We start from the raw sequence: 57,022 nt of genomic DNA, 5'->3' as shown, positions 1-57,022 counted from the left end.
CACACTGTTGGTGGGCGCAGTGCTCAAATACTGGGTGCCGCGATGGCCGACGCTGCTGATCGCCCTGGCGCTGGGCAGCCTGGTGGCGTGGCTGTGGCCGGCGATGTTCGGGCATGTAGCGCTGGTGAGTTCGTTCGTGGGCAAGCTGCCGCCGTTCAGCCCGTTGCCGATGGACTTGGACATGATTCTGCGGCTGCTGCCCAGCGCTGTGGCGGTGGGCATGTTGGGGCTAGTGACCAGCCTGTCGATTGCGCGCTCGCTGTCGGCCCGCTCGCAGCAGTTGCTGGACGCGAATCAGGAAGTTCGCGCGCAGGGTTTATCCAATATCGTCGGCGGATTTTTCTCCGGGTATCTGTCGGCGGGTTCGTTTACGCGCTCTGGCCTGAGTTACGAGGCAGGCGCTTGCTCGCCACTGGCAGGGGTGTTTTCCGCGGTGTGGGTGGCGCTGTTTGCACTGTTTGGCGCGGCGCTGATCGCGCACATTCCGATCCCGAGCATGGCCGCGAGCATCCTGCTGATTTGTTGGGGGCTGGTGGATCATCGCGGCATTCGCGCACTGTTGCGCGTGAGTCGCGCCGAGTTTGTGGTGATGAGCCTGACCTGCGTCGCCACCTTGCTGCTGGAGCTGCAAACCGCAATTTATGCCGGGGTGTTGGCGTCGCTGTTTTTCTACCTCAAGCGCACCTCGCAGCCACGGGTTCAGCAATGGCGCGACGGCAATGAGGATGTGTTGCGGGTCGGCGGCTCGATCTTTTTTGGCGCCAGCCATTACCTGCAAGTGCGCCTGCAAAGCCTGCAGGGCGAGAGAGTGGTAATCGAGGCGCAGCAGATCAACTTTATCGACTATTCGGGGGTGGAGATGCTGCACCAGGAAGCGCGGCGGTTGCGCGGGTTGGGGCGAAGCCTGACGTTGCGTCAGGCGCGGCCGCAAGTTGTTGAAGAGCTGAAAAAGCTGGAAGGCGCCGAAAAATGCCCCGTCCATTTTGAAGAGTGACTGCGCTCCCACACTGACTGTGCCCACATTGGGCTGGGGTTAGGCCAACTGGCGGCGCAGTTCGGCCAACACCGGCGCTGAGTCCGGGCGCACACCGCGCCACAGGAAGAACGCTTCCGCCGCCTGCTCAACCAGCATGCCCAGGCCATCCATCGCCACCGCTGCACCCTGCTCGGATGCCCAGCGGCAAAACGCTGTCGGCGCCTTGGCGTACATCATGTCGTAGCAAAACGTCTTGCCCGGTTCGATCAGGCTTCCCGCAATCGGCGGTACATCGCCTGACAGGCTGGCGGAAGTGGCGTTGATGATTACGTCCACCGGCTCGCGCAACCAGTCGAAACCGCTGGCAGACACCGGGCCCAAGTCGTCGAACAGCTCGGCGAGCAATTCGGCCTTTTCCACGGTGCGGTTGGCGATGATCAGCGAGGCTGGCTTCTGCGCCAGCAAGGGCTCCAACGCCCCACGCACCGCGCCACCGGCGCCCAACAGCAGAATGCGTTTGCCTTGCAGTCTCAACCCGGCGTTTACCGTCAGGTCGCGCACCAGGCCCGCGCCGTCGGTGTTATCGCCGAGCAGGCTGCCGTCCGCCCGCTTGCTCAGGGTGTTCACTGCACCAGCGCGCTGGGCGCGTTCGGTGAGTGTGTCTGCCAACCGGTAGGCGTCTTCCTTGAACGGCACGGTGACGTTGGCGCCACGGCCTTGCTGAAAAAACTCACGGGCACAGCCGGTGAAATCCTCCAGCGGAGCAAGCAGGGTGCTGTAGTCCAATTGCTCGCCGGTCTGTTCGGCGAACATACGGTGAATCAGCGGCGACTTGCTGTGGCCGATGGGGTTGCCGAACACCACATAACGGTCCATCAGTCAGCCGCCTGTGGTGGGGCGACGCCAAGCCAGTCACGGTCTTGCAGGAAATAGTCGGTGAGGCGAGCTTCTTCACTGTCGGCCTCGGCCTTCCAGTCGTAGCTCCAGCGCACTTGTGGCGGCAGCGACATCAGGATGGACTCAGTACGCCCGCCCGATTGCAGGCCGAACAGGGTGCCACGGTCATACACGAGGTTGAACTCGACGTAGCGGCCACGGCGGAATTCCTGGAACTGGCGCTGCTGCTCGGTGTACGCCATGGCTTTGCGGCGCTGCAGGATCGGCAGGTAGGCGTCGATGTAGGCGTCGCCGATGGCGCGGATGAAGGCGAAGCTGGTGTCGAAGCCCCACTCGTTCAAATCATCGAAAAACAGGCCGCCAATACCGCGCGGTTCGTTGCGGTGCTTGATGTGGAAGTAGGTGTCGCACCAGGCTTTGTAGCGTGAATACACGTCCGGGCCGAACGGCGCACAGGCTCTCTCGGCCACGCGGTGCCAGTGAATGCAGTCTTCCTCGTTGCCGTAATAAGGCGTGAGATCGAAGCCGCCGCCAAACCACCACACGGCCTCTTCGCCTTCTTTTTCAGCGATGAAAAATCGCACATTGGCGTGGGACGTCGGCGCATGCGGGTTGTGCGGGTGAATCACCAGCGACACGCCGAGGGCTTCAAAACCACGACCGGCCAACTCAGGGCGATGTGCACTGGCGGACGGTGGGAGGTTGCTGCCAAACACGTGGGAAAAGTTAACGCCGCCTTTTTCGATCACCGAACCGTTTTCAATCACTCGGGTGCGACCGCCGCCGCCGGCAGGCCGGGTCCAGGCGTCCTCGATAAAGCGAGTGTCCGTCTCGAAGGTTTCCAGGGCGCTGCAAATGCGGTCTTGCAGGTCGAGCAGGTAGGCCTTTACAGCCTCGGTGCGGGTAGTCATGGCATCACCTTGAATCGGGCAAAGCTACGCGAGGCCATCAGGCGTCGGCGGCAAATGGGCGCACAGGATAACACTGCACTCCTGTCGCCGCAGTTGACGAAGATCAAGCTTAGGAGTCCGATAGAGGGCTACGCGATTCGACCTCAGGAGAAGTGCAGATGGCCAAACGTATCCAGTTCAGTGCCCATGGCGGCCCCGAAGTACTTGAGTATGTGGACTACACGCCAGCGGAGCCTGGCCCGCAGCAAGTCCGAGTACGCAACGAGGCCATCGGCCTGAACTTCATCGACACTTATTTCCGCAGCGGCCTGTATGCGCCACCGGCCTTGCCATCAGGCTTGGGTGCCGAGGGCGCCGGTGTGGTCGACGCCGTCGGCAGCGAAGTCACTCAATTTAAGGTCGGCGACCGCGTGGCCTACGGCAGCGGCCCGCTCGGCGCCTACAGCGAGCTGCATGTGCTACCCGCCGCCAACCTGGTGCACCTGCCAGACAACATCAGCTTCGAACAAGCCGCCGGCGCCATGCTCAAGGGCCTGACCGTGCAATACCTGCTGCGCCAGACCTATGAATTGAAAGGTGGCGAAACCATTCTGTTTCATGCGGCCGCCGGTGGCGTGGGCTCTCTGGCCTGCCAGTGGGCCAAGGCGCTGGGCGTAAAGCTGATCGGTACCGTGAGTTCGCCGGAAAAAGCCGCCCTGGCCAAATCCCTCGGCGCGTGGGAAACCATCGACTACAGCAAGGAAAACGTCGCACAGCGCGTGCTGGAATTGACCGACGGCAAGAAAGTCCCGGTGGTGTACGACGGCGTAGGCAAAGACACGTGGCTGACCTCGCTGGACAGCGTGGCGCCTCGTGGTCTGGTGGTGAGTTTTGGTAATGCGTCGGGCGCAGTTGATGGGGTGAACCTGGGGATTCTGTCGGCCAAGGGCTCGCTGTATGTCACCCGGCCGACATTGGCGACTTATGCCAGCAACCCGAAAGACTTGCAGGTCATGGCGGATGACCTGTTTTCGATGATCAAGAGCGGCAAGCTGCGCATTGATATCAACCAGCGTTATTCGCTGGCGGATGCAGCGAAGGCGCAAACGGAATTGTCGGGGCGCCGGACGACGGGCTCAACCATTCTCTTGCCTTGATCGACCTTTGTGGCGAGGGAGCTTGCTCCCGTTGGGCCGCGCAGCGGCCCCAAAACAGGCAATGGTGTTTCTTCAGGTAAGCCGCATTCTTTTGTTTTGGGCCTGCTTCGCAGGCCAACGGGAGCAAGCTCCCTCGCCACAAACGTGTCAGGAAGCTCGCACGACCTCACCTGTCGCCAAATCGCGAATCAGGCTCGGGTTCTTGCGGCCACCGAGGGCGCCACCCAACACCAGGTCCACCTGGCCACGGAAGTACTGCTCCACGCGAAGCCGCGTGCGCGCTGACGGGCGACCTTGCGGGTTGGCCGAGGTGGAAATCAACGGCCCGACCAGCGAGCACAGATCCCGCACCAGCGGATGATCGCTGACGCGCAGCGCCACTGTGTCGTGCACACCCGTCACCCATTCCGGCAGCATGCCCTGATGTGGCACCAGCCAGGTGTTTGGGCCTGGCCAGGTGCTGGCCATGCGTTCGATCCAGGTGTCCGGGAAATCTTCGAACAGGAAATCGAACTGACGGATGTTGTCCGCCACCAGGATCAGGCCCTTATCCACCGAGCGATTCTTGATCGCCAGCAGCCGGTCCACCGCGTCTTCATTCCACGGGTCGCAGCCCAGGCCCCAGACCGCCTCGGTCGGATAGGCAATCACCGCGCCTGCGCGAACTTCTCGTGCGGCTTCCAGCACACGCCACCTGTTGACCATTGCTTGTTCTCCGGACTAAAGCTCTGCGCAGTTTACCGATCTTCGTTACAAAACCTAGAGGCGTGCGAACCAACGTCCGCTTTCGCAGATCACCTGGCCCTCGAGTTCCAACTCGGTCAAGGTCGCCAGCACCTGGGACAACGGCCGCCCACTGGAAATCGCCAGCGCCTCACTGGAGTGTGGCGCCGCGTGCAGCAACGCCACCAGCGGGTGGGTGACCGGCATCGGCGCCGGGCGCGACAACGCCTGCCACCCGCGTAAACCTTCGAGGATGTGTTCGATGGTTTCCACCAGCGTTGCGCCCTCGCGGATCAACTGGTGACAGCCTTTGGCGCCGGGATGATGAATCGAGCCGGGCATTGCATACACCTCGCGGCCTTGCTCTGCCGCAAGCTTGGCGGTGATCAGTGAGCCGCTGGCCACGCCGGCCTCGACCACCAGCACGCCCAGGGACAGGCCGCTGATGATTAGGTAAACCCTTTGTCCGTGTAAATAAAAAATCAGAGAAAGGCGCATTGACCCCTAGACGAAGCCATAGGATACCATTAGCATTCATTCGACCCGCAGCGAGTCATAGGCGGTCATCAAAACCGTGATTACTAATCAAATCACAAGCCAAATATCCGTTGAGAGATCTAACACATGAAATTGATTGACAGTTCTACCGTTACCGAAATGCTCGGTATTAGTAAATCAACACTATATCGTTGGTGTGATATTAAAGAGTCATCAGATGACTTTTTAGGCAGTCTAAGCAGCGCATCTATGTTATCTAAAAAACGCGCGGGCTTAGCAGCTACCATCGGAACCTCTAGCATCGGCGGAAATTTGTTTGAAAAGATGTCAAGTCTGGCTGAGGAGTCTATGGACTTTCCTAGACCTTACCGTGTGGGTCGCGCGCTAAAATGGAACGAGGAAGAAATCAAGTCATGGCTTGAAACCCGTAGGGTTTGATTCGCCGAATTGGTTTTTTTGCGAAGCATGAAAACTCCAAAGGTGCGGAAATTGTTCCGCATCGACTAGCTGCTAAATTTCGTTCCGTTTCGGTTTTTTGGGAATTGGCGAGAACCTAGAAAATATAAAACAAAGAGGCAAAGACAAAATGGTCGAGTCTAGTGATATGTTAAAGCTATTTATCCCTTATATACTTGGTACTGGCTTATTAACGGTAATCATAACATTGTCCGTGGATAAAACATTTCTACTAATAAACAACCGAAAAGAAAAAAAACACTCATCAATTCGCGTAGCAGTGATATTGGAAAGCTATGCACTTACATGCTCGGACTTTATCAGCGGGAATGAGTATTTTGGTCAGCGTTATGGGCTCAATGAGAAATCATATGATATGACGAATGGAGATAGACCTGTCCTTCAAAACTTCCCGACAGATATAAATTGGAAGGAGATAAAGCCGTCTCTTGCATCCAGAGCGCTTTCGCTGAATGCCGAGGAACTAATGACCAACTCGTTACTGAGTTCGTTGACGGATGATGAGTTCGGTTGGGATAGACTCGCTGAGGTACATAATATAGTTGGTTACAACGGTTATAAGGCGTGGATGCTGGCAAACGAGTTTCGGGCAGATGTGTCGTTACCGAGAGCAGAAACTCTTCACTTGGAAAAATACGTTGAGAAACATCTAAATCGTTACCATGAAAAAAGTATAAAAGAAGCTAACATGCGCCATAGCTTTTCAATCGACTAACTAAAAAGTGTAAACCTGGACAGTTACACCATTTGTATAACGCGGGTTTTTAGAGTAGATGTAGTCGCCGGGCGAAAACTCAATGAAAAGGTCATGACTTGAAGTGGATTCAGAACAATGAGCTGAACCAGATGAGTCGATAAAGAAATCAAAATAATGCGTCGTCTTTGTGGGCGCTCCTTTGCCACCGTCTATATATTTCCGTTTTAAACAATCACTTTCCGCACTGAGCATCGCATTATATTTAGCGACCTTAGCCTCAGCCATAGCTTTTGCTACTTCTTTTGAATTCTGAACTGGTTGTTGGACTTGTAGTATTGGGCTAGATGTTCTGTTGAACGCACTCGGATTCATATAATGCAAACAGGCAAAAAATACGATAGGGAAATAGATAAAGCCTAAAAGAGACGTGTCATTGCTTCGCATAAAGATTTTAGATTTGGTATCTGCCAATTATACCATGTAACATTTCAGACTCACGATTTTGATTTTGCTCTTCTTGGATAATTCTAAAATAACTGTCGCAACCTTTAAATCCGTGGCTTCCAGCATATCCCACTTCTATTAATGCTCATACGTTCCATGTCTGCAAAGTGACAGACAATAAAAAAGAGCCTTTCGGCTCTTGTGTTTGGGTTTAATTTGTTATAATGAAGTTACTACGCAAAATTATAAGAAATGAAACTTACCAATAAGTCTATTATAGCATTTAAAAATAAAAAGCAAGAGCTAACAAAAGAAAACATCGCAGAAGTAAAATCTAATGCTAAGCTTTTTCTTAATCCGCTTATTCATGTATCCGAATTATCAGCGAAGCTGAAAGTCATAATATCTCAACTAAACCCCCTTACCAGAACATTCGAGTTGTCGAGTCAGTATCGTGTTGAGTCTTCATTGCCATTTTTGAGTGACGAAGAAGCCGATGAACTTGGCTTTACAAAACGAATAAAAATCCTCGGACAAAAAGTTAACGTTATCCGAGCCAATGGAAAACACGCTTTTGGGTACGAAAACAAAATTGATGACTATGCAAAAGAAGCTCTGGCGTTAGCCAAGATGATAAACCGCGTGTTTAGTTATGTATGCTTTGATGACCATATCAAAATGCTAATACTGAATGTAAGTGCGACCCCTGATTTGAAAAAAGAACTGAACCAGATTGAGATATATAAGGACGTTAAATTTGCGGACTTACGTTGCTCGGGGACTATTCTTGACAAACTCTACGAGTTCTTTATCGATGATGAAGGTATAAGGTGCGCCAATGATAGAAGCATTTTCGACAAAGAAATAGATGGTAAGTACAAAAGTATTTTTAGAAGGCTTGTTAAAATAGTCAAGTCTGTTGCAAGGAAACAACGTGAGATGCACTTGCTGAAAAGCCGTAAGATTGGCGAAAGCGGTGAGGCGTATTGCAGTGATGAGCTTTTGGAGTATCAGAAACAAAAGGATATTGAACAGCAGGAATTTATTGATAATACTGAAATTGTTTACTCTGTCGATGGAGTTGAGCAAAAAATACCATTGTCACAATTTGCTTTGACTGACGAACGTAAAGCATCTGAAATCTACATGAAAGTTAAGGACTTGGAGAAAGTAGCAAAAGCGAAGGGATATATGGCTTTATTTACCACGTTCACCTGTCCAGCAGAGTTTCATTCGAATCCTAAAAACGGTCGAAATTGTTGGGATGGATCAACGCCCAGAGAAGCCTCTGATTGGCTTTCCAAAAGGCTGGTAGCGTTGAACAAGGATAGGGAAAGACACGGCATACAATCCCTGGGAATGTGGTGTAAGGAAGCCCACAAGGACCAGTGCGTTCATATGCACTCCATGTTTTTTGTTCGTCCCGACCAAGCAGACGATTTGATTTCTCTTATTCACAAGCATTATTCGCATAGTGAAAATGCCGTGAAAATCGTGCATATATCAGAAGAGGAAGCAAAAAAAACAGGTAGAGAATTCGCAAGCCCGGCAAGTTATATAACGAAATACGTGATTAAGAGTCTACGTGAAAAATCCGATGAATCGATGAAGAACAAAGCAGTTGCCCGCCTTTGGGGTTTTAGAATGTATGGTTTTTTCGGTAAAACTCAAACTATCCTATGGCGTGCCTTTGACCGCTTTTTCGATAAAGAGCCTCATGAACTTATCAAAACATTGAAGAACAAAGTTTTTGTTCAACTCGCAAAATTCAGACAAGCCGGGCAGTTTTGGGCATTTTGCGAGTATGCCAATGCGTTCGTTCAGTCTGTGATTGTTGAGCACGATGAAATTGCTTGGAGTGGTTTTGAGTTCATTCGGAAAGTGAAATGGGGATACAGGGTGAAAGATTCTGACGATTGTTTAAGAACGAAATTTGATTGTAGCTTGAAGACAATATTCAGATAACAAAAAAGAGCCAAAAGCTCTGTTTATGCGTACATTATATTATGACCTGCCGATTTTTATAGCGTTAAGTTCAGGCAAGCCATCAAGTGTTGTAGATTTTTTCTTTCTGAATGATTTTAAGAGTTTCTCCTCGGTATCGATGTTGTCGAAAAAAAGTTCTGCCCGTGATTTTTTTGGCTGGTCAGTAATTGCTGGTTTAGAATTTTTGTTTTTCATTTTGATTTCCTCATCATTTTGTTTGGTTGTTGAGTCTATAATTGACTTAACTAACATTGTATCAATTGCTATACTTTTTTAACCCAAGCACTTCATTCTTGATTTGATAATTCGGTGCCGTTTCAGCCATTTTTTCAAGAGTGTCATTGATAGGCTCATAAGTTTCAAACTCTTGAAGAAAGGCATTCTGTTTAGCCTCTATATCATATCTCGATTTTTGAGCATTATTTTTTGTCATTAGGTCAACGACGAAAACACTGACCGAACTGGCAATGTCTTTTAAACGCTCGACCATCAAGTTAAAGCGTTCTGATAAATTGGCGATTTTCGTTTCTAATGTCCTGTTGGTTTCCTGTAATACCTTATTTTCAACTGCCAAATCTTTGTTGATTTTTAGTAGGTCTCTGGATGATTCGGTAATCAGTTTTATCGACTCCTTCCTTTGAATCAACTCTGCATCTACCTGCAACAGCGCCTGATTCTGTTCTTTTAGCTGGGCGTTGTAATAACTATACTCACGTTGAATTTTGGGCTTTTTAGCATCAGCCTCTATTAAAGCCATCCGGGCATTGTTCTCTTTTGTCTTTTCCAGTTTCTTGGCTTCCACATCGTAGTTGCCGAGCATTTTGTTAGAGTGAGCATAAAATAGACTTTGGAAGTATTGGGCTTGGAGTTTTTTTGCTGAATACTCACGCTTGGAAAAATCTAATGCCGTGGCGTTCGGATATTCATCTTTTAGCGTTTCAATATTATCGTTCACAAAGTTTTTTTGAGCGGTAAGGAGGTCGTATTTTCCAGTACGTTTATTTTTCCCATCGGTAAATATATGCGGGTGGTCTCCAATCTCGTCACCATGGAAGACGATTAGTTTTATTGGATAGTCCGGGAAGTTTTCTTTATAGAATGAATAGATATTAGATATTGAATCGGCTGTTGAAATCTTGACGTTGTTGTGGGAGGGGATTTTAAAAAATGCTTCCTGAACAAATATCTTGTTTCTTGACAGGTCCGATTTATTTTCAAGGACCATATTATGAAGCTCCAAGAATTTTCTGACGGCTTCGGTCTTCTGTTTTTTTCGGTCGAATGAGAATTGAGATAGCTCATCGATCTCGTTTTCAACATCGAAAATGGCTTTTTCATTTAGAATCTTCGCGAGGAAAACTCTTAATGGGTCGGTCTCGTCCTTTATTGAATTGTGCCACTTATTAACCTTTGCTTTGCGCTTGCTTAATGTGTCACGTAGCGAAGAGCTTTCATCTTTTAAGGTCTGTTCATCAACGACATTAGTAATGAAGCTTTCTTGAATGCTCGCTTTTTGTTTTTCAGATAGCGTGCTTAGTGGAATTGGAGCCTTGCCAAGCGATGCGTGATAAATCAAGTTTAAATGTGCGCGGTCCTCGTCCCACTCCAAAACCTTTGTTGCCAATATTTTATTTTCTACGGTCGGAGAGATTCGCAAAGAGTGCGCCAGACTTTTAAAAAGTTTGGACATTCCACTGCTATTATTCTTGAAGTTTAGATGTTTATAGATCATCGTTGTTGTTTTTTTTGTAGTCATTTTTTTACCAAAATTTTGTTATATATTTCCCTTTTTTTTGTGATTGGGTTTAGAAAAAATCATGAGCGATTAAGCGATGTTTTTTTGTAAAGCCTTTTAAGAATCGGATGAAAAAATAATGAGCATTGCGATATTTTTTAATCAGGTTCGTGCGATGTTTTCGCTCTTGCTTTGCTTTTGATTTGGTTTCTGTCCTGCTGACAAGCACGAGTGGAACTTGGAACCTCATCTTTTGCGAAGCAAAAGTGTGGTGGAAAGTGTAGCGAGTTACTCACAACATCACATATCTACGTTTATATTAATCTTACCATATTGAAAGCGCACAACCATTTTAGCAGTACATATTGTTTAAAGTGAAAGCCCGATTAAAAATAGAATTTCCAATTCTGGTTTTAATCGGGCTGGGCTACTAATTGACGGTAAGATTGAACATGGTTTGCAAGTCGCTAAGCCCGTAGCTCTCGAGAATTTCTTTCAGCGGAAACTTTATGAAGTTGTTGCAAATTTTCTCGTCAATTAACTCGTTTTTCCGTCGCATAGAAAATCTCGTTTCTCTTGTAGCTTTCGTATGACTCACAAGAAATATAATATCGTTGGTCTTGAAGAAATAATTTAACTTTGCTCGACCTTCGTCTGTCATAAATAGGTCTGTCACGGTTTTAGCATCTTGTACATCTATGGTGCCCTCATCAGCGAAAGCACTATGAATCAATAATATTTCTTTGTTAAGTGCTTCGATTTCTTTTTCAGTTTTAGAAATTTCTTGAATGAATTTTGTAGGTACGTTGTAATCAGCCTCAACCATTTGAGTGTTCATGTTGTCGAGTTTAGTTCGTCTTGAAATCAGTTGCTTTTGCTTTTCTTCAAGAATCAAATTATTGTTTTCACCATCAGCTTTTAACAGGCTGTTGATTTTTGGATTGATATATCTTGCTTGGGTAGAGATACCTTTAAAGTCTCGTTTGAATTCAGTGGCTACCCTATTAATCATTTTTATACTATCCAGTAGCGAGCCTAAAACATATTCAAACCTGATATTGTCGGCGGTGCAAATGTGCTTTTGAACTCGGGCGTTATCGCATTTAAAAAATGGGTAGATTTTCCCCTTATATCTGCTTCCTCTATGGTCGTAGTAAAGTTTTCCACCACACTCAGCGCAGAATATACAATGTTTAAAGATGTTAAAATCTTGTTCCGTTCTTCTACCAGTCCAATTTTTCTGCTTGCGATTTGCCATTACATCAACGGCTTTATAGAAAAGCCCCGGCTCAATTAAGTTAGGATAATAATTTTCGATAAAACCGGTTAAAATCTTTTTGGCTTTACCATCATCGGTGTATTCGATACGGTGAGTCGCCATACAGCCAATAACAGTTTTATGCTTGATTATTTTGTTGAGTGTGCCGTTGTTCCATTTTTTTAATGATGTTTCGTTAATCTTCGTGATGGCTGTGTTAATGCCAAATTTAAGCAAAAGTTCGAAAAGCTGTTTTATTTCTTCTTGTTCTTCTTTGTGAATTACGAACTGACCTTCTTCAACACGCAAACCGTATGGGATAGATTTGCCTTTTTTGATAATGACTTCGCCATTCTCTGCTTTGGCTTTACGTGCTTTCCAAGCAGATAACAAACGACCAGATTTTGTTTCAGATTCTTCGTTAGCCCTTTTCGCAATTAGGCTAATCATCAGGAGGTTTTCAAAATCCCGACTGGGGTCATTATACGAATATGTCTTTTTATCCACGGTCGTATAGATGTTAATACCTTTCTTTAAAATCCCTTGAAGAAGCTCAACGCCGTCAAGCACACGTTGGCGGGTGATACGGTCAATGCTCTCAACCACGAGGTAATCACCACGGCGAATAGCGCCGCTTTGCATTCTGTCCAACATCTCTTTGAAATTGCCAGACCGGGCATTGTCGCCACGAAAGGCGGATTTGCCTTTGTCGTATACGACTTCCACGATTTTGGTTCCTGTGGCGGTCTCAAAGAGTTCTAGGGCGGTCAACTGGCGGTTTTCGCTGTCCCCGGTGGCTTGGATAGCACGGGAATAGCGTATATATGCGTAGGCTTTGGTCATTTTTTAACCGTCTGATTGTCACTCGGTAAATCATATCACCTGACCATGATTCGGTTACGTCGAGGAAAGTTGCTCGGCTGGGGGGCGGCGTCCAGCGGGAACTCGGAAACCACGGCGCTGCCCTGGGCAATCATCGCGGCTGCAAGCGTGCGGTGGCGCTGTGGATAAAAGTTTTCGAGCCCGGTGCCAAGCACGCCAATTGTGTGCCCGCCCACGTCCAGTGCCGCCTGATGCGCCGCGCCATCTATGCCTAATGCGAGGCCACTGGTGATGACAAAACCGGCGCTTGCCAGGCTGCGGGAAAAGGCCGCGGCGGTGTCCATGCCAGGGCGCGAAGCGCGGCGACTGCCGACCATGGCCAACTGCGGTTTTTCCAGGATTTTTGGGTCGCCGGCGACGAATAATAACGGCGGGGCGTCATCGATCTGGGCAAGCAAGGCCGGGTAGTCAGGCGAGTCCCACATCAGCAAATGCTGGCCCGGACGCTCCAACCACGCTAAAGCCTGGCTGGCGCCATCGCGGATTTGCGGGCTGCGTCGGGCATCGGCACTGATGGCGGGCAACCCGAGTGAGCGCCAGGCACTTGCAGGGGCGCTGATCGCCTTTGAGGCGCAGCCGAACGCGTCTATCAATACACGAAAGCGCTTGGGACCCAGTTCCGGCAGCCTGTGCAAGCGTAGTCGAGCTTCCAGTTCTGACGGCGAAATTTCACTGCTGTTTATCGGATACATTTGATCGTCCTTGACCGCAACAAGCTGTGGATAACTCTGTTGGTAACTTATTTAGCAGGCTACTTATTGCGTTTGTTTGGCAGTCTCAAAACGGTCCATCACTGCCAATGAGCGTGAGGCGCTGAGCACCAGGGCGTAACTGAGCTTTTCATAGGTGCGGAACACCAGCAGGGTGCCGGCGCGTTCGTCGGGGAGTTTGGTGGGTGCATGGGTAAACGGGTCTCGAACGGAGGCGCCGGTTTTGATCACGTTGAGCAATTGGCCTTCAACCAGGCCATCGCGGCGGCCTTTATTCAGGGTCACGGCGTCGAGAACGCCGATGTGGGCCACGCCCTTGGGGATGTCGATGATATGCCCCTCAACAGGGCGCGTCGGGGCTTGCGGGCTGGCAAGCTCGACCGCCGTGTCGGCGCGCAGCAGACGGTCGCCGGGGCGCACTTCCTGGGTAACCCGCAGCACCGCCAGCGTGGTGATATCGCCGGCCATGACAAAGCGCGCGGTACCAATGTCATCGGCGTTGATGCCCAGCAATTCCTGGGTTTGAGGGTCGGTGTAGGCTTTGCCTCGGCGGAATATGCCGTAACTGGGCTGGGACGGGTCCAGATTGCCCCGCGCATGCACGCGGTCGCCATGGGCCGCCAGCACTCGCCCCATCTCGGCCGCAACAATGTAGGGCGCACGGTCTAGATCCTGTGGGTTATCAAGAATGCGGTTGTGCAGTAAAAAACGTTGGATAGCTTGCTGTGTGGCTTGATTCAGACGCTCCCCGGCCTGGGGCAGCAGGGCCATGGCGAACGTGGGCCATAACAGCAAGACGAGTAGCGATTTCCTCATGGGGTGAATCTCCTTTATTATGTGCGTTCGCGTGAAATGCCAGAGCCTTCGCGGCTTTCGCTCGTTTCACACCGGCTGTGTGGGTCCATCCCAACGCCGATTTGCCTCTACCTCACATGTGCAGCAATTACGCTTATGGCTATTTTGAACATCCTCGAATTCCCCGACTCGCGCCTGCGCACGATCGCCAAACCGGTGGCCGTAGTGGACGACAAGGTTCGTCAGTTGGTCGATGACATGTTTGAAACAATGTATGAAGCCCCGGGCATCGGCCTCGCCGCGACCCAGGTCAACGTGCATCAGCGCGTCGTGGTCATGGACCTGTCGGAAGATCGCAGCGAACCCCGGGTGTTTATCAACCCCGAGTTCGAACCGCTGACCGAAGAGATGGGCGAATACCAGGAAGGCTGCCTGTCGGTGCCGGAGTTCTACGAGAACGTCGAACGCCCGGTACGCGTGAAGATCAAGGCGCTTGACCGTGACGGCAAGCCATACGAACTGGTCGCCGAAGGCCTGCTGGCGGTGTGCATCCAGCACGAATGTGACCACCTCAACGGCAAGCTGTTTGTTGATTACCTGTCCACGCTTAAACGCGACCGGATCAAGAAGAAGCTGGAAAAAAAGCATCGCCAGCAAGCTTGATGCCCTCCTTCCAAAGGCTTGCTGCGGCAAGCCTTTTTCTTTTGTGACTGTTTTTAACCGAGACCTCCCATGACCGAGCCACTGCGCATTGTTTTTGCCGGCACCCCCGAATTTGCCGCCGAACACCTTAAGGCGCTGCTCTTAAGCCCTTATGACATCGTTGCGGTGTACACCCAGCCGGATCGCCCGGCCGGTCGCGGGCAAAAACTGATGCCGAGCGCGGTCAAGCAGTTGGCGCTGGAGCACAACATTCCCGTGCTGCAACCGCCGACCCTGCGCAACGCCGACGCCCAGGCCGAACTGGCCGCGCTCAAGCCGGACTTGCTGGTCGTGGTCGCGTACGGCTTGATCCTGCCGCAAGTGGTGCTGGATATTCCGCGCCTCGGTTGCATCAACAGCCATGCCTCGCTGCTGCCGCGCTGGCGCGGTGCGGCGCCGATCCAGCGCGCCGTGGAAGCGGGCGACAGCGAAAGTGGCGTGACCGTAATGCGCATGGAGGCGGGTCTGGACACCGGCCCGATGTTGCTGAAAGTCACCACACCGATCACCGCCCAAGACACCGGCGGCAGCCTGCACGACCGCCTCGCCGAACTCGGCCCGCCCGCTGTGATCCAGGCCATTGCCGGCCTCGCTGCGGGCACTCTGGAAGGCGAAGTGCAAGATGACAGCCTTGCCACCTACGCTCACAAGCTGAATAAAGATGAAGCACGTATCGACTGGAACCGCCCGGCCATAGAGCTTGAGCGCCTGGTACGCGCGTTCAACCCGTGGCCGATCTGCCACAGCACGCTCAACGGCGAAGCCTTGAAAGTATTGGCCGTGACCCTGGCTGACGGCAAAGGCGCGCCCGGTGAAATTATCGGCGCCAGCAAAGACGGCCTGATGGTCGCCTGCGGTGAGCAGGCACTGTGTCTGACGCGTCTGCAATTGCCCGGGGGCAAAGCGCTTAATTTCAGCGATTTTTTCAACAGCCGTCGTGAGAAATTTGCCTTGGGTACGGTTCTCGGGGCGGTTGCTCAATGAACCCGCGCTTGGCCGCCGCCAAGGCTCTCGCTGCTGTACTTAACGGCAAGGCTTCGCTGAACAGCTCGCTGCCTACGCAGTTGGATAAGGTTGAAGACCGCGACCGTGGTTTCACTCAAGACCTGGCCTTCGGCACCGCCCGCTGGCAGCCGCGTCTGTCGGCGCTGGCGGCCAAGCTGCTGCAAAAGCCGTTCAAGGCGGCGGACGCCGATGTTGAAGCGTTGCTGCTGGTCGGGCTCTATCAGTTGCTCTACACCCGCGTGCCGGCTCACGCCGCCATCGGCGAGACGGTCGGCTGCGCTGAAAAGCTGAAAAAACCCTGGGCCAAGGCCTTGCTCAACGCCGTGCTGCGCCGCGCGCAACGTGAAAGTGAAGCGCTGCTGACCGAGCTGGAGCATGACCCGGTGGTGCGTACCGCCCACCCACGCTGGCTGCAAAAATCCCTGAAAGCCTTCTGGCCTGAGCAATGGGAAGCGATTTGCGCGGCGAACAATGCGCACCCGCCGATGATCCTGCGGGTGAACCGTCGCCATCACAGCCGTGACGTCTACCTGCAATTGCTGGCCGATGCGGGCATCAACGCCACGCCCTGCGTGTACAGCATCGACGGTATCGTGCTGGAAGCCGCGAGCGATGTGCGCAGCTTGCCGGGCTTTGCCGAAGGCTGGATCAGCGTGCAGGACGAAGCCGCGCAACTGGCCGCCGACCTGCTCGACCTGGCTCCCGGCCAGCGCGTGCTCGACGCCTGCTGTGCGCCGGGCGGTAAGACGTGTCACATCCTCGAGGTGGAAAAAGACCTGGCGGGTGTAGTCGCGGTCGACCTGGAAGCCAAGCGCCTGGTGCGCGTTCGGGAAAACCTCGCACGCCTGGGCCTGAGCGCCGAGCTGATCGCTGCCGATGGTCGCGACACTGCCACTTGGTGGGACGGCAAACCGTTCCAGCGCATTCTGCTGGATGCGCCGTGTTCGGCCACCGGCGTGATCCGCCGTCACCCGGACATCAAGCTGACTCGCCAACCCGACGACATCGCCGCGCTCGCCGTGCTGCAGGGTGAGCTGCTCGATGCCCTGTGGCCAACCCTGGCAGTCGGCGGCATCCTGCTCTACGCCACCTGCTCCACGTTGCCGACCGAGAACACCGAGGTCATTCAAACGTTCCTCGCCCGCACCAGCGGCGCGCGCGAACTGGACCTGGCCACAACGGCCGGCATCAAGCAGCCCCACGGTCGCCAATTGCTTGCACAGCAAGGCGGCCACGATGGCTTCTACTACGCCAAACTGATCAAGATCGCCGCCGCGCGCGGCTGAACGGTTTTAAGGGAGTGAGCGGATGAAAATTATCATCCTTGGGGCAGGGCAGGTCGGCGGCACGTTGGCCGAACATTTGGCCAGCGAAGCCAACGACATCACCGTGGTCGACACCGACAGCGAGCGCCTGCGCAACCTGGGCGACCGCCTGGACATCCGCACGGTACAGGGCCGCGCGTCGTTTCCGACGGTGCTGCGCCAGGCTGGCGCCGACGATGCCGACATGCTGGTGGCGGTGACCAACAGCGACGAGACCAACATGGTCGCGTGCCAGGTCGCCCATACCCTGTTCCACACGCCGACCAAAATCGCCCGAGTGCGTGAGGCGGCTTACCTGACCCGTGCAGGACTTTTCAACAACGATGCGATTCCGGTGGACGTGCTGATCAGCCCGGAGCAGGTCGTCACTCACTACATCAAGCGCCTGATCGAAATTCCCGGTGCCTTGCAGGTGATCGACTTTGCCGGAGGCAAGGCGCAACTGGTGGCGGTTAAGGCTTACTACGGCGGCCCATTGGTGGGCCAGCAACTGCGCCAGCTGCGCGAGCACATGCCGAATGTGGAAACCCGCGTGGCCGCTATTTTCCGTCGCGACCGACCGATTTTGCCCCAGGGCGACACGGTGATCGAGGCCGACGACGAAGTGTTTTTCATCGCCGCCAAAGCGAATATTCGCGCCGTCATGAGCGAAATGCGCCGGCTGGATGAAACGTACAAACGCATCGTGATTGCCGGCGGTGGGCAGATCGGCGAGCGCTTGGCCGAGGCTATCGAAAGCCGCTACCAAGTGAAGATCATCGAGATGAACCCGGCGCGCTGCCGACATCTTTCCGACACGCTCGACAGCACCGTCGTACTCCAGGGCAGCGCCTCGGACCGCGACCTGTTGATGGAAGAAAATATCGCCGACGCCGACATCTTCTTGGCACTGACCAACGATGACGAAGCCAACATTATGTCCTCGTTGCTGGCCAAGCGGCTGGGGGCGAAGAAGGTGATGACCATCATCAATAACCCGGCGTATGTGGATTTGATTCAGGGCGGCGATATCGACATCGCCATCAGCCCGCAACTGGCGACCATCGGCACCTTGCTCGCCCACGTGCGACGCGGCGATATCGTCAGCGTGCACTCCTTGCGCAGGGGCGCGGCGGAGGCCATCGAGGCGATTGCCCACGGTGACTCGAAGTCGAGCAAGGTGATCGGCAAGGCCATCCGCGATATCGGCTTGCCGCCGGGCACCACCATCGGCGCGATCATTCGTGACGAAGAGGTGATCATCGCCCACGACGACACGATGATTGCCACGGGTGACCATGTGATTCTGTTTCTTGTGGATAAAAAACACATCCGCGATGTGGAGAAATTGTTCCACGTGGGGCTGAGTTTTTTCTGATGAACATTCGGTGAGCCTGCTGCCGTCATCGCGGGCAAGCCCGCTCCCACAGTTGGAACGCGATTTCCTGTGGGAGCGGGCTTGCCCGCGATGACGATATTAAAATTCCCGGATAGTTAAAGGACACACAGCCATGCTCGAATCCCTGGAAAAAATGCTCGCCAAGGGTGTGGATAACTCACTGCTTCGGTTTGGCTTGGGCAAGGGTTATCTGGACTTGAAGGACAACGCCAAGGCTGCGGAGCATCTGCGGAAGTGCGTCGAGTTCGATCCTAAGTATTCGGCGGCGTGGAAGCTGTTGGGCAAGGCGCAGCAAGGTCTGGGTGATAGCGCTGCAGCACGGTTGGCGTGGGAAAAGGGTATCGAGGCAGCCCAAGCCCATGGCGACAAACAGGCTGAAAAAGAGATGGCGGTATTCCTGAAAAAACTGGATCGCCAGGGGTGAATGGAGATCAAAAATGTGGGAGCGGGCTTGCTCGCGAAGGCGTAGTGTCAGTCACCTGATGTGTATCTGATACACCGCATTCGCGAGCAAGCCCGCTCCCACATTGGTTTTGCATCGACCTTAAGTCAGTCGTAAATCAATACCAGCGCGCCTCACCCGGCGGGCGTTTCTTGAAGCGCTTCATGCTCCACATGTACTGGCTCGGGTAGGCGCCGACATAACGCTCAACCACCTTGCTCATCGCCGCGCAGGACGTGGCAGTGTCGGTGCTGTACATGTCTTCCGGCGCCGCTTCCAGAATCACTTTGTAGCCCGAACCGTCCGGCAGCCGCAGGGCATGCAGGAACACGCCCACGGCCTTGTGGCCCGCGAGCATGTTCGGCACAAACTTGCTGGTCAGCGCCTGGGTGGCGAAGAACGGCACAAAGATGCCGGCGGATTCGGCCGGCTCCGGGTCGGCGGGAATGCCGACCTGACCGCCTTTGCGCACTTCCTTGATCACACTCAGAATGCCTTCCTTGGTCGACGCCGCCACGCGGTTACCCAGTTGCACGCGTTGCTTGCGCAGCAAGTCATCGACGGCCTTGAGCTTGGGCGGGCGATAAAAAATGATCGGTTTGCACTGGCTGCAATAGAAGTGGTTCAACACTTCCCAGTTACCCAGGTGGCTGGTGATACCCACCACGCCTTTGCCCGAGGCCAGGGCTGCGTGCAGCACTTCCAGGCCTTCGACTTCGCGCACCAGATCGATGGAGCGCTGGGCCGGCCAGATCCAGGCGCAGGCGCTTTCGGTCAGGGACTTGCCGATGTCCATCAGGCTGCGACCGACTAACGCTTCGCGCTCGGTGGGGTCCATGTTCGGAAAGCATTTTGAGAGGTTGATCCGCACCGTCTCGCGGGAGCGGTTGGGGGTTTTCCACATGATCCAGCCGATCGCCGTGCCCACGGCCTGAACGGCGCGCCAGGGCAGCAGGGCAAATAACCGGAGAGCGCCTACCAGCAAGGCGCCTTTAAACTTTTCCACAGGTCACTCCTGATCGTGTGTGGTGCGCAAAGCGGGCATTCTAACCGGCGTTGGCCAAGTCCGCGTAACGGTCGCAGTCTTGAGTGTGGTCCATGACCATGCCAGAGGCCTGCATGAACGCGTAGCAAATGGTCGGGCCGACGAAGGTGAAGCCGGCTTTTTTCAAGGCTTTGCTCATGGCTTCGGCCTCGGGGGTAATCGCCGGAACCTGGCTGCGGTCTGTGAAGTGATTGACCTTGGGCACACCGCCCACAAACGACCAGAGCAACCCCACCGGGTCCTCCAGCGCCAGCCACGCGGCGGCGTTGCGACGGGTGGCGTTGAGCTTGAGACGGTTGCGCACGATGCCCGGGTCGAGCATCAGCGCTTCGATTTCGGCGTCGCACAGTTGCGCCAAACGCTGCGCATCAAAGCCGAACAACACCTTCCGGTAATGCTCGCGTTTACGTAAAACCGTGATCCAGGACAGGCCCGCCTGGAACCCTTCGAGCAAAAGCAACTCGAACAGACCCTGCGCATCGCGCAGCGGCGTTCCCCACTCTTGATCGTGATAAGCCATGTACAGCGGATCTTCAGAACACCAAAAGCAGCGTGGCATAAGGCTCCAGGGGATGGTGGCGCGGCCGAATCGGGTATACTCCCGCTCTTTAAATCGCAGCCCAAGTAACAGGTGAATTTCGTGAGCCAGCCTACGCCAGCCGTGCGTACCTTCCAAGACTTGATCCTCGCCCTCCAGCAGTACTGGGCCGAGCAAGGTTGTGTGGTACTTCAGCCCTACGATATGGAAGTAGGCGCCGGCACTTTCCACACCGCTACCTTCCTGCGGGCCATCGGCCCGGAAACCTGGAACGCCGCTTACGTGCAGCCCAGTCGTCGCCCGACTGACGGCCGCTACGGCGAAAACCCGAACCGTCTGCAGCACTACTACCAGTTCCAGGTGGTATTGAAGCCCAACCCGGACAATTTCCAGGAGCTGTACCTGGGCTCGCTCAAGCATGTCGGCCTCGACCCGTTGGTGCACGACATCCGCTTCGTTGAAGACAACTGGGAATCGCCAACCCTGGGCGCCTGGGGCCTGGGCTGGGAAGTCTGGCTGAACGGCATGGAAGTGACGCAGTTCACTTACTTCCAGCAAGCGGGCGGCATTGAGTGCTACCCGGTGACCGGCGAAATCACCTACGGCCTTGAGCGCCTGGCCATGTACCTGCAAGGCGTGGACTCGGTCTATGACCTGGTATGGGCTGACGGCCCGTTCGGCAAAGTGACGTACGGCGACGTGTTCCACCAGAACGAAGTGGAGCAGTCCACTTACAACTTCGAACACGCCAACGTCGAAAAACTCTTCGAGCTGTTCGACTTCTACGAAAGCGAAGCCAAGCGCCTGATCGAACTCGACCAGCCGCTGCCGTTGCCAAGCTATGAAATGGTGTTGAAGGCCTCTCATACCTTCAACCTGCTGGACGCCCGCCGTGCCATCTCGGTAACCGCGCGCCAGCAATACATCCTGCGTGTACGCACCCTGGCGCGTTCCGTCGCCCAAGCCTACCTGTTGGCTCGCGCCAAGCTGGGCTTCCCGATGGCAACCCCGGATTTGCGTGATGAAGTGTTGGCTAAGCTGGAGGCTGCACAATGAGTGCTCAAGATTTCCTGGTTGAACTGGGCACCGAAGAGCTGCCACCCAAGGCACTCAACACCCTGGCCGACGCGTTCCTGGCCGGTATCGAAAAAGGCCTGCAAGCTGCCGGCCTGAAGTTCGAAGCCAAGAAAGTCTACGCCGCGCCACGTCGCCTGGCGGTGCTGCTGACCGCGCTGGAAACCCAGCAACCGGACCGCAGCATCAACCTCGACGGCCCGCCGCGCCAGGCGGCTTTCGACGCCGAAGGCAACCCGACTCAAGCCGCCCTTGGTTTTGCCAAGAAGTGTGGCGTTGAGCTGAGCGAGATCGACCAGAGCGGCCCGAAACTGCGGTTCAGCCAGGTCATCACCGGCAAGCCGACCGCCAGCCTGTTGCCGACCATCGTTGAAGATTCCCTGAACGACCTGCCGATTCCCAAGCGCATGCGCTGGGGTGCACGCAAGGAAGAATTCGTCCGCCCAACCCAGTGGCTGGTGATGTTGCTCGGTGACCAGGTCATCGACTGCACCATCCTCGCCCAAAAGGCTGGCCGTGATTCCCGTGGTCACCGCTTCCACCATCCGCAGGCGGTGCGCATTACCTCGCCGGCCAACTATGCCGCAGACCTGCGCGCTGCCTACGTGCTGGCCGACGCCAACGAGCGTCGGGAGCTGATCAGCAAGCGCACCGAAGAGCTGGCTCGCCTGCAGGAAGGCACCGCCATCGTGCCGCCGAGCCTGCTCGACGAAGTGACCGCACTGGTTGAATGGCCGGTGCCGCTGGTGTGCTCGTTCGAAGAACGTTTCCTCGACGTGCCGCAAGAAGCCCTGATCACCACCATGCAGGACAACCAGAAGTATTTCTGCCTGCTGGACGTGGATGGCAAGTTGCTGCCGCGCTTTATCACCGTGGCCAACATCGAGAGCAAAGACCCGCGGCAGATCATCGCCGGTAACGAGAAAGTCGTTCGCCCGCGCCTGACTGACGCCGAGTTCTTCTTCAAGCAAGACAAGAAGCAAAAGCTCGAAGACTTCAACCTGCGCCTGCAAAACGTGGTGTTCCAGGAAAAACTCGGCAGCGTCTACGACAAGGCCGTGCGTGTTTCCAAGCTGGCCGCCTACATCGCGCCGCGCATTGGCGGTGATGCCGCCTGGGCCGCGCGTGCTGGCCTGCTGTCCAAGTGCGACCTGTCCACCGAAATGGTCGGTGAGTTCCCGGAGATGCAAGGTGTTGCCGGTTACTACTACGCCCTCAATGACGGCGAGCCGGACGATGTAGCCCTGGCGCTGAACGAGCAGTACATGCCGCGCGGTGCTGGCGCTGAGCTGCCAAGCACCCTGACCGGTGCGGCCGTGGCCATCGCTGACAAGCTGGATACCCTCGTCGGTATCTTCGGTATCGGCATGTTGCCAACTGGCAGCAAAGACCCGTATGCCCTGCGCCGTGCAGCCTTGGGTGTGCTGCGCATCCTGATCGACAAAAAGCTCGACCTCGACCTGACTCAGGCCGTGGTGTTTGCCGTCGGCCAGTTTGGTGGCAAGGTCAAGCAAGCCGGTCTGGCCGAACAAGTGCTGGAATTCGTATTCGACCGCCTGCGTGCGCGCTATGAAGACGAAGGCGTGGACGTGTCTGTCTACCTGTCGGTACGTGCCCTACAACCGGGTTCGGCGCTGGACTTCGACCAACGCGTACAAGCCGTGCAAGCGTTCCGCAAACTGCCGGAAGCCGATGCGCTGGCCGCCGTGAACAAGCGTGTGTCGAACCTGCTGAGCAAGGCTGACAACCTCAGCACTGTCGAAGTCGACCCGAGCCTGTTTGCCGATGCCAAGGAGTTCTCGCTGAACTCGGCCATCGTCAAGGCAGAAAACGCGGTGAAACCGTTGATCGCCGAGCGTAACTACGCGGAAGCGCTGGCGCGTCTGGCCAGCTTGCGTGAGCCGGTGGATGCGTTCTTTGAAGCCGTAATGATCAATGCCGAAGACGCAGGTGTGCGCAAAAACCGCTACGCCATGCTGGCGCGTCTGCGCGGCTTGTTCGTCAATATCGCCGACATTTCGACGCTGAGCTGACCATGGTGAAACTGCTGATTCTCGATCGGGACGGGGTGATCAACTACGACTCCGACGCTTACATCAAGTCGGTGGCGGAGTGGATTCCACTGCCCGGCTCGATCGAGGCCATCGCGCAGTTGAGCAAAGCCGGCTGGACGGTGGCCATCGCCACCAACCAGTCCGGCATCGCCCGTGGCTATTACGACATCGCTACCCTGGACGCCATGCACGCGCGCTTGCGCACGTTGGTGGCCGAGCAGGGCGGCGAGGTGGGGCTGGTGGTGTACTGCCCCCACGGACCGGATGAGGGCTGCGAATGCCGCAAACCCAAACCGGGCATGTTGAAAACCATTGCAGAACATTACAAGGTGCCCCTGGCTGGGCTATGGTTCGTCGGGGACAGCCTCGGTGACCTGGAGGCGGCCAAAGCCGTCGACTCTCAGCCAGTTTTGGTTAAAACCGGGAAAGGCGAAAAGACCCAGGCGAAAGACCTGCCGGTAGGCACTTTGATTTTTGACGATCTGGCGGCGGTTGCCGCAGAACTTATTAACAACTAGCTGCCCTCGACTTCCTGAACAAGGATGGCTCGGGAGTGCGCTTTTAGCAGGCGGGCCGTGTCCCGCAACGGTAAATGCTGCCATGTCGATTTTGCAGGCCATCAGAACCTTTTTCTTTTACCTGCTGCTGGGCACCAGTTCGTTTCTCTGGTGCACCCTGAGCTTTTTTATTGCGCCGTTCCTGCCGTTCAAGGCGCGCTATCGCTTCATCAACGTTTACTGGTGCCGCTGCGCGTTGTGGCTGACCAAGGTATTTTTGGGCATTCGTTTCGAGGTCAAGGGCGCTGAAAACGTCCCGCAAACACCCTGCGTGATCCTGTCGAACCACCAAAGCACGTGGGAGACGTTCTTTCTCTCCGCGTACTTCTCGCCCCTGAGCCAGGTGCTTAAGCGTGAATTGCTGTACGTGCCGTTCTTTGGCTGGGCCATGGCTATGTTGCGGCCGATTGCCATCGACCGTGACAACCCCAAGGCTGCGCTCAAGCACGTCGCAAAGAAGGGTGATGAGCTTCTTAAAGACGGCGTTTGGGTGCTGATCTTTCCGGAAGGAACCCGAGTGCCGTTTGGCACGGTGGGCAAGTTCTCCCGCGGCGGCACTGCGCTGGCGGTCAACGCCAACCTGCCGGTGTTGCCGATCGCTCATAACGCTGGCAGGTTCTGGCCAAAGACCGGCTGGGCTAAACGTGAAGGTACCATCACCGTAGTGATTGGCGAGCCGATGTACGCAGAAGGCGAAGGGCCACGCGCTATTGCGGCGTTAAACGACCGTGCCGCGGCGTGGAATGAAGCGCAGCAACGCGCCATGGGTTCGTTGCCGCCGGTACCCGTTGTGGTGGATACGCCGGCACTCTGAGGATCTGTGGATAACCTGTGCACGGTTTGTTGGCGAATCGCTATTTTTGGTTCTTAAAGATCTGATTTACATAGATATTTCCTGAACTCATAAAATTACGAAAAACGTGCATAAGTTTTTCTTGCATAAAAAAACCGGTCCTTGTGACCGGTTTTTTATGCACAGCAGAAATGTACGTTTTTTCACTCATCCAGCAGGGGCAGTTGCAGGCTAAAGGTAGAGCCTTTACCCAGTTCGCTCTCACATTGAATACGTCCGCCATGGCGCTCTACCACTGCCTTGACCATGGTCAGGCCCAAGCCCAGGCCTTCGCTGCCATGAGCCGAATCGAAGCGTCGGTATTGATTGAACAGCTCGGGCAGATCCGCTGGTGCGATGCCCGGCCCCTGATCGCTGATACGGCATTCCAACAGACCGCTCGCACTGCCATGGCTCAAGGTGACGGTAGTACCGGACGGCGAGTATTTGATGGCGTTTTCCAACACGTTGAACAGCGCCCGGGTGAGCAGCGATTGATCGGCTGACACCATTCCCTCATCCGCTTCATCCAGGTCGTGAACCAATTGGATGTTCTTGAGTTGCGCGATCACCGCAACCTGATCGAAAGCATCCATCACCAGCATGGCGAACAGGGTGGGCTGGAAGTGGTAACCGTCGGCTTCGGCTTTTGCCAATTGCACGAACGACTCGGTGAGGTTCAGGGCGCGCCGCACTTGCCTTTCGATTTGACCAAAGATCGGCGATTCACCGTTGTGCACATCCAGCAGCGCGAGGATCGCCGAATGCGGCGCCCGTAAGTCGTGGGACAGAAAGCGCAGCATGGTCTCGCGATGCTGCTGCGCTTCGCGCTCTTTGCTCAGGTCGGTCAGGCTCAGCAACCAGCCAAGGGCGACGTCACCTTCTGCGGGCAGTAATGGAGCGAGCTCCATGCGTAAGCTGCGCTGGTGAACGTCCCGGAACTCGACGAGTTCCATCGCCGACAGGGCAGGGCGCACGCCATTGTGCAGCGGTGGATAACCCAGGTCGGCAAGTTGTTCGAGTAAATTGCCACTGACCAGATGATTGCCGAACACGTCGCGGGCGACGCGGTTGGCCAGCAGAATGGTGCCCCTGGGATCAGTAATCAGGGTTGCCACCGGCAGGCATTCCAAGCCGTCGGCCATAAAACGCCGAGTGTCACGGGTACGGCTGACCGCCTGCTCCAGGGCAAAGATTCGGCCCTGCAACACATCGCCTTGGCTGGCGGGGGCGCGACGGCGTTCGGGCAGCACTTTGGGTTCGTCGTCCAGCCGCGCGAGTTCCCAACCAAAATAAGCCACGATCACGCTGAGGCGGCGCCAGTTCCAGATCAGATAGCTGAGCAGCAAGCCGATCAACCCCGCAGCGGGCGACCACCAATGGCCCAGGCGCAGCAGCACCCATGAACCGAGCAACGCTGCAGCCATGCAACCCAAGGTCATCCACAGCGCGTAACGCGGTCGGTAGAGCAAAAGACCCAGCAGCGACGCGACGAGGGAAGTCGCTATCAAGGCGGCGAGCCAGCCGGGCAGATCGACGACACTGCGTCCCTGCAGCAAGCCATTGAGAATGTTGGCCTGTATATCCACACCGGCGGTGGAGCCGACGGAGGAGGTGAGCGGTGTGATAAAACGATCGCCCATGCCATAGGCGGTGGCACCCACCAGAATCAGGCGGCCACGCAGGCTCTCGGGCGGCACTTCGCCGTGCAACACGCTGACGTAGGAGACGCTGGGAAAATGGCTGTGAGCGGTGAACGGAACACGAATCGCATGCTCTCGATGCCAGTGGGGTGTGGTCACTGGTTGTGGCAGACCCGGCATTGGCGACGCTTCGCCGCTCAGGGTATAGGCCAGCCACGCCAACTGTGGGAGCGCGCTGCCGGGTGGGCCCTCGCGCAGATACAGGCTACGCACGACACCGTCATTGTCGGCTTCAACATTGATATGCCCCAGCCCTTTAGCGCACGTGAGCAATGGCAACATCGCGCTGTCAGCCACCAGCGGCAGTAATACATTGCCTGCATTGCAAACAGCGTCCGCCAGCCGTGTGTCATCGGTAGCTTCGCCGGGCTCGCTGAAGATCACATCAAACAGTATGCCCGCAGGCTGAGCGGCGCTGATGCGATCAATCAGGTCGGCGTGCAGGCTACGCGGCCATGGCCATTGGCCGAGCTGTTTAAGGCTTTGATCGTCGATCGTCACCAGCAAAATGCGCGGGTCTACCGGCAGCGGTGTGAGGCGACGAAGGCTGTCATACAGAACGTTGTTAAGGGCCAGGCCAGAGCTCAAGGACAGATAGGCGGTAAACGGCAACAGCATCAGGCCAATCCACAGCCACTCACGAACCAAACCGTGAAACAGCAGTTGAGCTCGAGTGGGTTGGCGTTTTTCCGCCTTGCGCCACAGCATCACCAGCCTACCGCTGCGGGGGCGCCGTTAAGCTCATCGTGAGTGATGGGTGGTGTCATAAGCCTCGGCGTACGCTCTTGGTGTTGTCCGTTGAGTGCAATGTGCTGGAACCCATTGAAGCTCATTCCTGTCACAGGAGAAGACTTTCCTAATGTTTCGCGAAGATGTTCACCCTACAGGTCTTGCAGGGCAATCGGCAGCGATCCTTTTCCTTATGGGCGGGAGTCGGTATCTTTCCCCATAGCTCTTTCGACGAGTTTAGGGCGCTTTGCGATCAGCGTACCGACAGATCTACGAGTCTCTGAAATTGACCACAATTGTTCAGATTCATAGACATGCATCTGCGCACTATGTGCCCGCTTTAAACATGGCCGTCGGCTGCCGTTTTTTTAAGTAGAAAGGACTCACCCATGCGTGTCGCAATACTGGACGACGAGCCCGCTGAATTGCGTCGGGTTGAACAGACACTGCGACAGATTCCCGGTACCGCAGAGCAGCCTTGGTCACTGCATTTTTTTGAGCGTGGTGAAGACCTGCTGCGCCAACTGCGACGGGAAACCTTCGACCTGCTGATACTTGACTGGCAACTGCCGGATATCAGCGGTATCGCATTGCTGCGCTGGACCCGCGAACATATGGAGTCCCCACCCGCCGTCATCATGCTCACCAGCCGCGATGCTGAGGGCGACATCGTCACGGCATTGAACAGCGGAGCAGACGATTACGTCAGCAAGCCCTTTCGCCCCAATGAACTCAAGGCTCGGGTCAGTGCCGTATTGCGCCGGCACGGCCTGCAAAAATCTGCCACCCACGAGGTGCAAAGCTTCAACGACCTGACCTTCGATGACGCCGAGTTGACGGTTACCCGTGCCGGAAAGCAGATCAATTTGACCGAGCGTGAGTACCGACTCGCCAGTTGCCTGTTTGCCAACCTGGCGCGTCCGCTGTCGCGCGAGTATCTCTATGAGCGGTTTTGGACCCATGAAGAAATGGTGTCGTCTCGTCCCCTGGATACCCATATCTACCGGCTGCGCAACAAGCTCGGGCTGACCGCAGACCGTGGCTGGCAGCTGCTCACTATCTACGGGTACGGGTATAGGTTGGAGAGCGTTGCGGCGGGCACTGCGGGTTAAAACGTAGATGTTCCACGTGGAGCATTTGAGAAAATGCTGCTTCATCATCGAATAAATAAAGGCCAACGCTAAGCGTTGGCCTTTTTTGTATCCGTTCATCAAACTCAAAATTTATATAAGCCACTTTGATGCGTGGAGAATTGCTAACCTCGAAAAGGCACCCTTTTAAGCGTCAATGCGCAAAACCGTGCTTATCGAAGAATCATTCAGGTTGCGCTCGTAGGCCGTGACTACGCGACTCTCTTCCCGGGGGCGAGCAGTTTTTGAGCGGGTAGATGTGATGTCGAAAATCAGGATTTTAGAATCAGCCCTTTCAAGGTCTTTGAAAAGCGTCCATATCTGGCTGATACAAGCCAGTTAAGGGCGAATACTGTGTCTGTGGCGAGCGGGCTTGCCCCGCGTTGGGTTGCGCAGCGACCCTAAAAGGAGGAAGGCGGTGAGTCAGGCACTCTTCGGCTGCTGTTTTGGGGCCGCTTCGCAGCCCAACGCGGGGCAAGCCCGCTCGCCACAGAATACTGATCGCCTGTTCTGCCTAAAGACCTTGAAAGGGCTGGATTTTAGAATAAAGACGGCATTGGATCGGTATTCAACTGAGTGACGTTTATGAGCTTTCTATCTTTTTTTGCCAGCGTTCTATTCCAAAACGACGAGTATCAACTGCATGGCATTTACCACCCTGATACTCGATGCCCCTTACTGTTTGAGGAAGTCGATCGCTTTCTTGAACTGGGCTTGGCCGTTACCCTCAACCTGCACTATTTCGCGGATAAAGACTGCATCCGGGAGAGCGCTACACCACGCGCATTGAATATGCCGAGATCAACTGTCACGATGAATCCGCCTTTATTGCCGCTGTGAATCAGGCCGGGGGTTACAGCGTGTTCAAGACGCGCTTGAACATCCCCCTCGGCAGCGCACTGATCCGCGCCGCTACCTCCCGCGCGCTGGCCACACCACTGCGCGCCATCGCCCAGGCAGGCACGGGCGTCAACCATATTTATTGATCGGCTCGAATGCGAGCAATGTGGCGTGGAAGTACTCAATACGCCAGATCGTCGACAAGATCCACGCATTCAGTGCCGCCATAACCGAACGGTAACTCACAGGACACAAGTCTATCTTTAACCGCCTCAGCGCGCTGAGTTGCACCGACTTTAGCGATGCGAGGGACCGCCTGAACATCGTTTGCCAGAGTGCACTCACATGAGTCCGTTCAACCTCACAGGTAACGCCTGGACCTTTATCACGCAGGCCCACGGTTAAGCAGGCAGATGTTCCACGTGGAGCATTTGAGAAAATGCTGATTCATCACCCAATAAAAAAGGCCAACGCTAAGCGTTGGCCTTTTTGGTTCAGCAGGTTTACCTGATCAGAAGTCCAGGTTGGATACCGCCAAGGCATTGCTCTCGATGAAGTCACGACGAGGTTCGACCGCATCACCCATCAGGGTGTTGAAGATCTGGTCAGCGCCAATGGCGTCTTCGATGGTCACGCGCAGCATGCGACGCTGGGCGGGATCCATGGTGGTTTCCCACAGCTGATCCGGGTTCATTTCGCCCAGACCTTTGTATCGCTGAATGGTGTGACGCTTGGTGCTTTCAGCCATCAGCCAATCAAGGGCTTCTTTGAATTCCTTGACCTGCTTCTTGCGTTCGCCACGCTGAATGTAAGCGCCGTCGTCCAGCAGGGTGCTCAATTGAGCGCCGAGGGTCACAACGGTTTTGTAGTCGTTGCTTCCGAAGAAGTCGCGGTTGAAGGTGACGTAGTTCGACAGGCCATGGGAGATCAGTTCTACCTCTGGCAGCCACACGTTACGTTCACGGTCTTCGCGCAGGCTGGCTTTGTACACCAGACCAGACTTCTCGACGGTGCGCAGGCGCACTTCGTACTGGGCCAGCCAGTTCTGCATATGGGCGTGATCACCCAATTGCTCCAGGCTCACGGCCGGCAAGTAGATGAAGTGCTCGGTCAGCTCTTGAGGGTACAGGCGCGACAAACGCTTGAGGGTCTTCATCACCATGCGGAAGTCGTTGACCAGACGCTCAAGCGCCTCACCGGAAATGCCCGGGGCTTCGTCGTTCAAGTGCAGGCTGGCATCTTCAAGGGCCGACTGCGTCATGTACTCTTCCATGGCGTCGTCGTCTTTGATGTACTGCTCTTGCTTGCCCTTTTTCACTTTGTACAACGGCGGCTGAGCGATGTAGATGTAGCCACGCTCGATCAGCTCCGGCAACTGACGGAAGAAGAAGGTCAGCAGCAAGGTACGGATGTGCGAACCGTCGACGTCAGCATCGGTCATGATGATGATGTTGTGGTAACGCAGCTTGTCGATGTTGTACTCGTCACGGCCGATACCGCAGCCCAACGCTGTGATCAAGGTGCCGACTTCCTGGGAGGAAATCATCTTGTCGAAGCGTGCTTTCTCAACGTTAAGGATTTTACCTTTCAACGGCAAGATAGCCTGGGTGCGACGGTTACGCCCCTGCTTGGCGGAACCGCCAGCAGAGTCACCTTCCACCAGGTACAGTTCGGAGAGGGCAGGGTCCTTCTCCTGGCAGTCAGCCAATTTTCCGGGCAGGCCAGCGATGTCCAGCGCGCCTTTACGGCGCGTCATCTCACGGGCTTTACGCGCGGCTTCACGGGCACGTGCGGCGTCGATCATCTTGCCGACGACCAGTTTGGCTTCGTTCGGATTCTCGAGCAGGAAGTCGGAGAAGTATTTGCCCATCTCCTGCTCCACTGCGGTCTTCACTTCGGAAGACACGAGCTTGTCTTTAGTCTGGGAGCTGAACTTTGGATCAGGCACTTTTACCGAGATAATCGCGGTCAAGCCTTCACGTGCATCGTCACCGGTGGTCGCGACTTTGTGCTTTTTCGCCAAGCCTTCAGCTTCGATGTAGGTGTTGAGGTTACGCGTCAGTGCGGAACGGAAACCCACCAAGTGAGTACCGCCGTCGCGCTGAGGAATGTTGTTGGTGAAGCACAACAGGTTCTCGTTAAAGCTGTCGTTCCACTGCAAGGCGATTTCGACGCCGATACCGTCTTCACGCTGAATGTTGAAGTGGAACACCTGGTTAACCGCAGTCTTGTTGGTGTTCAGGTATTCAACGAACGCGCGAAGGCCACCTTCGTACTTGAACAGCTCTTCCTTGCCGCTGCGCTCGTCCTTGAGGACGATACCCACACCGGAGTTGAGGAAGGACAATTCGCGAATACGCTTGGCCAGGATGTCCCAGCTGAAGTGGATATTCTTGAAGGTCTGATCAGACGGCTTGAAGTGGATCTGAGTACCGGTGGTTTCACTGTCGCCAACGATTTTCATCGGCTCTTGTGGAACACCGTGAACGTAAGTCTGTTCCCAGATCTTGCCGCTACGGCGAACGGTGAGAATGAGTTCTTCAGACAGCGCGTTCACAACCGACACACCTACACCGTGCAAACCGCCGGAGACTTTATAGGAGTTGTCATCGAACTTACCGCCAGCGTGGAGCACCGTCATGATGACCTCTGCCGCCGAAACGCCTTCTTCCTTGTGTACATCGACCGGAATACCGCGACCGTTGTCGCGCACGGTGATGGACTCATCCGGGTGGATGATAATGCTGATGTCGTCGCAGTGACCGGCCAAAGCTTCGTCGATGGAGTTGTCGACCACCTCGAACACCATGTGGTGCAGACCGCTACCATCATCGGTGTCGCCGATGTACATACCGGGACGTTTGCGTACGGCATCCAAACCTTTCAGCACTTTAATGCTGGTCGAGTCGTACGTGTTTTCTTCGCTCATGCCTTCACTCCCGGTGGTCGTGGGTCTGGGTGATACGGCCTTGTTCCACGTGGAACAAAGCGACTGGCGTTTCCGTCTGCCAGCCTTCCCTCAATAATTCGTGGTCTACACAGGTGATAAACACCTGGCAGCGTAAGTCTTCCAACAAGCGGCATAACGCGCGGCGGTGACTCTCGTCGAGTTCCGACGGCAAATCATCCACCAGATAAATACACTGACCGCGTCGGGCCTGGCTTACCAAATGGCCCTGGGCAATACGCAGTGCACACACCACCAACTTCTGCTGGCCACGGGACAAGATATCCGCAGCGTTGTGTGCGCCTAATCTAAGGCGCAAATCAGCCCGTTGGGGTCCGGCCTGGGTATGGCCAATTTGTTGATCCCGCTGCAAGGAGGTGGCGAGCACTGCACTGAGTTCGCGCTCTTTGTCCCAACCACGGTAGTAACTCAACGTCAGCCCTTCGAGATCCAACAACTCACTCAAAGTCTGCTCAAAGACTGGTTTCAAGGCTTTGATATAGGCGCGGCGGTATTCATCTATTTCGTCACTGGCCAGGCACAATTCCCGGTCCCAGGCTGCTTGTGAAGCGGCGTCAAGTGTACCATGCCGCAGCCATGAGTTCCGCTGCCGCAGGGCCTTCTGCAGGCGCTGCCAAGTGGCCATGAAGCGGGGTTCCACGTGGAACACTCCCCAATCGAGGAACTGCCTGCGAATCTTGGGGGCGCCCTCTAACAAGCGGAAGCTGTCGGGGTTGATCAACTGCAGTGGCAGGATTTCTGCCAGCTGCGCAGCGCTGCGAGCATTTTGCCCGTCGATGCGTATTTGAAACTCACCGCCGCGTTCACGTGATATTCCCAAGCTGCTATGGCCACCCTCGGCCAGTTCGACTTGGCCAAACACCGTGCACGCCAACTGTTCGTATTGAATCACCGGCAACAGGCGAGCACTGCGAAAGGAACGGGACAGCCCCAGCAAATGAATGGCTTCCAGCACGCTGGTTTTGCCACTGCCATTAGCGCCGTAGAGGATATTGATGCGAGGGGAAGGGGAGAAGGTCACCGGGTGCAGATTGCGCACCGCGGTGACAGAGACGCGACTAAGGGACATCTAGCTTCTGCTGAGCACGATTACAGACGCATCGGCATAACAACGTAAGCCGAGTCGTCGTTATCGGATTCTTGCACCAGGGCGCTGCTGTTGGAGTCGGACAGAATGAGGCGAACCTGTTCGGTGGTCATCACACCCAGCACGTCGAGCAAGTAGCTCACGTTAAAGCCGATTTCCAGCGAACCGCCGTTGTAGTCGACACCCACTTCTTCTTCCGCTTCTTCCTGTTCCGGGTTGTTGGCCTGGATTTTCAGCTGACCGTTAGCCAGTTGCAGACGGATACCCCGGTACTTTTCATTCGACAGAATGGCAGTACGGCTGAACGCTTCACGCAGGGCCTGACGATCACCCAGTACCAGCTTGTCACCGCCTTTAGGCAATACGCGCTCGTAATCCGGGAACTTGCCGTCTACCAGCTTGGAGGTAAAGGTGAACTCGCCGGTGGTCGCGCGGATGTGATGCTGACCCAACACGATGCTGACAATGCCATCGGGCTCGGTGAGCAAACGTGCCAGTTCCAGAATGCCCTTGCGGGGCACGATGACCTGGTGACGGTCCGGCTGGCCGATATCGGCTTTCATCGAGCACATGGCCAGACGGTGACCGTCGGTAGCCACGGCGCGAATGATGCCTTCGGACACTTCCAGCAGCATGCCGTTGAGGTAGTAACGAACATCCTGCTGAGCCATGGCGAAGCTGGTGCGTTCGATCAAACGGCGCAGGCGGCTTTGTTCCAGACTGCACGTCAGCGAGCCAGGGCCTTCTTCAACAGTCGGAAAGTCATTAGCCGGCAAGGTAGACAGGGTGAATTTGCTGCGACCAGCCTTCACCAGCAACTTGTTCTGTTCATCGACCTTGATGTCGATCAGCGCGTCATTGGGCAAGCTCTTGCAGATATCCATCAGCTTGCGCGCCGGCACGGTGATTTCGCCCGGTTCAGCCGGCTCTTCCAGCTGTACGCGACCGACCAGCTCGACTTCCAGGTCAGTACCCGTCAATGACAACTGCTGGCCTTGTACAACCAGCAATACGTTGGAGAGCACCGGCAAGGTCTGTCGGCGCTCGACGACGCCTGCGACCAGTTGCAGGGGTTTCAACAGGGCTTCGCGTTGAATGGTGAAATGCATGGTCTAGTCCCTTGCCTTAATAAGCTGCGCTGGTGTCTTCACGTTGTCAGTGTACGCAGCAGGTTCTTGTAGTCCTCGCGAATATCCGCGTCGGATTCCTTAAGTTCATTGATCTTGCGGCATGCGTGCAAGACCGTGGTGTGGTCACGACCACCAAACACATCACCGATTTCCGGCAGGCTGTGGTTGGTCAACTCTTTGGAGAGGGCCATGGCCACTTGGCGCGGACGGGCTACCGAACGCGAACGGCGCTTGGACAGCAAGTCGGAAATCTTGATCTTGTAGTATTCGGCCACGGTGCGCTGGATGTTATCCACACTCACCAGCTTGTCTTGCAGGGCCAACAAATCTTTCAGGGATTCGCGAATCAACTCAATGGTGATGTCGCGGCCCATGAAGTGCGAGTGAGCGATGACACGCTTAAGCGCGCCTTCAAGCTCACGCACGTTGGAACGAATGCGTTGGGCGATAAAGAACGCAGCGTCGTGTGGCAGATCGACTTTGGCCTGGTCGGCCTTTTTCATCAGGATCGCGACACGGGTTTCCAGTTCCGGCGGCTCAACCGCAACGGTCAAGCCCCAGCCGAAGCGCGATTTCAAGCGCTCTTCGAGGCCTTCGATTTCCTTCGGGTAACGGTCACTGGTCAAGATGACCTGTTGGCCACCTTCGAGCAACGCGTTGAAGGTATGGAAGAACTCTTCCTGGGAACGCTCTTTGCGGGCGAAGAATTGAATGTCATCGATGAGCAACGCATCCACCGAACGGTAGAAACGCTTGAACTCGTTAATGGCATTCAGTTGCAAGGCCTTGACCATGTCCGCCACAAAGCGCTCCGAGTGCAGGTACACGACCTTGGCATTCGGGTTCTTCTTTAGCAGATGGTTACCCACAGCGTGCATCAAGTGGGTTTTACCCAAGCCAACCCCACCATAAAGAAACAGCGGGTTGTAACCATGCTTGGGGTTATCAGCCACTTGCCAGGCGGCTGCGCGAGCCAACTGGTTGGATTTACCTTCGACGAAGTTCTCGAAGGTAAAGGTGCGATTCAGGTAACTGGTGTGCTTGAGCGCACCTTCGACCTGCACGGTACGCTGTTCGGCGCGAACCGGCGCTTGTTGGGAGCTGGCACCCGCCATGGGGTCAAAGCTGTCGCGGGACGGCTCTTCATTTATAGGCGAGTTTTTCGGCGACGAGGATTTCGACGTTGCCTGGGCGACCGGCGCGGACGAGTTATTAACAGGTGCCGCGGCGGCCTGAGCCTGGGAGGCACTGGCCGCCAACGGTGCATTCGGCGCAGCGCGAGGCGCTGAGCTGCGTTTGCTGCCTATTAATAAGGAAAGCACGGGCGCGATGCCGTTGCCGTGCTCATCGAGCAATTCGAGAACGCGGCTCAGGTACTTCTCGTTGACCCAGTCGAGAACAAAACGGTTGGGCGCATAGACGCGCAACTCGTCGCCTTCGGCTTCGACCTGTAGCGGGCGGATCCAGGTGTTGAATTGCTGGGCAGGCAGCTCATCGCGCAAAAGCTCCACGCACTGCTGCCAAAGTTCCACTGACACGGATATCCCCTAAGTTGAAAGCCGGTGAGGCAAAAACAGCCGCCATTGTAGCGGCCAGCCGCCCACTTATCCACATGTAGGTTGCGCAGACAGCACCCAAAATCAACGCGTTAAACGCAAAAAAGGCGACCAATGGTCTGTGCATAAGCTCTGTGGATAAGCGTGCCTAAGCTCGTTGTACAAGTGGGGTCGAAAGTCTGTGGGTAACTGGCCTGTGGATAACAACTTATTCCACGCACAGCTTATCCGACAGTGCAGCACAGGGAAAGCACCGTTTTCCCCCGTAGTTGTCATCCTCTGTACATCAGGAAGAATATGGCCTAAAGGCAGTTATCCACAGAGGAAGGCGCCCCTAGCTTTTATAAGCTTTACAGAAAAGCTTTAAATAACTTCCTTCTTTATTTTTATATCTATGACATTGCCCCTGTCACCTGAGAGGCCGGGAAAGGCTCGAAATGGCTGTAGAGATCTAATTGAAGGAAAAGCTGGTTGGAAATTGACCTAGAGGCTTGCTTTCTCTAGAATCGCCGGTCTCTTAAAACGGGGGCCATTCCGGCCCGTTGTGGACGAACCAGGTAACAACGCCATGAAACGTACTTTCCAACCAAGCACCATCAAACGCGCCCGCACTCACGGCTTCCGTGCTCGCATGGCTACCAAGAACGGCCGTGCTGTCCTGTCGCGTCGCCGCGCCAAAGGTCGTGCGCGTCTGGCAGTTTGATAATCCGGTACTGGTGGTGAGTCAGGACTTCAGTCGGGAAAAGCGTCTGCTAACCCCCCGGCATTTCAAGGCAGTCTTTGACTCCCCCACCGGCAAGGTTCCGGGGAAAAATCTCCTGCTCCTTGCGCGTAACAACGATCTTGATCACCCCCGTCTCGGGTTGGTGATCGGCAAGAAGAGCGTAAAGCTCTCCGTTGAGCGCAATCGCCTCAAGCGTCTGATGCGCGAATCGTTTCGCCTCCACCAGGACACTCTGGTTGGTTGGGATATTGTTATCGTCGCGCGCAAAGGCTTGGGGGACGTAGAAAACCCCGAATTGATTCAGCATTTCGGCAAGCTCTGGAAACGTTTGGCGCGTACCAACAAGCCAGCACCAGCAGTCAGCACCGAACCTGTAGGGGTAGACAGTACCGATGCGTAAACTGGCACTCGTTCCGATCCAGTTTTACCGCTATGCCATTAGTCCTCTGATGGCCAATCACTGTCGCTTCTACCCCAGTTGTTCCTGCTACGCGTTAGAAGCCATAGAAAATCATGGTCTTCTGCGCGGTGGCTGGCTGGCCTTTCGTCGTTTAGGTCGCTGTCATCCGTGGAATCCCGGTGGTTATGACCCGGTTCCACCTATCCCTACCTCCCGTTCTTCTTCGATGGCCGAGTAATCATGGATATTAAACGCACGATCCTGATCGTCGCCCTGGCAATCGTGTCCTACGTTATGGTCCTTAAGTGGAACCAGGACTATGGCCAGGCTGCCCTGCCGACTCAGAATGTTGCTACCAATCAGGCTGTGCCGGCTATTCCGGACGCCCCGCTGGGTAACAATGCGTCCGCGAGTGCCGATGTTCCCAGCGCGAATGGCGAGACAAGCACCCCTGTAGAAATGCCAGTTGTTACCAACAAAGACCTCATCCACGTGAAAACGGATGTGCTCGACCTGGCTATCGATCCACAAGGTGGTGATATCGCCCAGCTGAAGCTGCCGCTGTATCCACGTCGCCAAGACCACCCGGATGTTCCGTTCCAACTGTTCGATAACGGTGGTGAACGTACTTATCTGGCACAAAGTGGCCTGACCGGTACCAACGGTCCGGATGCACGTGCTACCGGTCGTCCGGTTTATTCGACCGAACAGAAGACTTACCAACTGGCCGATGGCCAGAACCAGTTGAATGTCGACCTGAAATTCAGCCTCGACGGCGTCAACTACATCAAGCGTTTCAGCTTCACCCGTGGTTTGTACGACTTGAAGGTCACTTACCTGATCGACAACGAAAGCGACAAACCGTGGAGCGGCAACCTGTTTGCCCAGCTCAAGCGTGATAACAGCGCCGATCCTTCTTCCAGCACTGCCACCGGCACCGCGACTTACCTGGGCGCCGCCCTGTGGACAAGTAGCGAGCCGTACAAAAAAGTGTCGATGAAAGATATCGACAAGGGCGCGCTGAAAGAAACGGTACAAGGCGGTTGGGTAGCCTGGTTGCAGCACTACTTCGTGACCGCATGGATCCCGAACAAGGGTGATGCCAACCTGGTTCAAACCCGCAAAGACAGCCAAGGCAACTACATCATTGGTTTTACTGGCCCGGCGTTGACCGTTGCGCCAGGTGCCAAGGCTGAAACCAGCGCCACTCTGTATGCAGGCCCGAAAAGCCAGGCCGTGCTGAAAGAGTTGTCCCCAGGTCTGGAACTGACTGTGGACTACGGCATTCTGTGGTTCATTGCCCAGCCGATCTTCTGGCTGCTGCAACATATCCACAGCATCGTCGGTAACTGGGGTTTCTCGATCATCTTCCTGACCATGCTGATCAAAGGGATCTTCTTCCCTCTGTCGGCAGCCAGCTACAAGTCGATGGCGCGCATGCGTGCCGTTGCGCCGAAACTGGCCGCGTTGAAAGAGCAACATGGTGATGACCGGCAGAAAATGTCGCAGGCCATGATGGAGCTGTACAAGAAAGAGAAGATCAACCCGCTGGGTGGATGCTTGCCGATTCTGGTGCAGATGCCGGTATTCCTGTCGCTTTACTGGGTACTCCTGGAAAGCGTAGAAATGCGTCAAGCGCCGTTCATGCTGTGGATAACTGACCTGTCGATCAAAGACCCGTTCTTTATCCTGCCGATCATCATGGGCGCGACCATGTTCATCCAGCAGCGTCTGAACCCGACTCCGCCGGACCCGATGCAGGCCAAGGTAATGAAAATGATGCCAATCATCTTCACCTTCTTCTTCCTGTGGTTCCCGGCTGGTCTGGTGCTGTACTGGGTGGTCAACAACTGCCTGTCGATCTCCCAACAGTGGTACATCACACGTAAAATCGAAGCGGCTACCAAAAAAGCCGAGGCGTAATTTACTCTGTGGATAACCACTCAAGACGCCCCCTAGTGGGGCGTTTTGCTTTCCGTCACTTTTGTTCTGGAACCTGCTGATGAGCGCTCCTCGTGAAACCATCGCTGCTGTCGCTACCGCTCAAGGTCGCGGCGGTGTCGGTATCGTTCGAATTTCCGGGCCGCTCGCAAGCGTGGCGGCTAAAGCTATCAGCGGTCGCGAACTTAAACCGCGGTACGCGCATTACGGTCCGTTTCTGGATGCTGACGAAAGCGTTCTGGATGAAGGCCTGGCCCTGTATTTCCCGGGACCCAACTCCTTCACCGGTGAAGATGTGCTGGAACTGCAGGGCCATGGCGGCCCTGTGGTGCTGGACATGTTGCTGCAGCGCTGCCTGCAACTGGGGTGTCGCCTTGCGCGCCCGGGTGAATTCAGCGAACGCGCCTTTCTCAACGACAAGCTCGACCTCGCTCAGGCCGAGGCCATCGCTGATCTGATCGAGGCGAGTTCTGCCCAAGCTGCGCGTAATGCGTTGCGCTCACTGCAGGGCGCGTTTTCACTGCGTGTGCATAACCTCACCGAGCAACTGATCAGCCTGCGCATCTATGTGGAAGCGGCAATTGATTTTCCGGAGGAGGAGATCGACTTTCTCGCCGATGGCCACGTGCTGGCGATCCTGGACAAAGTCCGCGATGAGTTATCCACAGTGCTGCGTGAGGCTGGGCAGGGTGCCTTGCTGCGCGATGGCATGACGGTGGTGATCGCCGGGCGACCCAATGCCGGCAAATCGAGCCTGCTCAATGCTCTGGCAGGTCGCGAAGCCGCCATCGTCACCGAGATTGCCGGCACTACACGGGATATCCTGCGCGAACATATCCACATCGACGGTATGCCGCTGCATGTGGTCGACACTGCCGGTTTGCGAGATACCGATGACCAGGTCGAAAAGATCGGCGTCGAGCGAGCGCTCAAGGCCATTAGCGAGGCGGACCGCGTGCTGCTGGTAGTGGATGCCACGGCACCGGAGGCTGTGGATCCTTTTGCCCTGTGGCCTGAATTCCTCGAACAACGGCCGGACCCGGCCAAGGTCACCTTGATTCGCAACAAGGCCGACTTGACGGGGGAAGCCATTGCGATGCAAACCAGCACGGATGGCCATGTGACCATCAGCCTGAGTGCAAAATCGGCGGGCGATGGCCTGGAGTTGCTGCGCGAACACCTCAAAGCCTGCATGGGCTACGAACAGACCTCGGAAAGCAGCTTCAGTGCTCGCCGCAGGCACCTGGAGGCGTTGCGCCATGCGAGCGCAGCGTTGGAGCACGGCCGGGCACAATTGACCCTGGCGGGAGCAGGGGAGCTGCTGGCTGAAGATTTACGTCAGGCGCAGCAGCTGTTGGGGGAAATCACCGGCGCATTCAGCTCCGATGATTTGTTGGGCCGGATCTTCTCCAGTTTTTGCATTGGCAAATAACCGAGTTATCCACAATGCCTCACCAGTTGTAGGACACCGTACCGAGCAAGGTACGGCTGTCACCCCAGTAGCAACGCCCCGCATCGTTGCAACCAGATACGTATTCCTTGTCGAACAGGTTCTTGGCGTTTAAATCGACCGACCAGTGTTTATCGATTTGATAGCCAACAGCCGCGTCCACCAGTGTCACGCTGCCCGCATCCAGCTTCCCGTATAAGCTGGGGGCCGTGTAGGAAAACGTACTGTCGAAGTAACGCACACCGCCACCCAGGGACAGTCCCTTGAGTTGGACATCAAGAAAACGGTACTTGCCCCACACCGAAGCCTGATTACGCGGAACGCCAGTCATCTGGTGCCCCTCAACCAGCGATGTAGCCGAATCCTTTGTAATCCGCGCGTCAGTGTAGGTGTAGGCCGCAGTCACATTCAGGTTGGGCGTAACGTTGCTGTTTACCTCAACTTCCACGCCCTTGGCCCGGCTTTCGCCCACCTGGCGATAGCTGTTGGTGGTGGCATCGAGATAAGTATCGTCCTGCTTGCGCAAGTCATACACCGACACCGTCATCGCCGTGTCCCAGCCGATCGGCTCGTATTTCACACCCACTTCGTATTGGCTGCTGGTGATCGGCTTCAACGGTGAACCGGCGTTGGAGATCTGTTGCACCGGGACGAACGCGGTGGAGTAGCTGACATACGGCGTGAGGCCGTTGTCGAATTGATACATCACCCCGCCCTGGTAGGTGAACTTGCGGTCCTCGGAGCCTGTGTTGCTGGCCTTGTTCACCTTGTCGCGAAAATCGCTGTCGACCCAGTCCTGTCGACCGCCGAGCAAAAACAGCCAGTGGTCGTACTTGCTCTGTATCTGTGCATAAACCCCTTTCATCTGTTGTTCGAGCAAGGTGTTTTGCACCGCGATAGGGGTAAGCGGGTCTCGCAGATACACGGGGTTATACACATTGATAGTGCCGGCAGAACCTGCGTCCCAATCCTGGCTGAACGAGGTGCGGTCATAGCTCGCGCCGAACAGCACGGTATTTTCCAGGCCGCCGACCTGGAATTTGCCTTCCAGCTGGTTATCCAGGGAATAGACCATCGACTTGTTATAGCGGTCGTAGGCGGTCATGTTCAGTTGGGTGCCGAAGCCACGGTTATTCAACGCGCCAGGCCAGGTTTCATGACGGTTGATGCGCGACTGCATGTAGCGTGAGTTCTGGCGGAATTGCCAATCGTCGTTGAAGCTGTGACTGAACTCGTAGCCGGTGCTCCAGCTTTCGCGTTCGAAGGTGTTCCAATCCGGGTTACCGAGCATGGTGTGCTTGGACAGCTTGCCGTTGGGATTTGTAAGCAAGGTGCCTGCGGCTGGTAGGCCAAGTTCGAGGTTGGTGTGGTCCTTCTGGTAATTGGCCAACAGCGTGAGCGTGTTGTAGTCGTCGAAATTCAGCGTCAGGGAGGGGGCGATGTAGAGTCGGTCGTCCGGGACGTGATCGGTTTGCGTGTCAGACTTGCGACCGAGCATCACCACCCGCCCAAGGATGTTCTCGCTTTCATTGAGCGGGCCAGAGATATCTACACCCACCTGACGTCGATTGTTTGAGCCGTAGCCCAGCTGGACCTCGCCTTGCGGTGTCGCCGTAGGGTGTTTGCTGACCAGATTCACCAAGCCGCCGGGGGCGTTTTCACCGTAGAGCAGTGAAGAAGGGCCACGGAAAACCTCGACCCTCTCCAGTCCGTAAGGCTCGCTCGTGGTGTCGTACCGATTACCTTGAACACGTAGGCCATCGCGCAGCAGGCCATAGCCGTAATCGGTCGCATTGAAACCGCGGATAAAGAACAGATCACCCGCCAAGCCGTCGCCCGCTGCAAAAGGTGGGGCGAAGATACCCGGCACATAGCCCAGCACTTCAGTCAGCGTCTGCGACTTCTGGTCTTTGATGCGTTGGCCGGTGACGACCGATACCGAACGCGGTGTTTCCGACAAGGGCGTGCTGGTCTTGGTGCCGATGCGGCTGTTTTGCGCCTTGTAGCCTACATCGCCAGCGATTTCCTGATTGAAACCGTCCTGTTGATAAGTGCTTACCGTGGTGGGCGCAAGCGTGATTTCACCGATGGGCGCGGCCTGCAGCACGTAACTGCCGGGCGCCTGGGCGACCGCCTGCAACCCCGAGTTTTGCAGCAGTAGCGCAAAGCCTTGGTCTACCGAATAGTCACCTTCCAGCCCCGGCGTGTTCAAACGGGTGGTTTGCTGGGGCGAAAAAGACAGAATCACATTCGCCCTGGCCGCAAATTGGCTCAAGGCATTGTCCAGCGGGCCGGGCGCGATGGCGTAGTGTTGCACTGCGCTGGCGGCCATGACGCCGGTTGATAACAAAACACTGGTCGTGGCTGCGGTACTGATCAGTAAGCTGCCGGTCAAACCGTGGTAGGAAAGCCGCTGGCGAAACTTGGATGGGAGGCGCATAGGTGGGTAAGCCCTGAAGGTTGCGTCGTAATTACCCATAGGGCCGCGCCAGGCAAAAAAAAGATAACCCCGTGTGGATAATTTTTTTAGTCAGCCGATCCGGGTCACCGAAACCCAGTAGCGAGTGAAATACTTCACCTGGATCGGCAAGGTCGCTTGCAGATTGGCCAGCACCGCATCCGTAGAATCCAGGCGCAAAGTGCCGGAAACGCGCAGACCCGCCGAAGCTCGATCGCAGTGCACTACACCCGCGCGATACCGGGCTAGCTCGTCGAGCACAGCGCCGAGGGGAGCATCCAATACGATCAGTTGGCCATCGACCCAGGCAGCCTGGGAACCGCGATACGCAAGGTTTGGCCCCACATGTTGGCGATCAAAATCAGCGCTTTCACCTGCTCCAAGCAGGCGCCCGTGGTTGGGCTGGTCACCTGGCGCCACGCTCACCCGATCTTCCAGTACCCCGACGCGCGTGGTGTCCGCCAGCTGGCGCACGGTAAACCGGGTTCCCAATGCCTGTACCCGGCCCTGGCGGGTTTCGACATAAAAGGGCGTCTGCCCACCAAACTTTCCGGTGTGGATAAGTACCTCACCTTCGCGCAGGCGGATTAAACGCTGGCGCCCATCGAAGACCACATCAATCGCCGTGCTGGTATTGAGATCAAGCCGCGTGCCGTCGGCCAATTCGATACGCCGACGTTCGCCCACCGATGTCCTGTAGTCGGCCCATACAGTTCCCAGGGGCGTGTGTTTCTGAACATTCCAGCCCAGGTACCCGGTACCGCCCAGCACCAGCATCCACTTCAGTACCTGGCGACGTTGTTGCGTGGTCGATAAAGCGCGGCGGGTGAAATCCTGGGGCAGGGCGCCAAGGCTGCGCTGCAACTGTTCCATCTGGTTCCACGCAGCCTGATGGGACGGATCACCATTGAGCCACTGCTGCCAGGCCTGGCGTTCTGCGGCCGTGGGTGGTTGGGACTGAAACTGTACATACCAGCTGGCAGCCGTTTCGAAGGTTTTGCGATCGGGAGTCGCCATCAGAGGCTGGCCATGATCAGCGAGCATTCAGTCAACGCCCGGATCATGTGCTTCTTCACGGTGGTCAGTGACACCTGCAGTTGATCGGCGATCTGTTGATAAGTCAGCCCCTCGATCTGCGACAACATGAAGATGCGTCGCGCCCGCTCGCCGAGCCCGGACAGGGCTTTATCCACAGCCACCAGGGTCTCGATGATGATTGCCTTGTCTTCTTCACTGATGGCGGTGGCTTCAGGCCGATCTGCCAGGGTTTGTTTGTATGCCTGCTCGATGGCATGCCGGCGATAACGGTCAATCACCAAACCTCTGGCGATGGTCGCAAGATAGTCGCGTGGTTCAACAATCTGCGCCGCATGCCGCCCCCCCAGGATGCGCACGAACGTATCGTGCGCCACATCGGCGGCATCGCAGGCGTTATGCAGCTTACCTTTGAGCCAACCCTGCAACCAGGAATGGTGCTGCTCGTAGATGTTCTGGACCACAGCCGTGTGTGAAAGAGGAGACATAGGGCATGACGAATCAGGTTAATGATAATCGCTATTATTAACTGCCCTGCTGTTTTCTCACAATAGATCTCTACTTACTGCGCTTTCCCACGAGTTGAAGCATTCGTGTGGCTTCGACGTGGGCGAAATTCACGTCTTATCACGTATTTCTGTGGATTAAGCCCTGTGAATAACCGCCCCTGTGCCCAGTTGATAACAGGGCTTGAAACCTGAGTAAAAACCCTCCTGTGGATAACCACCTGTTTAATCCACAGGCTTAGGGCACTTATCCAAGTGCCTTATCGGTACATGACCACAGACTTTTGAATCGCTGTACACATTGTAAATAAAGGCCTGTAGAGATCTATCCACAGAAAACAGGCTCAGTAGAAATAAACATAAAAATAAAGATTTAATAGATTTCTCTCTTTTAATTTCTATTGTCTTTGATTCATCCACAGCTGGTTAAATTTTGTGCAAAGGGTTCTTTAGGAAGGGCGAAGTCCCTATACTTGCCGCCTTGGCTCGAAAACCCTTTCAACAAACAATTCCTGATTACCTACATAAGCAGGCACGAGGTGCGTGGTGGATTTCCCTTCCCGTTTTGAAGTGATCGTCATCGGCGGCGGTCATGCCGGTACCGAGGCAGCACTGGCATCAGCACGCATGGGCGTAAAAACCCTGTTGCTGACGCATAACGTGGAAACCCTCGGTGCAATGAGTTGCAACCCGGCCATTGGCGGGATCGGCAAAAGCCATCTGGTCAAAGAAATCGACGCCCTCGGCGGCGTGATGGCCATGGCTACCGACAAGGGTGGTATCCAGTTTCGCGTGCTCAACAGCCGCAAAGGCCCGGCCGTGCGTGCCACTCGGGCACAGGCCGACCGCATCCTGTACAAGGCGGCAGTGCGCGAAACCCTGGAAAACCAGCCTAACCTGTGGATATTTCAGCAAGCGGCAGATGACCTGATCGTCGAACAGGACCAGGTACGCGGTGTTGTCACCCAAATGGGCCTGCGTTTTCTCGCGGACTCGGTGGTGCTGACCACCGGTACCTTCCTCGGCGGACTTATCCACATCGGCATGCAGAACTATTCCGGTGGCCGCGCCGGTGATCCGCCGTCGATTGCCTTGGCAAAACGCCTGCGTGAACTGCCGCTGCGTGTTGGCCGCCTGAAAACCGGCACCCCGCCACGTATCGACGGGCGTTCTGTGGATTTCTCGGTAATGACCGAACAGGCCGGTGATACACCGATTCCGGTGATGTCGTTCATGGGCTCCAAGGAGCAGCATCCGAAACAGGTCAGCTGCTGGATTACCCACACCAATGCGCGCACCCACGAAATCATTGCCGCGAACCTCGACCGTTCGCCGATGTATTCCGGGGTAATCGAGGGCATCGGCCCGCGGTATTGCCCGTCGATTGAAGACAAGATCCACCGCTTTGCCGACAAGGAAAGCCACCAGGTCTTCATCGAGCCCGAAGGCTTGACCACCCACGAGCTTTACCCGAACGGAATTTCCACTTCCTTGCCGTTCGACGTGCAAATCCAGATCGTGCAATCGATTCGCGGCATGGAAAACGCCCACATCGTGCGACCGGGCTACGCCATCGAGTACGACTACTTCGACCCGCGCGACTTGAAATACAGCCTGGAAACCAAGGTGATTGGCGGCTTGTTCTTTGCCGGGCAAATCAATGGCACCACCGGTTACGAAGAAGCCGGCGCCCAAGGTTTGCTGGCCGGAACCAACGCAGCGCTGCGCGCGCAGGGCAAAGACAGTTGGTGCCCGCGTCGCGATGAAGCGTATATCGGCGTGTTGGTTGACGACCTGATTACCCTGGGCACCCAGGAACCGTATCGGATGTTCACTTCCCGAGCGGAATATCGCCTGATCCTGCGCGAAGACAACGCCGACCTGCGCTTGACCGAAAAAGGTCGCGAGTTGGGGTTGGTCGATGACGCGCGCTGGGAAGCCTTCTGCAAAAAACGCGAAAGCATCACGCTCGAAGAGCAACGCCTGAAAAGCACCTGGGTTCGCCCGGGTACCGAGCAGGGCGATGCCATCGCGGAAAAATTCGGCACACCGCTGACCCACGAATACAACTTGCTGAACCTGCTGTCGCGTCCGGAAATCGACTACGCTGGTCTCGTCGAAGTGACAGGCCACGGTGCAGAAGACCCGCAGGTCGCCGAGCAGGTTGAAATCAAGACCAAATACGCCGGTTACATTGACCGCCAGCAAGATGAAATCGCTCGGCTGCGCGCCAGTGAAGACACCAAGTTGCCTGTGGATATCGATTACACCGGTATCTCGGGGCTGTCTAAAGAAATTCAAAGCAAGCTGGGGATAACTCGCCCGGAAACATTGGGCCAGGCTTCGCGCATCCCAGGCGTCACCCCGGCAGCCATTTCGCTGTTGATGATTCATTTGAAAAAACGCGGCGCGGGCCGTCAGTTGGAGCAAAGCGCTTGAGTTCGTCTGTTACCTCGCAACACGCCGAAGAGTTATCCACAGGTGCACGACAGTTGGGCGTCGACCTGAGTGCAGCCCAACACGAATTGCTGTTGGGCTACCTGGCCCTGTTGATCAAGTGGAACAAGGCTTACAACCTCACCGCCGTGCGCAATCCGGACGAAATGGTTTCTCGGCATTTGCTCGACAGCTTGAGCGTGATGCCGTTTATCGAAAACGGCCGCTGGCTAGACGTCGGCAGTGGCGGCGGCATGCCTGGCATCCCGTTGGCCATTCTGTTTCCAGAGTCTCAAGTGACGTGCCTGGACAGCAACGGCAAGAAAACCCGCTTCCTGACCCAGGTAAAACTTGAGCTGAAGCTGGAGAACCTGCACGTTATCCACAGCCGAGTCGAAGACTTCACGCCTGAACAGCCCTTCAATGGAATTGTTTCCCGGGCCTTCAGCAGCATGGAGAACTTCAGCAACTGGACGCGTCACCTGGGCGACCGCGACACCCGCTGGCTGGCAATGAAGGGCGTCCATCCAAGCGATGAGCTGTTAGCATTGCCGGCAGACTTCCACCTCGATAGCGAACACGCCTTGGCCGTACCCGGTTGCCAAGGCCAACGCCATCTGCTGATACTGCGCCGCACGGCATGATTGGGAACACAAGCAAGAATGGCTAAGGTATTCGCGATAGCGAACCAGAAAGGTGGCGTGGGCAAAACCACCACCTGCATCAACCTCGCAGCATCCCTGGTCGCCACCAAGCGTCGGGTGCTGTTGATCGATCTCGATCCACAGGGCAACGCCACCATGGGTAGCGGTGTGGATAAACACGGCCTGGAAAACTCGGTTTACGATTTGCTGATTGGCGAATGTGACTTGGGCCAGGCCATGCACTACTCCGAGCACGGCGGTTACCAACTGCTGCCGGCCAACCGCGATCTGACCGCGGCAGAAGTGGTGCTGCTGGAAATGCAGATGAAAGAAAGCCGTCTGCGCAGCGCGTTGGCGCCGATCCGCGAAAACTACGATTACATTTTGATCGACTGCCCGCCGTCGCTCTCGATGCTCACACTGAACGCGCTGGTGGCCGCCGACGGGGTGATTATCCCCATGCAGTGCGAGTACTTCGCGCTGGAAGGCTTGAGTGACCTTGTGGATAACATCAAGCGTATCGCCGAGTTGCTCAACCCGAACCTGCAGATCGAAGGCTTGTTGCGCACGATGTACGATCCGCGTCTGAGCCTGATGAACGATGTGTCGGCGCAGCTCAAGGAACACTTTGGCGAGCAGCTCTACGACACCGTGATTCCGCGCAACATCCGCCTGGCCGAAGCGCCGAGTTACGGCATGCCGGCTTTGGCGTACGACAAATCATCGCGTGGCGCCATTGCCTACCTGGCGCTGGCCGGCGAGATGGTTCGCCGTCAACGCCGCAACTCACGCACCGCTGCAGCCCAGCCAACTTAAGGAATCCCCATGGCCGTCAAGAAACGAGGTCTCGGACGTGGACTGGATGCACTCCTGAGTGGTCCGACCGTCACATCGCTTGAAGAACAAGCGGTGCAGGCCGACGAGCGCGAGCTGCAGCACCTGCCCCTGGACCTGATCCAGCGCGGCAAATACCAGCCACGCCGGGACATGGATCCCCAGGCGCTGGAAGAACTGGCGAACTCGATCAAGGCTCAGGGTGTGATGCAGCCGATCGTGGTCCGCCCGATCGGTGGCGGGCGCTTTGAAATCATCGCCGGTGAACGCCGCTGGCGCGCCAGCCAGCAGGCCGGCAAGGAAACCATTCCGGCAATGGTGCGCGATGTGCCGGACGAAACCGCCATTGCCATGGCGTTGATCGAGAACATCCAGCGTGAGGACCTCAACCCGATCGAAGAAGCGATCGCGTTGCAGCGTTTGCAGCATGAGTTCCAGCTGACCCAGCAACAAGTCGCCGACGCGGTGGGTAAATCCCGCGTGACGGTGTCGAACTTGCTGCGCCTGATCGCGTTGCCGGAAGTCATCAAAACCATGTTGTCCCACGGCGACCTGGAAATGGGTCACGCCCGGGCTTTGCTCGGTTTGCCGGAAAATCAACAGGTTGAAGGGGCGCGACACGTTGTCGCACGGGGGCTCACCGTTCGTCAGACCGAAGCCCTGGTTCGCCAGTGGCTCAGCGGCAAACCTGCTCCGGTCGAAACAGCCAAACCTGATCCGGACATCGCTCGCCTCGAGCAGCGCCTGGCCGAGCGCCTAGGTTCTGCGGTGCAAATTCGTCACGGCAAGAAAGGCAAAGGGCAATTGGTCATCGGATATAACTCACTCGATGAGCTTCAAGGCGTCCTTGCCCACATCCGCTGAAACATTTGCTTATGTAGCGCGCGATCGGAAAACACTACCCGGCAGTTGAATAGGGGCTGAACCGCCCCTATACTCTGCGCGCATTTTGTCGGCACAAATTATGCCAAGTTATTGATTTGCGGCAGCCGACCATTGAGGAGCAAGAGTGATGGAAACCCGCACGCCAAACACGTTGCCGTTCCATCGCTTGGCCGTTTTCCCGGTTTTATTGGCTCAATTTGTTATCTTGCTGATCGCCGCATTGGCGCTTTGGTATTGGCATGGAGTCGTTGCCGGGTATTCAGGACTTTGCGGAGGCCTGATAGCCTTGCTGCCCAATATGTATTTTGCTCACAGGGCCTTTCGGTTTTCCGGCGCCCGAGCAGCCCAGGCAATCGTCCGGTCTTTTTATGCCGGCGAAGCAGGGAAATTGATTTTGACGGCAGTGCTGTTTGCACTGACCTTTGCAGGTGTGAAGCCATTGGCGCCGCTGGCTGTATTCGGCGTCTTCGTGTTGACCCAACTGGTCAGCTGGTTCGCTCCCCTGCTAATGAAAACAAGACTTTCGAAACCTTAGGGCGTTTGAGGCAACCATGGCAGAAACAACCGCTTCGGGCTATATCCAGCACCACTTGCAGAACCTGACTTTCGGTCAGCTTCCCAACGGCGGCGGCTGGGGCTTTGCCCACTCCGCAGCAGAAGCCAAAGAAATGGGTTTCTGGGCTTTCCACCTGGATACTCTGGGCTGGTCGGTCGCACTGGGCCTGATCTTTGTCCTGATTTTCCGCATGGCGGCAAAGAAGGCGACTTCCGGTCAGCCAGGTGCTTTGCAGAACTTCGTTGAAGTACTGGTCGAATTCGTCGATGGCAGCGTGAAAGACAGCTTCCATGGCCGTAGCCCGGTGATTGCACCGCTGGCACTGACCATCTTCGTCTGGGTGTTCCTGATGAACGCTGTCGACCTGATCCCGGTCGACTGGATTCCTCAGCTGGCCATCCTGATCACTGGCGATCAGCACATTCCATTCCGTGCGGTTTCCACCACGGATCCTAACGCCACCCTGGGCATGGCCCTGTCGGTGTTTGCGTTGATCATTTTCTACAGCATCAAGGTCAAGGGCATCGGCGGCTTCATCGGCGAACTGACCCTGCATCCGTTCGGCAGCAAGAACATTTTCCTGCAAGCCCTGCTGATTCCGGTGAACTTCCTGCTGGAATTCGTGACCCTGATCGCCAAGCCGATTTCCCTGGCTCTGCGACTGTTCGGCAACATGTATGCCGGCGAGCTGGTGTTCATTCTGATCGCTGTGATGTTCGGCAGTGGTCTGCTCTGGCTTAGCGGCCTGGGCATCGTTCTGCAGTGGGCGTGGGCTGTGTTCCACATCCTGATCATCACCCTGCAGGCCTTCATCTTCATGATGCTGACCATCGTCTACCTGTCGATGGCGCACGAAGAGAACCATTAAGACCAGTCTTGACTAGTCTGATGTCCTTCCCGGTTACACGGGAAGGTAGGCCCTAGCGGGCTATGAAACGATTTGTTTTACCGCTTTAAAATCTAAAAAACCTAAACCATACGACGTAAAAGTCGGGAGGAAAGATGGAAACTGTAGTTGGTCTAACCGCTATCGCTGTTGCACTGTTGATCGGCCTGGGCGCCCTGGGTACTGCCATTGGTTTCGGCCTGCTGGGCGGCAAATTCCTGGAAGGCGCAGCGCGTCAGCCAGAAATGGTTCCAATGCTGCAAGTTAAAATGTTCATCGTCGCCGGCCTGCTCGACGCCGTGACCATGATCGGCGTTGGTATCGCTCTGTTCTTCACCTTCGCGAACCCTTTCGTTGGTCAACTCGCTGGCTAATCACTCGAATTTTTCGAGTTGATTGGGGTGATGGACAACGAATGAGCGAGGTGTTGGCGTGAACATTAATGCAACCCTGATTGGCCAATCCGTTGCGTTCTTCATTTTTGTAGTGTTTTGCATGAAGTTCGTGTGGCCTCCGGTCATCGCGGCTTTGCACGAACGTCAGAAGAAGATCGCGGATGGACTGGACGCTGCCACCCGTGCAGCTCGCGACCTGGAGTTGGCCCACGAGAAAGTGGGTCTTCAACTGCGCGAAGCTAAGGCACAGGCAGCTGAAATCATTGAGCAAGCCAAGAAACGCGGTAACCAGATCGTCGAAGAGGCTGTTGATAAAGCCCGCGTCGAAGCTGAACGTGTGAAGGCTTCGGCTCATGCCGAGATCGAACAGGAACTGAACGGCGTCAAAGACAAGCTGCGTGCCCAACTGGGTGCTCTGGCCGTCGGCGGTGCCGAGAAGATCCTGGGTGCCACAATCGATCAAAACGCGCACGCGGAGCTGGTTAACAAACTGGCTGCTGAAATTTAAGCGAGGGCGATCATGGCAGAATTGACCACGTTGGCCCGACCTTACGCTAAGGCAGCCTTCGAGCACGCCCAGGCCCACCAGCAACTGGCCTCTTGGTCAGCCATGCTCGGCCTGGCTGCAGCAGTGTCGCAAGATGACACCATGCAGCGCGTGCTCAAGGCCCCGCGCCTGACGAGCGCAGACAAGGCCGCCACGTTTATTGACGTGTGCGGCGACAAGTTTGATGTGAAAGTGCAGAACTTCATTCGTGTGGTTGCCGAAAGCAACCGCCTCCTGCTTCTGCCGGAGATTGCCGCTCTGTTCGACCTGTACAAGGCCGAGCAAGAGAAATCGGTAGACGTTGAAGTCATCAGTGCTTTCGCATTGAACCAAGAACAGCAAGACAAACTCGCCAAGGTTCTCAGTGCACGACTCGACCGGGAAGTGCGCCTGCAAGTTGCGGAGGATGCCACCCTGATTGGTGGTGTCATCATTCGCGCCGGCGACCTGGTTATCGATGGCTCGGTTCGCGGCAAACTCGCGAGCTTGGCCGAAGCATTGAAATCTTGAGTTTGAAGGGGCAGCAGAGCAATGCAGCAACTCAATCCTTCCGAAATAAGTGAAATTATCAAGGGCCGCATCGACAAGCTCGATGTGACCTCCCAAGCCCGTAACGAAGGCACTGTCGTCAGCGTATCTGACGGCATCGTGCGGATTCACGGTCTGGCCGACGTAATGTACGGCGAGATGATCGAGTTTCCGGGCGGCGTCTACGGTATGGCTCTCAACCTGGAGCGAGACTCCGTAGGCGCCGTTGTATTGGGCTCCTACCAGTCTCTCGCCGAAGGCATGAGCGCCAAGTGCACTGGCCGCATCCTGGAGGTTCCGGTTGGTAAGGAACTGCTGGGCCGCGTAGTCGACGCACTGGGTAACCCAGTTGACGGCAAAGGTCCGCTGAACAACACCGAGACCGATGCGGTCGAGAAAGTTGCTCCAGGCGTGATCTGGCGTAAGTCGGTAGACCAGCCTGTACAGACTGGCTACAAGGCTGTCGATGCCATGATTCCTGTCGGCCGTGGCCAGCGTGAGCTGATCATCGGTGACCGTCAGATCGGTAAAACCGCTCTGGCCATCGACGCGATCATCAACCAGAAAGACAGCGGCATTTTCTGCGTCTACGTAGCGATCGGTCAGAAGCAATCGACCATCGCCAACGTGGTTCGCAAGCTGGAAGAAAACGGCGCCCTGGCCAACACGATCATCGTGGCTGCCAGTGCTTCGGAATCTCCTGCGCTGCAATTTTTGGCACCGTACTCCGGTTGCACCATGGGCGAATACTTCCGCGACCGCGGTGAAGACGCACTGATCGTTTATGACGATCTGTCCAAGCAAGCAGTGGCTTACCGCCAGATTTCCCTGCTGCTGCGTCGTCCACCAGGCCGTGAAGCTTACCCAGGCGACGTGTTCTATCTCCACTCCCGTCTGCTGGAGCGCGCATCCCGCGTTTCGGAAGAATACGTAGAGAAGTTCACCAACGGCGCAGTAACCGGCAAAACCGGTTCCCTGACCGCACTGCCGATCATCGAAACCCAGGCTGGCGACGTTTCCGCGTTCGTTCCGACCAACGTGATTTCCATCACCGACGGTCAGATCTTCCTGGAATCGGCCATGTTCAACTCCGGGATCCGTCCTGCAGTGAACGCCGGTGTTTCGGTATCCCGTGTGGGTGGTGCCGCTCAGACCAAGATCATCAAGAAGCTCTCCGGTGGTATCCGTACCGCTCTGGCTCAGTACCGTGAACTGGCGGCATTCGCCCAGTTCGCTTCTGACCTGGACGAAGCCACCCGTAAGCAACTTGAGCATGGTCAGCGCGTTACCGAGCTGATGAAGCAGAAGCAATACGCCCCAATGTCGATCGCTGACATGGCGTTGTCGCTGTATGCCGCTGAGCGTGGGTTCCTGACTGACGTCGAAATCACCAAGGTCGGCAGCTTTGAACAAGCGCTGATTGCTTACTTCAACCGCGATCATGCCGACTTGTTGGCCAAGATCAACGTGAAGGGTGACTTCAATGACGAAATCGACGCTGGCATGAAAGCCGGTATCGAGAAGTTCAAGGCCACCCAAACCTGGTAAGCCGCAGCGGGAGCCGCAAGGCTCCCGCTTGCTAACCTGATAGGTGTTACATGGCAGGCGCAAAAGAGATTCGCAGTAAGATTGCGAGCATCAAAAGCACGCAAAAGATTACCAGCGCCATGGAAAAAGTGGCGGTCAGCAAAATGCGCAAGGCACAAATGCGCATGGCTGCTAGCCGTCCTTATGCGGAACGTATCCGCCAGGTAATTGGGCATTTGGCCAACGCCAACCCGGAATACCGCCACCCCTTCATGATCGAGCGCGAAGTTAAGCGCGTCGGTTATGTGGTAGTGAGCAGTGACCGTGGTTTGTGCGGTGGTTTGAATACCAACCTGTTCAAGGCCCTGGTCAAGGACATGGCGGTAAACCGCGAAAAGGGCGTCGAGATCGATCTGTGTGTTGTTGGTAGCAAGGGTGCGGCCTTTTTCCGCAACTTCGGCGGCAACGTCGTAGCAGCTATCAGCCACCTGGGTGAAGAGCCGTCGATCAATGATTTGATCGGCAGTGTGAAGGTGATGCTGGATGCGTACCTGGAAGGCCGTATTGACCGCCTGTCCGTGGTATCCAACAAGTTCATCAACACCATGACCCAGCAGCCAACCGTGGAGCAATTGATCCCACTGGTGGCGACTCCGGATCAGGAACTCAAGCACCACTGGGACTACCTCTACGAACCAGACGCCAAAGAGCTGCTTGACGGCTTGATGGTGCGCTACGTGGAATCGCAGGTGTACCAGGCGGTGGTCGAGAACAACGCAGCTGAACAAGCGGCGCGGATGATCGCGATGAAAAACGCTACCGATAACGCCGGTGATCTGATCAGCGATTTGCAGCTGATCTACAACAAGGCGCGTCAGGCTGCGATCACCCAAGAGATCTCGGAAATCGTCGGCGGCGCTGCCGCGGTTTAACGGTTCAAATATTCAGAGGATCCAGCTATGAGTAGCGGACGTATCGTTCAAATCATCGGCGCCGTTATCGACGTGGAATTTCCACGCGACAGCGTACCGAGCATCTACAACGCGCTGAAAGTACAAGGCGCGGAAACTACTCTGGAAGTTCAGCAACAGCTGGGCGACGGCGTAGTTCGTACCATTGCGATGGGTTCCACCGAAGGCTTGAAGCGCGGTCTGGACGTTATCGACTCTGGCGCTGCCATCTCCGTACCGGTCGGTAAAGCGACCCTGGGCAGGATCATGGACGTACTGGGCAACCCGATTGACGAAGCTGGCCCGATCGACACCGAAGAGCGCTGGGGCATTCACCGTCCAGCACCTTCGTTCGCCGAACAAGCTGGCGGCAACGATCTGCTCGAAACCGGCATCAAGGTTATCGACCTGGTTTGCCCGTTTGCCAAAGGCGGTAAAGTTGGTCTGTTCGGTGGTGCCGGTGTAGGCAAGACCGTAAACATGATGGAACTGATCCGTAACATCGCCATCGAGCACAGCGGTTATTCCGTGTTCGCCGGTGTGGGCGAGCGTACCCGTGAGGGTAACGACTTCTACCACGAGATGAAGGACTCCAACGTTCTGGACAAAGTGGCACTGGTTTACGGTCAGATGAACGAGCCGCCGGGTAACCGTCTGCGCGTAGCACTGACTGGCCTGACCATGGCCGAGAAGTTCCGTGACGAAGGTAACGACGTTCTGCTGTTCGTCGACAACATCTACCGTTACACCCTGGCCGGTACTGAAGTATCCGCACTGCTGGGCCGTATGCCTTCCGCAGTAGGTTACCAGCCGACCCTGGCCGAAGAGATGGGCGTTCTGCAAGAACGTATCACTTCGACCAAAGAAGGTTCGATCACCTCGATCCAAGCGGTATACGTACCTGCGGATGACTTGACTGACCCATCGCCTGCGACCACCTTCGCCCACTTGGACGCCACCGTCGTTCTGTCCCGTGACATCGCTTCCCTGGGTATCTACCCAGCGGTCGATCCACTCGACTCGACTTCGCGCCAGCTGGACCCGAACGTGATCGGCCAGGAGCACTACGACACCGCTCGCGGCGTTCAGTACGTGCTGCAGCGTTACAAAGAACTGAAGGACATCATTGCGATCCTGGGTATGGACGAGCTGTCGGAAGCCGACAAGCAGTTGGTAAACCGTGCTCGTAAGATCCAGCGCTTCTTGTCGCAGCCGTTCTTCGTGGCTGAAGTCTTCACCGGTGCCTCGGGTAAATACGTTTCCCTGAAAGACACCATTGCTGGCTTCAAAGGCATCCTCAACGGTGACTACGACCACCTGCCAGAACAAGCGTTCTACATGGTCGGCGGCATCGAAGAAGCGATCGAGAAAGCCAAGAAACTGTAATCCCGGCGCCCGGCAACGGGCGCTCATCAGGTTGAGGCAATCAGATGGCTATGACAGTCCATTGCGATATCGTCAGCGCGGAAGGGGAAATCTTCTCCGGTCTGGTAGAAATGGTGATTGCACACGGCGAACTGGGTGACCTTGGTATTGCCATGGGCCACGCACCGCTGATCACCAGCTTGAAGCCAGGTCCGATCACTCTGACCAAGCAAGGCGGGGAACGTGAGGTGTTTTACATCTCCGGTGGTTTCCTCGAGGTTCAGCCGAACATGGTCAAGGTACTTGCCGATACTGTGCAACGTGCTGGCGACCTGGATGAAGCCTCCGCTCAGGAAGCCGTGAAGGCTGCCGAGAAGGCCCTGAACGAAAAGGGTGCGGACTTCGACTACAGCGCTGCTGCTGTACGTCTGGCCGAGGCTGCAGCCCAGCTGCGCACGCTCCAGCAGATCCGCAAGAAGTAAGCGGCCCTGCCGTCATGCTTCATGCGCGATTGATTAAAAAGGGTAGCCTCGGCTACCCTTTTTCTTTTTCAACAAAACATTTCTTTGGTCTGAAGCCGGACCGCCCAGGATTGGTAGCCACTCATGTCTCTTGAAATCGTCATTCTCGCCGCAGGCCAGGGCACTCGCATGCGCTCGGCCCTGCCCAAGGTGCTGCACCCGGTCGCAGGCAACTCCATGCTTGGCCATGTTATTCACAGCGCCCGGCAGTTAG

At 55.7% G+C, this 57,022-nt stretch carries 54 protein-coding genes and 2 pseudogenes (2 of these 56 only partly in view); 36 read left to right on the top strand and 20 right to left on the bottom strand.

Translation table 11 applies throughout. The features are described 5' to 3' along the window. A protein-coding gene (locus Q7C20_RS04795) for a SulP family inorganic anion transporter (RefSeq protein ID WP_375065876.1) crosses the window boundary here: on the top strand, positions 1-994 show its 3' portion. 575 nt of this gene lie to the left of the window's left edge; the window shows 994 of its 1,569 coding nt (coding positions 576-1,569); the start codon falls outside the window, past its left edge; it ends in the stop codon at positions 992-994. Positions 995-1,033: 39 nt separating this feature from the next. Here the strand turns inward: Q7C20_RS04795 and aroE are convergent, their stop codons facing one another. Both aroE and hemF read right to left on the bottom strand, forming a co-directional pair. Then, the gene (gene aroE / locus Q7C20_RS04790) at positions 1,034-1,852 is read right to left on the bottom strand and encodes a shikimate dehydrogenase (protein ID WP_375065874.1); all 819 of its coding nucleotides are present in this window, start codon (positions 1,850-1,852) and stop codon (positions 1,034-1,036) included. Beyond that, positions 1,852-2,784 carry an oxygen-dependent coproporphyrinogen oxidase gene (gene hemF, locus Q7C20_RS04785; protein ID WP_348054735.1) on the bottom strand — a complete coding sequence of 311 codons (933 nt, stop codon included), beginning with the start codon at positions 2,782-2,784 and terminating at the stop codon, positions 1,852-1,854. Before hemF ends, aroE begins: the two co-directional genes overlap by 1 nt. Before the next feature lie 158 nt (positions 2,785-2,942). On the opposite strand from hemF, the gene Q7C20_RS04780 reads away from it, so the two are divergent. Beyond that, positions 2,943-3,920, top strand: coding sequence for an NADPH:quinone reductase (locus tag Q7C20_RS04780; protein ID WP_375065871.1), 978 nt, complete (start codon positions 2,943-2,945; stop codon positions 3,918-3,920). Between the two features lie 147 nt (positions 3,921-4,067). Here the strand turns inward: Q7C20_RS04780 and Q7C20_RS04775 are convergent, their stop codons facing one another. Both Q7C20_RS04775 and Q7C20_RS04770 read right to left on the bottom strand, forming a co-directional pair. After that, complete coding sequence (locus Q7C20_RS04775) at positions 4,068-4,625, bottom strand: L-threonylcarbamoyladenylate synthase (RefSeq protein ID WP_375065869.1); 558 nt, start codon at positions 4,623-4,625, stop codon at positions 4,068-4,070. A 54-nt stretch (positions 4,626-4,679) separates the two neighbouring features. Further along, positions 4,680-5,093, bottom strand: a pseudogene (locus Q7C20_RS04770) (DNA-processing protein DprA); the annotation flags it as partial. A gap of 174 nt (positions 5,094-5,267) precedes the next feature. Here Q7C20_RS04770 and Q7C20_RS04765 point away from each other — a divergent pair. Both Q7C20_RS04765 and Q7C20_RS04760 read left to right on the top strand, forming a co-directional pair. Next, complete coding sequence (locus Q7C20_RS04765) at positions 5,268-5,579, top strand: AlpA family transcriptional regulator (RefSeq protein WP_192562953.1); 312 nt, start codon at positions 5,268-5,270, stop codon at positions 5,577-5,579. A 148-nt stretch (positions 5,580-5,727) separates the two neighbouring features. After that, entirely contained in the window at positions 5,728-6,333 is a 606-nt protein-coding gene (locus Q7C20_RS04760) for a hypothetical protein (RefSeq protein WP_236369000.1), read from the top strand. Here the strand turns inward: Q7C20_RS04760 and Q7C20_RS04755 are convergent, their stop codons facing one another. Beyond that, positions 6,334-6,786, bottom strand: a complete 453-nt coding sequence (locus tag Q7C20_RS04755; protein ID WP_375065866.1) for a hypothetical protein — start codon at positions 6,784-6,786, stop codon at positions 6,334-6,336. A gap of 225 nt (positions 6,787-7,011) precedes the next feature. Here Q7C20_RS04755 and Q7C20_RS04750 point away from each other — a divergent pair, with 225 nt between their 5' ends. Further along, a complete protein-coding gene (locus Q7C20_RS04750; RefSeq protein ID WP_375065864.1) occupies positions 7,012-8,724 on the top strand; it encodes a replication endonuclease in 1,713 nt (570 codons plus the stop codon). 39 nt (positions 8,725-8,763) lie between these two features. On the opposite strand, the gene Q7C20_RS04745 is transcribed toward Q7C20_RS04750, so the two are convergent. From Q7C20_RS04745 to Q7C20_RS04725, 5 genes and pseudogenes are all read right to left on the bottom strand, one after another. Continuing rightward, the gene (locus Q7C20_RS04745; protein ID WP_170855882.1) at positions 8,764-8,940 is read right to left on the bottom strand and encodes a hypothetical protein; all 177 of its coding nucleotides are present in this window, start codon (positions 8,938-8,940) and stop codon (positions 8,764-8,766) included. Between the two features lie 61 nt (positions 8,941-9,001). Beyond that, the gene (locus tag Q7C20_RS04740; protein ID WP_375065861.1) at positions 9,002-10,435 is read right to left on the bottom strand and encodes a hypothetical protein; all 1,434 of its coding nucleotides are present in this window, start codon (positions 10,433-10,435) and stop codon (positions 9,002-9,004) included. Between the two features lie 475 nt (positions 10,436-10,910). After that, positions 10,911-12,581 carry a recombinase family protein gene (locus Q7C20_RS04735; protein ID WP_375065859.1) on the bottom strand — a complete coding sequence of 557 codons (1,671 nt, stop codon included), beginning with the start codon at positions 12,579-12,581 and terminating at the stop codon, positions 10,911-10,913. 44 nt (positions 12,582-12,625) lie between these two features. Beyond that, positions 12,626-13,312 (bottom strand): annotated as a pseudogene (locus Q7C20_RS04730) (DNA-processing protein DprA); the annotation flags it as partial. Between the two features lie 63 nt (positions 13,313-13,375). After that, positions 13,376-14,146 carry a peptidoglycan-binding protein gene (locus Q7C20_RS04725; protein ID WP_375065857.1) on the bottom strand — a complete coding sequence of 257 codons (771 nt, stop codon included), beginning with the start codon at positions 14,144-14,146 and terminating at the stop codon, positions 13,376-13,378. A 135-nt stretch (positions 14,147-14,281) separates the two neighbouring features. Between Q7C20_RS04725 and def the strand changes: the two genes are divergently transcribed. The 5 genes from def (at position 14,282) to Q7C20_RS04700 (ending at position 18,959) form a co-directional block, all read left to right on the top strand. Further along, complete coding sequence (def, locus tag Q7C20_RS04720; RefSeq protein WP_122249636.1) at positions 14,282-14,788, top strand: peptide deformylase; 507 nt, start codon at positions 14,282-14,284, stop codon at positions 14,786-14,788. Positions 14,789-14,857: 69 nt separating this feature from the next. Continuing rightward, a complete protein-coding gene (gene fmt, locus Q7C20_RS04715) occupies positions 14,858-15,811 on the top strand; it encodes a methionyl-tRNA formyltransferase (protein WP_375065855.1) in 954 nt (317 codons plus the stop codon). Next, positions 15,808-17,118 (top strand): 16S rRNA (cytosine(967)-C(5))-methyltransferase RsmB, encoded by a 1,311-nt coding sequence (rsmB, locus tag Q7C20_RS04710; RefSeq protein WP_375065853.1) that lies wholly within the window; start codon positions 15,808-15,810, stop codon positions 17,116-17,118. Before fmt ends, rsmB begins: the two co-directional genes overlap by 4 nt. A gap of 22 nt (positions 17,119-17,140) precedes the next feature. Continuing rightward, positions 17,141-18,514 carry a Trk system potassium transporter TrkA gene (trkA, locus tag Q7C20_RS04705; RefSeq protein WP_348054742.1) on the top strand — a complete coding sequence of 458 codons (1,374 nt, stop codon included), beginning with the start codon at positions 17,141-17,143 and terminating at the stop codon, positions 18,512-18,514. Positions 18,515-18,647: 133 nt separating this feature from the next. Beyond that, complete coding sequence (locus Q7C20_RS04700) at positions 18,648-18,959, top strand: hypothetical protein (protein ID WP_375065850.1); 312 nt, start codon at positions 18,648-18,650, stop codon at positions 18,957-18,959. Between the two features lie 136 nt (positions 18,960-19,095). On the opposite strand, the gene Q7C20_RS04695 is transcribed toward Q7C20_RS04700, so the two are convergent. Further along, complete coding sequence (locus Q7C20_RS04695; RefSeq protein WP_375065848.1) at positions 19,096-19,983, bottom strand: lysophospholipid acyltransferase; 888 nt, start codon at positions 19,981-19,983, stop codon at positions 19,096-19,098. A 40-nt stretch (positions 19,984-20,023) separates the two neighbouring features. Next, positions 20,024-20,581, bottom strand: a complete 558-nt coding sequence (locus Q7C20_RS04690; RefSeq protein WP_375065846.1) for a DNA-3-methyladenine glycosylase I — start codon at positions 20,579-20,581, stop codon at positions 20,024-20,026. A gap of 81 nt (positions 20,582-20,662) precedes the next feature. On the opposite strand from Q7C20_RS04690, the gene glyQ reads away from it, so the two are divergent. The 4 genes from glyQ (at position 20,663) to Q7C20_RS04670 (ending at position 25,059) form a co-directional block, all read left to right on the top strand. Continuing rightward, positions 20,663-21,616, top strand: a complete 954-nt coding sequence (gene glyQ, locus Q7C20_RS04685) for a glycine--tRNA ligase subunit alpha (RefSeq protein WP_003213601.1) — start codon at positions 20,663-20,665, stop codon at positions 21,614-21,616. Next, the gene (gene glyS, locus Q7C20_RS04680) at positions 21,613-23,667 is read left to right on the top strand and encodes a glycine--tRNA ligase subunit beta (protein WP_375065842.1); all 2,055 of its coding nucleotides are present in this window, start codon (positions 21,613-21,615) and stop codon (positions 23,665-23,667) included. Before glyQ ends, glyS begins: the two co-directional genes overlap by 4 nt. A 2-nt stretch (positions 23,668-23,669) precedes the next feature. Further along, the gene (gene gmhB, locus Q7C20_RS04675; RefSeq protein WP_176159730.1) at positions 23,670-24,206 is read left to right on the top strand and encodes a D-glycero-beta-D-manno-heptose 1,7-bisphosphate 7-phosphatase; all 537 of its coding nucleotides are present in this window, start codon (positions 23,670-23,672) and stop codon (positions 24,204-24,206) included. A gap of 82 nt (positions 24,207-24,288) precedes the next feature. Beyond that, positions 24,289-25,059: a lysophospholipid acyltransferase family protein gene (locus Q7C20_RS04670; protein ID WP_348059837.1), complete on the top strand. Its 771-nt coding sequence runs from the start codon at positions 24,289-24,291 to the stop codon at positions 25,057-25,059. Positions 25,060-25,241: 182 nt separating this feature from the next. Here the strand turns inward: Q7C20_RS04670 and Q7C20_RS04665 are convergent, their stop codons facing one another. Continuing rightward, positions 25,242-27,491, bottom strand: coding sequence for a CHASE2 domain-containing protein (locus Q7C20_RS04665; protein WP_375065840.1), 2,250 nt, complete (start codon positions 27,489-27,491; stop codon positions 25,242-25,244). 407 nt (positions 27,492-27,898) lie between these two features. On the opposite strand from Q7C20_RS04665, the gene Q7C20_RS04660 reads away from it, so the two are divergent. The 3 genes from Q7C20_RS04660 (at position 27,899) to Q7C20_RS04650 (ending at position 29,625) form a co-directional block, all read left to right on the top strand. Next, entirely contained in the window at positions 27,899-28,621 is a 723-nt protein-coding gene (locus tag Q7C20_RS04660) for a response regulator transcription factor (protein ID WP_375065838.1), read from the top strand. Between the two features lie 603 nt (positions 28,622-29,224). Beyond that, on the top strand, positions 29,225-29,479 hold the full coding sequence (locus tag Q7C20_RS04655) for a hypothetical protein (protein ID WP_375065836.1): 255 nt from the start codon (positions 29,225-29,227) through the stop codon (positions 29,477-29,479). A gap of 20 nt (positions 29,480-29,499) precedes the next feature. After that, complete coding sequence (locus tag Q7C20_RS04650) at positions 29,500-29,625, top strand: hypothetical protein (RefSeq protein ID WP_375065834.1); 126 nt, start codon at positions 29,500-29,502, stop codon at positions 29,623-29,625. 365 nt (positions 29,626-29,990) lie between these two features. Here Q7C20_RS04650 and gyrB read toward each other — a convergent pair whose 3' ends face one another. From gyrB to dnaA, 4 genes are read right to left on the bottom strand one after another with little or no spacing between them, the layout of a single operon-like run. After that, positions 29,991-32,408, bottom strand: a complete 2,418-nt coding sequence (gene gyrB, locus Q7C20_RS04645) for a DNA topoisomerase (ATP-hydrolyzing) subunit B (RefSeq protein WP_375065832.1) — start codon at positions 32,406-32,408, stop codon at positions 29,991-29,993. Positions 32,409-32,412: 4 nt separating this feature from the next. Continuing rightward, positions 32,413-33,516, bottom strand: a complete 1,104-nt coding sequence (gene recF, locus Q7C20_RS04640) for a DNA replication/repair protein RecF (RefSeq protein WP_348059844.1) — start codon at positions 33,514-33,516, stop codon at positions 32,413-32,415. 20 nt (positions 33,517-33,536) lie between these two features. Further along, complete coding sequence (dnaN, locus tag Q7C20_RS04635) at positions 33,537-34,643, bottom strand: DNA polymerase III subunit beta (RefSeq protein WP_375065830.1); 1,107 nt, start codon at positions 34,641-34,643, stop codon at positions 33,537-33,539. Positions 34,644-34,681: 38 nt separating this feature from the next. Further along, a complete protein-coding gene (gene dnaA / locus Q7C20_RS04630; RefSeq protein WP_375065828.1) occupies positions 34,682-36,202 on the bottom strand; it encodes a chromosomal replication initiator protein DnaA in 1,521 nt (506 codons plus the stop codon). Between the two features lie 586 nt (positions 36,203-36,788). Between dnaA and rpmH the strand changes: the two genes are divergently transcribed. From rpmH to mnmE, 5 genes are all read left to right on the top strand, one after another. Then, positions 36,789-36,923: a 50S ribosomal protein L34 gene (gene rpmH, locus Q7C20_RS04625; protein ID WP_003213577.1), complete on the top strand. Its 135-nt coding sequence runs from the start codon at positions 36,789-36,791 to the stop codon at positions 36,921-36,923. Between the two features lie 16 nt (positions 36,924-36,939). Further along, the gene (gene rnpA, locus Q7C20_RS04620; protein ID WP_375065964.1) at positions 36,940-37,344 is read left to right on the top strand and encodes a ribonuclease P protein component; all 405 of its coding nucleotides are present in this window, start codon (positions 36,940-36,942) and stop codon (positions 37,342-37,344) included. Next, complete coding sequence (yidD, locus tag Q7C20_RS04615; RefSeq protein WP_077430980.1) at positions 37,337-37,582, top strand: membrane protein insertion efficiency factor YidD; 246 nt, start codon at positions 37,337-37,339, stop codon at positions 37,580-37,582. The genes rnpA and yidD overlap by 8 nt, the downstream gene beginning before the upstream one ends. Before the next feature lie 2 nt (positions 37,583-37,584). Next, positions 37,585-39,267 carry a membrane protein insertase YidC gene (gene yidC / locus Q7C20_RS04610; protein WP_375065821.1) on the top strand — a complete coding sequence of 561 codons (1,683 nt, stop codon included), beginning with the start codon at positions 37,585-37,587 and terminating at the stop codon, positions 39,265-39,267. A 79-nt stretch (positions 39,268-39,346) separates the two neighbouring features. After that, entirely contained in the window at positions 39,347-40,717 is a 1,371-nt protein-coding gene (gene mnmE, locus Q7C20_RS04605; protein WP_375065819.1) for a tRNA uridine-5-carboxymethylaminomethyl(34) synthesis GTPase MnmE, read from the top strand. A gap of 19 nt (positions 40,718-40,736) precedes the next feature. On the opposite strand, the gene Q7C20_RS04600 is transcribed toward mnmE, so the two are convergent. From Q7C20_RS04600 to Q7C20_RS04590, 3 genes are all read right to left on the bottom strand, one after another. Further along, positions 40,737-43,175 carry a TonB-dependent siderophore receptor gene (locus Q7C20_RS04600; protein WP_375065817.1) on the bottom strand — a complete coding sequence of 813 codons (2,439 nt, stop codon included), beginning with the start codon at positions 43,173-43,175 and terminating at the stop codon, positions 40,737-40,739. Positions 43,176-43,265: 90 nt separating this feature from the next. Then, positions 43,266-44,210: a FecR domain-containing protein gene (locus Q7C20_RS04595; protein ID WP_375065815.1), complete on the bottom strand. Its 945-nt coding sequence runs from the start codon at positions 44,208-44,210 to the stop codon at positions 43,266-43,268. After that, the gene (locus Q7C20_RS04590; RefSeq protein WP_375065813.1) at positions 44,210-44,716 is read right to left on the bottom strand and encodes a sigma-70 family RNA polymerase sigma factor; all 507 of its coding nucleotides are present in this window, start codon (positions 44,714-44,716) and stop codon (positions 44,210-44,212) included. Before Q7C20_RS04590 ends, Q7C20_RS04595 begins: the two co-directional genes overlap by 1 nt. A gap of 564 nt (positions 44,717-45,280) precedes the next feature. Here Q7C20_RS04590 and mnmG point away from each other — a divergent pair. From mnmG to glmU, 14 genes are all read left to right on the top strand, one after another. Then, entirely contained in the window at positions 45,281-47,173 is a 1,893-nt protein-coding gene (gene mnmG / locus Q7C20_RS04585; protein WP_348061894.1) for a tRNA uridine-5-carboxymethylaminomethyl(34) synthesis enzyme MnmG, read from the top strand. After that, entirely contained in the window at positions 47,170-47,814 is a 645-nt protein-coding gene (rsmG, locus tag Q7C20_RS04580; protein WP_375065811.1) for a 16S rRNA (guanine(527)-N(7))-methyltransferase RsmG, read from the top strand. Before mnmG ends, rsmG begins: the two co-directional genes overlap by 4 nt. A gap of 18 nt (positions 47,815-47,832) precedes the next feature. Next, complete coding sequence (locus Q7C20_RS04575; protein WP_375065809.1) at positions 47,833-48,630, top strand: ParA family protein; 798 nt, start codon at positions 47,833-47,835, stop codon at positions 48,628-48,630. 9 nt (positions 48,631-48,639) lie between these two features. Continuing rightward, positions 48,640-49,512 (top strand): ParB/RepB/Spo0J family partition protein, encoded by an 873-nt coding sequence (locus Q7C20_RS04570; RefSeq protein ID WP_375065807.1) that lies wholly within the window; start codon positions 48,640-48,642, stop codon positions 49,510-49,512. 148 nt (positions 49,513-49,660) lie between these two features. Next, a complete protein-coding gene (locus tag Q7C20_RS04565; protein ID WP_010565865.1) occupies positions 49,661-50,068 on the top strand; it encodes a F0F1 ATP synthase subunit I in 408 nt (135 codons plus the stop codon). A gap of 16 nt (positions 50,069-50,084) precedes the next feature. Continuing rightward, positions 50,085-50,957 carry a F0F1 ATP synthase subunit A gene (gene atpB / locus Q7C20_RS04560; protein ID WP_375065804.1) on the top strand — a complete coding sequence of 291 codons (873 nt, stop codon included), beginning with the start codon at positions 50,085-50,087 and terminating at the stop codon, positions 50,955-50,957. A 134-nt stretch (positions 50,958-51,091) separates the two neighbouring features. Further along, positions 51,092-51,349, top strand: a complete 258-nt coding sequence (atpE, locus tag Q7C20_RS04555) for a F0F1 ATP synthase subunit C (RefSeq protein WP_002555987.1) — start codon at positions 51,092-51,094, stop codon at positions 51,347-51,349. Between the two features lie 58 nt (positions 51,350-51,407). After that, positions 51,408-51,878: a F0F1 ATP synthase subunit B gene (locus tag Q7C20_RS04550; protein WP_375065776.1), complete on the top strand. Its 471-nt coding sequence runs from the start codon at positions 51,408-51,410 to the stop codon at positions 51,876-51,878. Positions 51,879-51,890: 12 nt separating this feature from the next. Next, positions 51,891-52,427 (top strand): F0F1 ATP synthase subunit delta, encoded by a 537-nt coding sequence (locus tag Q7C20_RS04545; protein ID WP_375065774.1) that lies wholly within the window; start codon positions 51,891-51,893, stop codon positions 52,425-52,427. A 21-nt stretch (positions 52,428-52,448) separates the two neighbouring features. Further along, positions 52,449-53,993: a F0F1 ATP synthase subunit alpha gene (gene atpA, locus Q7C20_RS04540; RefSeq protein WP_375065772.1), complete on the top strand. Its 1,545-nt coding sequence runs from the start codon at positions 52,449-52,451 to the stop codon at positions 53,991-53,993. A 50-nt stretch (positions 53,994-54,043) separates the two neighbouring features. Further along, entirely contained in the window at positions 54,044-54,904 is an 861-nt protein-coding gene (atpG, locus tag Q7C20_RS04535) for a F0F1 ATP synthase subunit gamma (RefSeq protein WP_034139931.1), read from the top strand. Between the two features lie 27 nt (positions 54,905-54,931). Beyond that, positions 54,932-56,308, top strand: a complete 1,377-nt coding sequence (gene atpD, locus Q7C20_RS04530; protein ID WP_003177062.1) for a F0F1 ATP synthase subunit beta — start codon at positions 54,932-54,934, stop codon at positions 56,306-56,308. Between the two features lie 44 nt (positions 56,309-56,352). Further along, the gene (locus tag Q7C20_RS04525; protein ID WP_032885166.1) at positions 56,353-56,769 is read left to right on the top strand and encodes a F0F1 ATP synthase subunit epsilon; all 417 of its coding nucleotides are present in this window, start codon (positions 56,353-56,355) and stop codon (positions 56,767-56,769) included. 123 nt (positions 56,770-56,892) lie between these two features. Beyond that, a protein-coding gene (gene glmU, locus Q7C20_RS04520) for a bifunctional UDP-N-acetylglucosamine diphosphorylase/glucosamine-1-phosphate N-acetyltransferase GlmU (protein WP_375065768.1) crosses the window boundary here: on the top strand, positions 56,893-57,022 show its beginning. It continues 1,238 nt past the right edge of the window; the window shows 130 of its 1,368 coding nt (coding positions 1-130); the start codon lies at positions 56,893-56,895; the stop codon falls past the right edge of the window.

It is taken from the genome of Pseudomonas sp. AMR01, from assembly GCF_041946035.1.
Taxonomy (GTDB): domain Bacteria; phylum Pseudomonadota; class Gammaproteobacteria; order Pseudomonadales; family Pseudomonadaceae; genus Aquipseudomonas; species Aquipseudomonas antarctica_B.
Note: the sequence above shows the minus strand (reverse complement) of the source record. Positions and strands in the feature narration are given on the sequence as shown.

Bases quoted from the DNA above. Each gene is read 5' to 3' on its own strand.
- atpD (WP_003177062.1), top strand. From the start codon at position 54,932: ATGAGTAGCGGACGTATCGTTCAAATCATCGGCGCCGTTATCGACGTG.
- gmhB (WP_176159730.1), top strand. From the start codon at position 23,670: ATGGTGAAACTGCTGATTCTCGATCGGGACGGGGTGATCAACTACGAC.
- Q7C20_RS04750 (WP_375065864.1), top strand. From the start codon at position 7,012: ATGAAACTTACCAATAAGTCTATTATAGCATTTAAAAATAAAAAGCAA.
- Q7C20_RS04570 (WP_375065807.1), top strand. From the start codon at position 48,640: ATGGCCGTCAAGAAACGAGGTCTCGGACGTGGACTGGATGCACTCCTG.
- Q7C20_RS04670 (WP_348059837.1), top strand. From the start codon at position 24,289: ATGTCGATTTTGCAGGCCATCAGAACCTTTTTCTTTTACCTGCTGCTG.
- Q7C20_RS04595 (WP_375065815.1), bottom strand. From the start codon at position 44,210: ATGGCGACTCCCGATCGCAAAACCTTCGAAACGGCTGCCAGCTGGTAT.
- gyrB (WP_375065832.1), bottom strand. From the start codon at position 32,408: ATGAGCGAAGAAAACACGTACGACTCGACCAGCATTAAAGTGCTGAAA.
- atpG (WP_034139931.1), top strand. From the start codon at position 54,044: ATGGCAGGCGCAAAAGAGATTCGCAGTAAGATTGCGAGCATCAAAAGC.
- Q7C20_RS04740 (WP_375065861.1), bottom strand. From the start codon at position 10,435: ATGTCCAAACTTTTTAAAAGTCTGGCGCACTCTTTGCGAATCTCTCCG.
- trkA (WP_348054742.1), top strand. From the start codon at position 17,141: ATGAAAATTATCATCCTTGGGGCAGGGCAGGTCGGCGGCACGTTGGCC.
- Q7C20_RS04690 (WP_375065846.1), bottom strand. From the start codon at position 20,581: ATGCCACGCTGCTTTTGGTGTTCTGAAGATCCGCTGTACATGGCTTAT.
- Q7C20_RS04780 (WP_375065871.1), top strand. From the start codon at position 2,943: ATGGCCAAACGTATCCAGTTCAGTGCCCATGGCGGCCCCGAAGTACTT.
- yidC (WP_375065821.1), top strand. From the start codon at position 37,585: ATGGATATTAAACGCACGATCCTGATCGTCGCCCTGGCAATCGTGTCC.
- Q7C20_RS04700 (WP_375065850.1), top strand. From the start codon at position 18,648: ATGCTCGAATCCCTGGAAAAAATGCTCGCCAAGGGTGTGGATAACTCA.
- Q7C20_RS04590 (WP_375065813.1), bottom strand. From the start codon at position 44,716: ATGTCTCCTCTTTCACACACGGCTGTGGTCCAGAACATCTACGAGCAG.
- atpB (WP_375065804.1), top strand. From the start codon at position 50,085: ATGGCAGAAACAACCGCTTCGGGCTATATCCAGCACCACTTGCAGAAC.
- Q7C20_RS04575 (WP_375065809.1), top strand. From the start codon at position 47,833: ATGGCTAAGGTATTCGCGATAGCGAACCAGAAAGGTGGCGTGGGCAAA.
- dnaN (WP_375065830.1), bottom strand. From the start codon at position 34,643: ATGCATTTCACCATTCAACGCGAAGCCCTGTTGAAACCCCTGCAACTG.
- Q7C20_RS04745 (WP_170855882.1), bottom strand. From the start codon at position 8,940: ATGAAAAACAAAAATTCTAAACCAGCAATTACTGACCAGCCAAAAAAA.
- glyS (WP_375065842.1), top strand. From the start codon at position 21,613: ATGAGTGCTCAAGATTTCCTGGTTGAACTGGGCACCGAAGAGCTGCCA.
- Q7C20_RS04765 (WP_192562953.1), top strand. From the start codon at position 5,268: ATGAAATTGATTGACAGTTCTACCGTTACCGAAATGCTCGGTATTAGT.
- Q7C20_RS04600 (WP_375065817.1), bottom strand. From the start codon at position 43,175: ATGCGCCTCCCATCCAAGTTTCGCCAGCGGCTTTCCTACCACGGTTTG.
- Q7C20_RS04775 (WP_375065869.1), bottom strand. From the start codon at position 4,625: ATGGTCAACAGGTGGCGTGTGCTGGAAGCCGCACGAGAAGTTCGCGCA.
- yidD (WP_077430980.1), top strand. From the start codon at position 37,337: ATGCGTAAACTGGCACTCGTTCCGATCCAGTTTTACCGCTATGCCATT.
- rsmB (WP_375065853.1), top strand. From the start codon at position 15,808: ATGAACCCGCGCTTGGCCGCCGCCAAGGCTCTCGCTGCTGTACTTAAC.
- rpmH (WP_003213577.1), top strand. From the start codon at position 36,789: ATGAAACGTACTTTCCAACCAAGCACCATCAAACGCGCCCGCACTCAC.
- Q7C20_RS04735 (WP_375065859.1), bottom strand. From the start codon at position 12,581: ATGACCAAAGCCTACGCATATATACGCTATTCCCGTGCTATCCAAGCC.
- hemF (WP_348054735.1), bottom strand. From the start codon at position 2,784: ATGACTACCCGCACCGAGGCTGTAAAGGCCTACCTGCTCGACCTGCAA.
- Q7C20_RS04660 (WP_375065838.1), top strand. From the start codon at position 27,899: ATGCGTGTCGCAATACTGGACGACGAGCCCGCTGAATTGCGTCGGGTT.
- def (WP_122249636.1), top strand. From the start codon at position 14,282: ATGGCTATTTTGAACATCCTCGAATTCCCCGACTCGCGCCTGCGCACG.
- Q7C20_RS04525 (WP_032885166.1), top strand. From the start codon at position 56,353: ATGGCTATGACAGTCCATTGCGATATCGTCAGCGCGGAAGGGGAAATC.
- atpE (WP_002555987.1), top strand. From the start codon at position 51,092: ATGGAAACTGTAGTTGGTCTAACCGCTATCGCTGTTGCACTGTTGATC.
- Q7C20_RS04565 (WP_010565865.1), top strand. From the start codon at position 49,661: ATGGAAACCCGCACGCCAAACACGTTGCCGTTCCATCGCTTGGCCGTT.
- atpA (WP_375065772.1), top strand. From the start codon at position 52,449: ATGCAGCAACTCAATCCTTCCGAAATAAGTGAAATTATCAAGGGCCGC.
- recF (WP_348059844.1), bottom strand. From the start codon at position 33,516: ATGTCCCTTAGTCGCGTCTCTGTCACCGCGGTGCGCAATCTGCACCCG.
- Q7C20_RS04760 (WP_236369000.1), top strand. From the start codon at position 5,728: ATGGTCGAGTCTAGTGATATGTTAAAGCTATTTATCCCTTATATACTT.
- Q7C20_RS04725 (WP_375065857.1), bottom strand. From the start codon at position 14,146: ATGAGGAAATCGCTACTCGTCTTGCTGTTATGGCCCACGTTCGCCATG.
- Q7C20_RS04655 (WP_375065836.1), top strand. From the start codon at position 29,225: ATGAGCTTTCTATCTTTTTTTGCCAGCGTTCTATTCCAAAACGACGAG.
- Q7C20_RS04545 (WP_375065774.1), top strand. From the start codon at position 51,891: ATGGCAGAATTGACCACGTTGGCCCGACCTTACGCTAAGGCAGCCTTC.
- mnmE (WP_375065819.1), top strand. From the start codon at position 39,347: ATGAGCGCTCCTCGTGAAACCATCGCTGCTGTCGCTACCGCTCAAGGT.
- aroE (WP_375065874.1), bottom strand. From the start codon at position 1,852: ATGGACCGTTATGTGGTGTTCGGCAACCCCATCGGCCACAGCAAGTCG.
- fmt (WP_375065855.1), top strand. From the start codon at position 14,858: ATGACCGAGCCACTGCGCATTGTTTTTGCCGGCACCCCCGAATTTGCC.